This window comes from Vibrio gangliei, assembly GCF_026001925.1.
Lineage (GTDB): Bacteria > Pseudomonadota > Gammaproteobacteria > Enterobacterales > Vibrionaceae > Vibrio > Vibrio gangliei.
The window spans coordinates 346,029-403,318 of sequence record NZ_AP021870.1 but is presented as its reverse complement, the minus strand read 5'-3'; the positions used below and the strand labels follow the sequence as shown (position 1 = coordinate 403,318).

Genomic DNA, 57,290 nt, shown 5'->3' with positions numbered 1-57,290 from the left:
CAATATTGAATAATAGGTTTTGATTGTTCGCCATTGTAGTTCCCTAATATCAGCTTAGTTAAGCCGGTACTGTCTGGCTGAGGTGGGCTGACGATAGCCCATTGCTTACCGACTACTGTCACTAAAGAACGAAGTTCTAAACCGACAGCATCTTCATCTTTTAAATAAAGCTCTGGGCTACTATCTGCAATACGGCCGCCATCACCTAATTCACTTAAGCTAAACGGATTATCAAACACACCGATCACCGACTTATCACCTGAAGCAAGATGTAAGATCACGTCATAGCTGAATCGTTTTACAAGGCGAGCATTTACTCGCCTCATTTTATCTTCCCAGCGTGACATGATTAACCAGCAGGCTCTTCAACCGCAGCGGGTGAACCAAAATTTAGTGCAACCCATACTGCTTCAGTTCCAGAAGCGGCAGCATTCCATGCTTTCCCTGCATAAACACCAGAAGTATCAGTGCCAATTTCACCACCAGTAAGGTAAACATCTGCACCTTGTGCGATTTCGGTAGCTGTTTTTTTTAATAGCTCAAACACGCCTTGAGCGTGACCCACACCTTCTTCGCCAGACTTAACATCACCATGCGCAATAATCACGAGTGATTCAATTGCCACGGCTTGACCGGACAACACGTCTGAGGTTGCGATAAAACCAATGGTTTGACCCATTTCAATAAAATTTTTAGCCATTTTTTGTTTCTCCTGCTCTTAAGCATACATAAAAAAGCCCCGCATTTAGCGAGGCTTAGGCTTTCAATACCCATTAAGACTTAGCAACACCTTTAGCTTTTACTAGGCCGCGGTAATCACGCGGAGCAACACCTGCATCAATGCGAACTTTAGTTGCGACACCGTCGACATTAAAGCCTTGTTGTTGCTCGATGAATGGTGTTTCTACACCGTTTAGGTACGCTACTTCAATCGTGTCACGACCACGAGCAGCGGTTAGATACCAATCCAACGCGTCTGCGTCATCCAAGCGTGGTTCGGCAATCACTTCGGCAAAGTTTTGTAATGGGTTATTTACACCAGCATTAACATCTGCACCTTTCACACTTGCAGACTTAATCACTTGGTTAGCTGTAGTTTCAAGTGCAGTTGGAACCAATACAAATCCAGGGCGAATATTTAAATGACGATTACCACTCTTCTGGCTACGCATCATTTGACGAGCTTTGTCTAACCCGGCAATATCCATCGCTGTTGCAGTGGTAATATTGTTATTGTGCTTAGCTGAGAATAACTCTTGGCCATCATTCATTTTATAGCCACTCATGAGGACGTTATACACCAAGTCACCGATTGTGGCTTTAGCGGCTTCACCCATTAGCATTGGGATTTCAGTTAACGCTTGCATGTCATCATTGATAATGGTTTGGCGATCGATGCTGAACAATTCACCGTAAGTCGCCAATGCAATTTGCTCACCACGATCCCCCACTGTCGCATATTTATATTCTGCACCTGGGCGAACTTGGCGAAGATTCGGGAATGCATCTAGACCAACACGATGCGCCACTTTAAAGTCCGTTAACGTGCCTTTCATTGTCCAACGATCGAAAGTTTCTTCCGCACTTTCCCAACCTTGTAGTAATGATTTATGCGCCACGTCTAACAGAATTTGACCGAAGTCGCTGGTACCGTGAGTAAACGCCATGCCCACCATTTGAAGAGGGTTATAGCTTGCTACGCCACATCCACGATCCGTCAATGACATACGAGCCATTTCACGCAACGTCATGTGTGCATACGGGTTATCCGATAACTCGTTAGTACCTTCTGCTTCATAACCTGCACGCGCCATTAATGCTGCACGCATGTTGTCACCAACCGTATTACCATTACCTGCAAAAATATGAGCTGATGCGCTCACGGTATTTGTTGGCTCTGTATTGGTACCAAGTTTTGCAAGCAGCTTATCTTTCACTTGTTCGACACTCAGTGACACATCAATTAAGCAGTCATTCATCAATTCCATATGACGACCACCAAAGTTAGCAAACAAATCACGAATAGCATGATTACGCGCTTGGATCGTTGATGTGTTATCAGTAGGTTCCGGCGTAGGGGTTGCAACTGGAGATGGAGTTGGTGCTGGCGAATTTGGCGTCGGATCATTAACTGCATTGCCATTTGGCGATTGAGCGCGAGGCTTCATCAGTGTTTTCATTGATTTTGGCATTTTTTCAAATTCCTTTAATCGATTAGAGGTTAAGCATGCCGCAGCTTCGAGCGGTGCAATTAAAGTGTCGGCAAATCCAGCTTCAACAGCTTCGTGACCACCAAGCCACGTTTCTGCATCGAGCATCGCGCTGATTTCATCAGAAGTTTTACCTGTTTTTTGGGTGTAGGCAGACAATAAGGTGCCTTCAATTTTTTCGAGTAATTCAGCATAGCGACGCATATCATTGGCATTACCGCCTTGAATCCCCCAAGGTTTGTGTACCATGATCATCGCATTTTCAGGGATCTGAACCTCATCTCCGACCATCGCAATCACAGACGCCATTGAAGCAGCGAGACCGTCAATTTTTACGGTAATTTGTGCAGGATGTTGATCGAGCAGGTTGTAAATCGCCATACCTTCGAATACATCACCACCTGGGGAATGAATACGTAATGTGATATTACGAATGTCACCTAATGACTTTAAATCGTTAGCAAATTGGCGAGCACTAATCCCCCAACCGCCAATTTCATCGTAAATGTAAATTTCAGCACCATGGTTACCGCTGGCCTTGATGCTATACCAGTTATTCTTGGCTGTTGGCGTTTGTGCTGCCATCGCCATCGGCATCATCAATGCCAGTTGAGCTTTCTTCACTTTCGTCTCCTGATGTTGTGTCGAAATAAAGACCGTTTTCTTCAAAGAACTTTCGTTCTGCAATGATTTGGCGGAATACTTCCTGTGGGTTTTTACCACCAGCACGGATCCACTGCGCATGACTTGCTCCGCCACCTTTGACCCGTTCTTTCCAAGCATTCACTTCTTTAACAGGATCAATCCAAGGCATGATCGGCCCCAAGTAAACCGCATCATATAAAGTGCTTTGGTCTACTTCTTCAGGAACCTCTAAGCCATTTAGCAGCTCCATTTGTAACCATTGACGAAAAACAGGGCGCGACCAATGAGCAATAAACCATTGCTGCAGAACAGTAATACCGTCCCAACTTTCAACCAACTCTTGGCGCTGTGCTGAATAGGTTCCGTTATAATCACGAGCCACACTGGAGTAACCCGATCGGGTACCTGCAGCAACCATACGAATCTGACCGTTTCTAAATTCAGATAAATGAACGTTTGGGCGGTTTGATTCCACCATCCCTAAATCTTCACCTGGACGTAAGTCGTCAAAAATCATCCCAGGGGCAATATCTACTTTTCGTGGCGCGTCATTGGTTGAAGGATCTTCATCGTAAAGTGCACCTTCACCTTTTTTGATATAGAAACCTAAAGCGGCAGCGATACGAGCAGCGACTCGTTCTGCCTCTTCATAGTCCTTAATATCAGAAAGACGAGTTATTACTCCGTGTAAAATAGAAACGCCGCGTACTTGATGTAGGCGGCGTCTAAATGCGAGATGTAACATTCGTTCCTTGGGGACTGCTTTGGTTTTAAACCGAATGCCGGTTGCATTACCCGGATGATCATAAAGTTTGTAATACTCTATTGGTTGCCCCCAACCATTATGCTTAATCCCTTGTTTAATGCCTTTCCCGACTTCATTTAAATTAAATGGGATAAAATCAGGTTCTAATGTTTCAATAGAATAAGCAGTACCGTTTGAATTTGGATGAACTAAGCCAGGGATTCTTCCAATCACTTGCTGGCCAAAACACTCACCATCACGTAACGCAGTTCTCATGACCAAGCGTTCCATTTCAGGCCTTGAGAATATGCCTGTCACTTCCGGCTTTAGTGACCAAGATGCCCAACGACGGCGAATTTGATCACCAAGCTCTTTGTTAACCGTGCCATCTTTATTCAAAGGTTGCGGTTCAACCATTATGCCATCAGCACCAATTACCCGATCTTCTAACTTATCAAGTAATCCAATAACCAAATCATGGTTTTCGTCTAGCCATCGGGCTTGTTCTCGTAGGCTTTGACCTGCACCACCTAATGCATTATCAGCACTTCTTCCTTCACGCTTCGCCTTTTGTAAACGTGACGGCATCACAGCTTCATACATTTTTATTTGAGCACGAGCACGAGCTCGATTTGCAGCCCAAGAAGGTGCAAAAGGTGCAATCGCTTTATCTAAGAAATTCATACAAACCTCGCTAGCCCATAACGAAGTCGTTTAGGGTTATTTATCGTGATAAGTTTGTTTTCCCATTCTTGACGAGCTTTGCGGATATCTGAAAGGTTTTCCATGGTGATAGTTCGACCTTCAAACGTTGTCGTTTTACCTTCCAAAACATCCAATTCAGCCTGAAAACACGCTTGGATCATTTGTTCACATTGCTCACGGGTTAAAGCCATCCGCTACTACCTCCAGTATTTCCGCCATTAACCCAATCACTGGTTTGGACTGTCGTTTGTCGAGTTTCTACTTGTGTTTTCTTGTTTACTTGTTGCTTCGGTGAAGATTCCTCTTCGATAAACTCAGGCACACTATCATGATTGAATACATATGGATTACTTGCCCAGTCTGTCGCCCACGCTTTTGGTGAATCCCAATTCATCTTGTCGTAGCCACGTAAAATAGTGATCGCATCGCAATACACCATCAAGTCGAAGGCTTCATTTGCACCCTTACCGGGTTTACGCCATTTACCGTCAGCACCACGTTCTTCATAGGTCAACTCATCATAGAACCATTCACCTAGCCATCGTGGAAAATGAACATAGTTAGGTCCTGGAGTTTCACGTTTTAATGAATTGGTTACTCTATCTTTAAGTTGGTCTGTTTGGAGCAAGTAAAGAGGAACATCACCACGGGCATTCGCATGCCGATCACCTCGCCCTGTGTTATCTGGGTAACTTTTGGTGATAATCTTTTGCCTCTTGGTTGAGTCACCTTTAAATAAATACACACGTTTATGTAATCGGTTTACTCGGCACCAACGCCAAAACGCATAAGCATTATTGGATACACCATCTTCACCACCATGATCGACTGCCAGCGCCATAACCTGCATGACACGATCAGAACCATCGGCTAATGGATAGCTTTTAAATAAGACCTCTTCGACCAGTTGATGCCAATCTTCTGGATATCCAGCGGGATCAATTTGTTGAGCAACACCATCTTCATCGTGTCGTTTACTCGATCGAATATTAAAACGGTCAATGACCCATTTTTCACCATTCTCACCATAGCCTTTTACCTGACAAACAAAGCGTCGATTCTTCCCACCCTGAACATCAACAGCGGCAACCAGAAACCGAACACCTTCCGGTATCGTTTTACGTTCCCACCGTTCAGCACGAGCCATAAGCTCTTCACTTTGACGTTGATCATTTGCGGCTTTTGGCAGATAAGGACGACCCCAGTCTGTATTGATAACCGTTCTTAATGTTTCTTCACTACCCGTACGATCATATTCTTGCTCAGCACTTAATAATTTATAAATAAGTTGCTGCCAACTTTGGTAACCAGCTGCTGGCCCTTCCATCCAAAATGAAGCAACTCGCGAGCGACGGCCTTCACCTTCTACTCTCTGGAGTTCTTTATTCCAAGTCTGACCATCTTTAAGCCAGACGCCATTGCCATTTAATTGACGCTTTTGATTCGCCTCAACTTGATGTTGGCAATGAGGGCAACCTATTTTTGCAGCTTCACTTGCTGTGACTGGATCATCAATATCTTGGTAACCAACCATATTGTCTAGTTCGGGGCGGAAAGCGTCATGGCAATTTGGACATATCCAATACCATTTCCGGCGGTCGCCTCGGTTATACAATGACAAAATGCCAGTACAAGGTGGCGCTTCATGTTCAGATGTTGGTCGCCACTTAAGATCAACCACATCTTTACCAGGCGAAGATTCAGCAAGCGTCATACCAGAACTCATAAACGTAGTCGTACGCTTAGAGCCCAGCGAGAAACCATCACCTTCCCCGCCAATGCTGTCTTCCCATCGGTCATAATCAGTAATCGCTACGAATCGATAATCAGAAGAAGACATGATGTTGACAGATGGCCAGCCAATTTTTAAATAATTGCCAGCCTTAAAAACTTTATCGTGAACATTATTATCATTAGAACGTAGACTTAATCGTTCATTGACAGCCGGTGAAACTCGGAACATTCGCTCTAGTCGTTTTCGTGAATATTCTCGGGCTTTTTCTTCTGTAAGTTGAACAATCAACATATCTGATGGATCGCAAACAATGTTATACGCTGTCCATCCATCGACTAATCCAACTGTCTTACCCGTTCGAGCTGGGCCTACAAATATCACTGCATCATATTCACGACTGTTTAAGCAATTCATGGGCTCAACAATATAGGGTGTTATGCCTGCATCCCAGCTGACGGAGTTGCCTCCACCAATAGGAACGCGCATATATTTTGCTACTGCTTCTGCAACCGGCATTCTATTTGGCGCTTTAAATAAATTCGATACATCTCGGCGGATATCTGCAGCACTGGCTAACATTCTTCACCATCCTCATCATCGTCTATTACTGCAGCACGCATTGCCATTTGATCGCGTAAGTCATCAATTGAACCTTGAACTTTCGACACTTGGTGTGGCGTTAAACCGCAGTCACGCTCAAGTACATCAGGCAACGTATCCAATACTTGAATGACCGCTTTTGCCATTAAAGAAAACTCACGAGCCACCTCACTGCTATCTAGTAAGTTTCCAATCTCACGTTCTAATTTGATTCGTTCATTTTCAGATTGAAACCAAGCCTTACGAGACTCTGGTGGCATTTCATCAGGATTATTTAGGCCAAGATTCTGAGGGATATCGGCTTTATAAAGCGCTGGCATTGCATCTTTTAATGCATAAACAAAACTGCCTTTTTCTTTCCTTGATGGTCTAACGCCTGATTCACGTAAACGCTTTGATACAGTATTCCGGCTCATTCCCAGAGCCTCGGCCATGCGTGAAATAGACCAATCGTTCACACCAGAGATGGGAGTTACATCGCTCAAATCTCACCACCTTTACACGATAACAGAGAGCAGGTTGATCAGGTCAGGATCCTTGTGTTCACTGGCGTTATGCCTACCTGCTGCTGCTCTCCCTATAAATCCAAAAAAATCAGTTTTCCCGCGAGTTCAGTCCCCGTGGTGTTTCATATGGCTCAGGAGTACCTTTTACAAAAATAATATCTTCAACGTTATTATCTTTTGACTTATGTATCGCTTCCATTCTTGCTTTATGAAACTCATCATTTTGAGCTTTTAGCCTTTCAGATCTTTCTTCGTCTAAGGCTATCTGCTCTGCCTTTTTACGATTAAGGCGAACCTGCATAACAAATAAAATAACAGTAGAGGTAATACCAAGCGCTAGCGCAACATCAGACAAGGTGAACAATCCGCCTACAGCAGTGGACACACTCGCAACATAACTAGAAGTGGTAACTGTTTTATCCATAATGCTCGTTTTCATCGTTGGTAACCTCGACTTAGTCGGGTCTTATTTGGCGACACACTCACGGGGAAGCGCTTCAATATATGACCTCAGCCCATTTATTTGAGCTGTGATGGTTGTGATTTGGTTTCTGAGACGAATATAAGTTCGCTCAGAGTCTCTTGTAAGTTCGGCGGTTCGCTCATCATCCAAGCTGGAGGCGCTGGACTTTGCGGACACTGGCTGATCACAAGTGGCTTTGATGCGCAGCCGCTTAGAGTTATCAGCAAGATCGCGCTTAAGCTGAGACACTTCGGCTTGTGCATCTTCGTATTCCTTTTGCTGCTTAACGTACTGCTTTGCCATCTTCTCGTTCTGCTCTTGCATCTTGGCAACATTTCCTTGAGCCGCAGTGACAGCAACAAGCGCATCGTCCAGTTTGGACCTAAGCTGCTCATTCTTTTCATGCTGAATAAACACCGTCAGGATCAGGATGGCAACGAGGATAATGCCAACACTTTTGATATAACCATTACTGAGCATAACTGCACACAGCCTCTTCAATTTCACGTCGGTTCATCAAACCCTTCCACTTCTTACCTCCAGCATAAATCCACCGGTGAAGCTCATTACAAGCGCCATCGATATCATTAGCATTAAGTTTCTTAAGAAGAGTTGAACGATTAAACGCACCAGATCCAACGTTATAGGCAAATGAATAAAATGCAGCACGTTGAGTGACAGAGATATTAGTTGTGATATGTGGGTCAATTTCAGAGGCGATACGAAACAAATCATCATCCAGTAAAGCTTGGCATTCAGACTCAGAGTAAACCTTATCTTTAATAATGTCTGAGCCCGTATGCCCATAGCACACCGTTAAAACACCAGCGACATCATAGTAAGGTTCATGCTCAACACCTTCTAGCTCGATCACCATAGAAGTAGCAATAGAAAGCGCAGCCGCAGAGATAGCAGCCATCACACGTTTTGATATCTGCACACTCACCTCAAATTTCAGACATAAAAAAACCGCCTCCAAGTGGAAGCGGTCAAAATTCATACTTACATAATAATTGGGTTTTTGCGTACGCGTGAGAACTTTTTTAAACTTTTTATTGATGAACTTCACATAACTCATTATCACAGGCTAGTTTAGTGCCACTCCAAACCAAAGAACCAGAGACATAAAACACGGCCTGATTAATCAAAATTCTCACACGCACATCATTAGTACGCTTACGCCTAGCAATCTCACGAAAAGATAAACCATAGTGAAAATGCAGCAATACTTCACTTTCCATTAACGGCAAACCATTCTGGCTCATCGATGCGATAATCTGATCAATAATCAATCCATCGTCATCACAAAGAGTCGGTCGATAATCAGGCTCAACAGGTAGAACATTATTCATACCGGCAGATTGAGAATACCACTCCACACCAGTGCGGCTGCGGCTCCAGACACCCCAACGATAAAGAATTTCACGAACAGAATCTAAATTGCGCATGCATCACCCCATGTAAACCACCAATGAATAATCTCAATGGTGGCTTTGGAGCGTACGCAAGTCAAAGAAATGGCAAAAAGTGCAACAGGCAGATTATTTTTTACCAATCTAAGGTTTGTTTACTCGCTTCTTCGTTCTGTTTGTACATCATCAAAATAGTGGTGTAGTTACACATATCGACACCACTGTGACAGTAATCTTTAATCACCCGATCCATAATGGATTTATCTTTTAGCTGCGTTGCCTGCTTAAAAGCATCAAGGTTTTGCTTCTCCATCATACGAAGCGTGGTAGGCTGGCACATGTCCAAGCCACTATCGCAATATTCTTTCTTTACTCGATCTTGAATATACGTGATAACTTCCTGCTTTTGAGCTTCACTACCATCAAAATCCATTGGATTCACAAATGCAGCCGAAGCGCTGAAAGAAATACACCCTAATATTGAAAATAGAATTTTTTTCATAAGACCCTCGATAAAAATGTTGATATAAAGGATAAAATATACTGAGAAATCAACAGAAAGACCAAGAAACGTATCACCCATTCAACATCAATGAGATCTTATGCATGAATTATGGCCTAAAAGCGATCGCTAACAAGCACCAGGAAGAGCGTGAATCGTTTATGAATGACAACCCCGACATAGTTGAAATAGTTGACTCCATTCTGACGATCTCAAGGGCATACGTTCAAATCATCTCTTTTGAACACGGCGAAGAAATTAAACCAACCATGGCTTTATTGATGCTCCAACGCTTTCAGGAGTATTTTGAACAGGTACCACTGTTCTGCGCTGAATCTCGTGTTGATGAAGCGTACACTCAAATTAGACAATGTTGTGAATTGATGAGAGATATTTGCAAGTTACTAGGTAATCCAGAACTTTTGACATTTTATGAAAAGAGAAATAAAAGCAAAGATGACAGACAAAAATACAGTAAAAAGTTCAAGTTCACTCGGTCTATTGGAACTATTAGGCTAGCACATGACATATACCAACTAACATCTCAGAATGGTGTTCATGGGCATCAGTCCACCATCATGTACCTAGAAAAGAATTCTATCGAACAAAACATGACGCTTTTAAAACCATCAGAACAAGCTAAATTAGACAGTTGCGGCCTGTGGTTATATTCAGTATTCCCATTATATTCAATGCTTATAGATGCAATAGAGCAAGCTGGTTTTAAAAAGTCAGAAATACTTATCGATATTGAAAACTATCTAAAAAAACTGATATTAGCGTCTTCCTCAGCTGCCAAGCAAATCACTCCAGATTTGATAGAATTGGAGAGCATATAGCTCTCCAGACTTAATTAATAGCGAGCCAACTTAACAATCCTTTCATTAACCGCCCGTGATAACTCTAATAATTCATCTAGTTGATCAAACCCAACACACGGTTCGTTAAAGTAATTGATGAAGTGTCTACGGTTGAATAGGTTCTCATCATGACTAAGGGCTCGCTTATTGGTGATCACACCTTTTTCCACTACCACCAGCCAACGTTGATGAATAAAATTCATTTCATCAATGGGACCTTTTTTCTCTATTGCAGGATAGGAATATTGTTGATTTGCCATCGCATCGAACGCGCGAATGACTTGAAGATGAAACTTAGCACTGATCCACATGGCATAAGCATAGACCAACTCTTTGCACACCCATGTGCCTTTGCGAGGTCTTTTCTGAATAGACGGAATTCCGTCTTTTTCAATTTCAGCAATAAGATCTAATGTTTGTGCGTTATTAGTCCAGTAGCGAGGGCTATGTTTATTTTGCCCTCCAGCCGCTTGATGAAGATCATTTAAAGAATAGAGATTATTTTGAATTCGAATAGATTGATTGAAGATTGATAAACCAGTCATATGAAGCTCCTTGTAATTAATTGGAGTTCACCTGCGAAAGCTGGCGACATGCGCCTTGTAGTTCGTGTGAGAGGCTAATCTCAGCACTGGATTTTGCCAGTGCCTTTTTAGGTTAGCCCCGAACTAGACGCATTGTCAATAACTAGATTATTACCCCCAATTCCAACGCCCTCTTAAGCGTTTGCTTCACAAAAAACAACTGCGATCCGTGCTTGGCTTCCCATGCTTTCGGGTCGTGGTGAAACTCTTGGTGGACACTGGCCAACATCGGCATGGTAAACAAGTCATGCGCTTTACCGCCCATCTTACCTTCACCGTGGCCTATTAAGTGATGCGCTACGATTGGATCTGAGTCGGTACCATTACTGCCGGTTACCACACAAGGCAACGAACGGACGAACTTCAAATACTTCTCACTATGCCAGGTTAATTGTTTTGGCCTTTTCATGTGCATGGCTGGTGGATTATCATCGATGAGCAACTTCACTTGTTGCGCTCGATTTGAAAGCATTTCTTTACCGTCTAATTCAAAGCGTGGATCATGTTCTCGCTTACTTGTTAGTGTGTTGCCTTTCCTCTTCGGTTTAATACCAAACATCTGATCGACCACACTCTGAGGCAAATGCGCATATACTCCCTCTCTTACCGCCCACCAGCAAAACTCAGGTAACGTTAATGCATGGCCAGTAGCAAAGCCAAGACTACGTGATACAGCGCCCACACCCCAAACAAGCACATTACTTTTAGCCACATTTCTCGCTTGCTCACTTAAATTCATTCTCTCTTGGTTATCGTGGTGCCAACACAAGCGAACTGCGCCATGTTTACAATCTAAAAGCGTAAGATTTTTATCGCAGTAATCTCCATCCGACATCTGGCAATGAGGAATGCCCTCAAGCCAATGATAGAAACTACCCAAGCGCTTTTGAACATCAGCATGAAGAAAGAATTCGAGTAACCGCTCATCATCCACCAGCGATGATTTTGAACTATCCGGAAATTCCGGTAGGTTCACTTTGCCACTTGGCACATTAACCAGCTCTTTAGGCAAAGCAGAAATAAGCAGCCGGTTACCGTCACTCATGCGGGTTAACTCATCGAGCAGCGATTTACCCGGCTTTAGCATCACCAAACCAAGATCATGTTGAATGAAAGGCTTTAGAACTAACAAATTATTACTCCAACATTCGCACTCTTATTTTTTGTGCTATCTTGAATGTTAAACACAACTTTTAACCACCCTGATATTAGAAACGATGCCCCCTTAAATGTGATGGAATTCGTGACACTAAATCTAGGTATTGTTTGCTCTATTACGAATAGTGCAGACCTTAACCATAGGTATAGCGCCATGAAATTATTCCTAATCATTTTCACCTTACTGATCATCACCATTATGGTTTCCACATTTCTTTTCTTCTTGTTTACTGGAAATCACAAAAAAGCGATAACCATAATCGGAATAGCTGTAGCCTTATTAAAATATTTAATTGAAAAGGTCTTATAGTCACACCTCATAAACCACCGACTTCCCTTGCGCCAACGCCTCTTTATGCTCGATGCTTGCGCCTTTGGATTCTTCCCAACCTTTCAGCATGTAGATTTCATCCGCAACCGACACCATTGGAATGCAAATGTACATATACTCTTCCCACTTCATGCCTTCCGGTAATACGGCAGGGTTAAGAACAATATGGCCCTCTTGTTCTAACTCACTCGCTTTAGCGATAAACGCAGGTTTATTGAAATCAGGCAAACCCGTCATTGGTCCCGCTAAATAAATCTTTTTAGGCATTCAATGCTTCCTCTATCATATTGATTGCTTTCAAACTGGTGATCATTCCGCTAGTAAAACGAAGAACCGTCCAACCACGTAAAGCAGCTGTATTGTATTTCTCACAATCTTGTTCATAACCTTTACCGCGAGTGTGGCGACCATTCGCCCAAGTACCGCCTTCCACTTCAATCGCGATTTGTCGATCCGGGTAAGCAAAATCAAATCGCCACTTACGGGTTTCATGGAATCGATACTCAGCAACCGGCTCTTCCAATTTAAAAGCTTTAATGTGATGAAGTAATAATGCCTCTAACTTACTCATGCTGCCGCCTGTCGAAATTCATTCCAGCGACGAGCAACCCACTCAACGCCTTTAGGGGTAAACTTTGTTGTCACATAAGCATGACCATTCTTCTCGCCTTGGCGCACTTTAAAGCGACCTGCATCAATATGTTTTTGATAAGCAGACCAACTACCACTAAGCTGATACATCGCACCAATCGCTACCAAGAAAGATCGGAAAGTTGGCTCTTTAATCTCTAATTGTTTAGCTACCTGGCGGAATGTCATTAAGCCAGTGCTTTCAACATACCGATCGACAAACTCAGCCTTTGGTGCTGCCAGTTCTAACGCCTTATTCTTTTCTTCCAGTTCCTTGGCTTGGTTAGCCGCTAAAAGCAAAGCATCGGCGAATGTTTGGGGAACTTGGGGTTTTGCTTGAGACTCCAATTCGTCCCATCTTTTCACAATTGAATATCTCAATTTGGTGCTATAACCAGAAACCAGCGTTAATGTTAAATCTCGATTCAAATGGTATTGAGTGTATTCATTGCCATTGTGAGTAAAAATCGAACTATCCAAATTTGGAAGGTTCAACTCATCCCTCATTTTCTCAATATCTCGTTTCACATGGCCGTGTTGTTTTTGCGTCAACTCCGCAATCTCACGGCTGCTCATTGTCATTTCAGTATTAGCGCTTAACTCAAACATGATCACCTCCTAGCTTTTGAATTAGCTCATAACGTTGAGCAAGAATGCTCGCCTGCTGACGCTCAAAGCTCTGAATCGCTTGCTGTGTCGCGCCCCATGATTTGGATTGACTGATCTGAATACCAATCGCATCCGCTTCACGCTCCAAACGCTTGATTTCGTTTTTGATGGATTGAGATTCATCATGCTGTGGCTGCGCCGCTTGAGCTGGCTGCTTGCCGTAGCCCTTGTCTTGCTCCTTGGATAACCACTGGTGCATGAATCGCTTAATGCCTGATGCCGTCTTCTGGCGAGTTGGGTTTGCCTTGCTCCAACCGATCATGTTGCGAAGCTGCTGAGCAATATCCACCGCTGGATACAATTCACGAAGCTCGAACAAATCAGATTGAGTCACTTCATGGACCTTGGTCTTGCCCTTGAGAGGAATCGAAAACAAAACAGGCTCATTCGCTTTGGCGGTTTCGAGCTGGCTCGGAACAAGATCTTTACTTGATGGTTCTATTGGTGGATCTATTGATGGTTTATAGCCGGATTCCGACCTACCCCCCGTCGAAATTTGACCTACCCCCCCGTGTTGTTTCGTCTGTTCGAGTTTCGAATGTTCGACTTTTGAACGGACGAAATTCGACTGTTCAAAATCCGTCTGTTCATCTGCCTTTTTCTTTAACAACATAACAGGAAGTTGATATTGATTATTTGAACGAACTAAACGCCCTGTATCAGCTTTCTTGAATTGGTTTTTCTTGAATAGCCATCCACCAGCCTCTAACTTTTTAAGCGTGGTTTTTACTGTGGTAGGAGAAACACCAGACTTTCGAGCGATGGTATCGATAGACGGCCAGCAAATGCCTTTATCATCGGCATGATCAGCAAGGCAAAGCATCACCAACTTATCAGAGCCTTTGAATAAAGGGATATCCCACACGTAGCTCATTACTCTTACAGACATGATGCCTCCATAGCCTTTAATGAATCACGGCTCACATAACGAGTAACCATTGGCATACCTAAATCTTGATGACGGTAGATCACCAATGCAGAGCCTTTCGTATTACCGTTGACAGGTTTCTTAGAAATAGGATGTTGAAACGAAATGCGCCCACCAGTGATAAAGCGCACTTCGCTCGCGTTCGTAGGCCACCAGCTCGCATCGGGTGTAGCAGGAATAAGCAAGACAGAATTAATTTTGTGCTTAACACATTGCTCATGTGCTTTTTCAAGAAAGGCTTTAACCATGCCTCTTGAATACGGCGGGTTAATCCAAGCACATTGAAATGGGGTTAACGTCAGGTGTTCAGGGTGATAACGCCAATCGTCAATATCTAGAGCGTTTAAAGAGTGATCGAACCATGCGGAGCACTTTGCGTTATCTTCAATAGCTGCCACATCAACATCAAAGCCAAACTCACGATCAAGCGCATCAAACAACCACTGAGGCGTTGACCACGAATCCTTATCATTTGCTGATAAGTCACTAGAAATTACATCTGCCATTACTTCGCCCCTTGGTGATACGCTTGCCACAAACGAACAAGTTCAACTCTAGGAACCTGTACTAACTCGCCCTTTACCAACTTTTTTACTACTAGTTGGTGGTTTTCAATTCTTGCCTTCAATGCTATTCTGACCATGATTAAAACCTCCATACGTTTAATCCGCGCCTTTGGTAGTTACAGCTACGCAAAGGCATTTTTATTTCTGGCTATCTATACGAGCCTTCACTGATTGAATTTGGTGATCACACTTGGCGCGTAATAAATACAATCGCTCAAGCTCACAGCGTGCCGCTTCCAATTCACTATGCTCACGAATCACATTGCATGAGCTCACCGTCATGTCAGCGTGTTGTTTTAAAAACTCTGCAAATTCACCCGTCTTCATTTCGTCACCACAAACACTGTCTTTTCTTTCATTGAATGAGCCACCAGCGCAGAGATATAAGCACGCTCTAAACGTTCAATCTCAGCAAGTTCACGAGCGTCATACATACCGTCACGCTGTGCCTGGTAACGTAATTGCTTTAATTGGCCTAAAATTGAGCTCACAAACATTTCACTGTCGTACAGTTCTTGTTTGTCTAGCTCTTCACAGTTAGGTAAATCCACCGTCACACGCCCTACTTTCTCTGCGAAATACTCAGCTACAAAAGGCGTATTGTTCAGGCTTGCCATTACTTCTAATTCATCAACACTAAAGAACGGTTGGTTCTTCTTTTCATATAAGCGGTTATTAAAGCCATCGACACTCATGCCAAGCACTGCAGCCACCGCTTCTTTTCCACCAGGGAAACCAGCAATTGTTTTATTCACCATTTCTTTCTTATTCATCACCATGCGCTCCTCTCTGTTGGTGGTTTAGTTATTGAACCGAGTCGGTATGATTGGTTTGCGGGTTGGGAAAAACCTCTTCGTAAGTGCAACTTGCACCAAGCTCGTTAAGGGCATTAACGATTCGCCACCCCAATTCATTTTTGATTTCTCGGTTGCCATTTTCGTAATGATTCATGGCTGACTGAGAGACTCCAACTTTCTTTGCTAGCGTTTCTTGAGTGACACCTAGCTCGCCACGAATAACTTTAATTTTTGACATATTGGCTCCTTATTAAAACCAATTATTACATTATGGAATTTATTAAGCAAGAAAATATCACATTTTGGATATTCCAATAAAATTACACTGAGTAATAATTTAGTTATGAAGATAAATTGGAATGACTTGGTTAAGTCCAAGATGAAAGAAGCCGGCATAACTCAAAATCAACTCGCTGAAAAGATGGGTAGATCACAGAGTGCGATTGCGCATTGGCTAAATAAAAACAGAGAGCCTAGCATTGAAGACATTGCAGAAATGATGAGGTGTGTAGGATTAGAATCAATAACTCTAACTTCAGATGGCATGATTGATTACCCTGACGAAGTCATTAGAAACATCGCACCTATAAATATTCAGCCCACCTATCAGAACAAGTTTCCAGTATTAAGTGCAGTGCAAGCTGGACAATGGACAGAGGCTTGTGAGCCTTATACGCTTGATGAAATCGATGAATGGTACGAAACCACCGTGCGAACTTCTGACCGTTGCTTTTGGTTACGAGTACAAGGCGATTCAATGACAAGTCCAGTAGGTACAAGCATTCCGGAAGGGATGCTTGTATTAGTAGATACTGAACGAGAGCATGAGAATGGATCATTGGTTGTAGCCAAGCTAACGGATGTTAACGAAGCGACATTTAAAAAGTTTGTGCGCGATTCTGGTCAAGAGTATTTAAAACCACTTAACCCTAACTACACCATGATGCCAATAAATGGGAATTGCCGAATCATTGGGGTTGCTGTAGATGCTAAATTAAAATTGATTTAAAGGAATGATATATGAGCAAAGAACCTAAGCACCTTAAAGCTTTTAAAGAAAAGCATTTAGATTCAAATGACACTGTTATTGCTTGGTCAGAAGGTTATATTGGAGAGATGATGGGGAAAGGCGAAAATACTCAACATAATGGTATTTTTATTGTTACAAATACAAAAGCTGCATTCTACCGTAAAGGTTTTCTAGGTGAAATTCTTGAAACCATTCCTTTAAAGCAAATAACTTCTATTGAAAGAAAATCATCATTAGGACATCGAATAATAAGACTTCATACAAGTCATGACGATCTTGAATTCAAAACCTTTGATAAAGAGGGTGAATCAGAAATTATTCAAGCTATTGAAAAAGTTCGAAATAATTCACCTCAACCAGAAAAAACACAACATAATGAAATTGATGCTATTGAAAAAATTAAGAAACTTGGTGAATTGAAAGAGCTTGGATTACTCACAGATAGTGAGTTTGAAGAAAAAAAAGCTCACATCTTGCAACAAATATAATATAAATCACTTCAGGTAAGCCTTTCATATCTTCAAGTTTATTCTTCATTACTTCCTCCTACCGCCCAAGTGGCGGTTTTTTATGTCTGAAATTTACCTTCCTTCCAAAATATTACACCTCACAACAAAAAATTCCATTTTGTAATTTACAAATCAATTCCATTATGTAATATTTACCACACCAACACACTGAAAGCGCCAAGAACAGCGCGGGCAGGTTAACCCAAGAAATAGGTTCGCCAAAGCTGGGCGAAGACCATTACGGCAACGGATGGGAATACAGCTTATTTCAAAGCATCTAGGTTGGGTGTTTTGGAATTTAAACAGGAGGATTTATGCGACTAACAATTCTTGGTTTTATTGCAAAAGTAATAGGCATCCAATTTCACGTTGAGGGCTACCCATATGGTTCAAGTAAGCCCTATAACGGTCATGCTAAGCATGAAATTATTCAAACTGTTGGTAAAGCTGGCTCTTCTACCAATTTCGATAAGGACTCTTAAGCCAATCAACCGCAGCCTTAGGTATATGCCAAGATGCCCATTGATGCGATAACTGACTAACAAAAACAACATCATTTTGATCAACTACACGATCTATGCTCTGCCTAATTTGCTTTGCTGTTTGTGTTGTATCAATCAACCAAAATGTTCTCATAACTTTCACACTATTGTACTCAGACAAAAGCTTATTCACTTGATCATATTTTTGTCCCGGTGAATTTAAATCGTAAGTTACACAATAAACTGCCATCAATATTTCCTTTATTTGTCTGTGGAAACATAAACATACCAGTTTCTATGTCTGTGGAAAGTCGTAGAGATCACGTTGCTGGGCGTGAATAAACAAGCCAGCACGAATCAACTATCCATTGATAACCCCAGCGGTGCGTGGGGATGTAACGCCCGAACCTGAGATCTGCCCCTCCTTACCTCTCGGTATAAAAATGTGCAGAAGTGACAGGTAGTGAGAACAACATGAGCGTTAGCACATTCATACTCACGGGATCGCCTCTTTCCTCATCAGAGGCAAACCTAAAGCGTCTACCACCTTTCTTGGCTGGTGGACGTTTTAGGTTTAAAGCCAATCCAATCTACGGAGAACCTACCATGTCAAAACAAGAAGCCGGAAACCTAAGCGTTGAAGACCGCACCACTAACTTCCCAATGCTTATGCAACAACTCGACGGTGGCGTTATTTCAAACGTTATCGGTTTAGCCCTATCAAACGTGTCTCGTGCTGTGTCTTACAGCGATAAACAAGGCAGCGTGAAAATTGATTTAAAGCTCAAGCCCATGGGTACCAACAATGAAATGGTTGAAATCACTGCCAATATGAGCGTGAAAGAACCAAAAGCCGGGTTTGGTACTAAAAGCGAAGACTTCCAGTACACGTCAATTGCCTACGTAGGCAAAGGTGGCAAGCTCACCTATGACCGACCAAAAGAAGACATTCACGGCCAAGCAATGATTGAAGAAGGCCAACTTCGTGAGGTGCGAGGCTAACCACTTCGCCCCTTCTGAATCAGTTTAATAACCAATAAGTGAGACAAAAATGGAAAAGTCAGCCATTGTACAAATCCAAGAATCAGCAAACATTCCAAACTTACTCGAGCAATTAGGTCAAGCAGGTTTTCCTGTTGCTGCTCTGCCTGATTCATTTCAAGTACATGACCTTGAGCGATTCATGCCAAATCGCAACCAATTCCGCGGCAAGATGAACACGGCAAACATTGTTGAGTTCGTCCGCTACCATGAAGAATACCAAACCGAAGGCAATCAATGTTTCATCGATGCTGAGCACATGTCAGCTAAAACTATTTTCGATTTGGGTACAACTACGGTACCTGGTCATTGTGTTCACACTGCATCACTAAACCTACGAAAAACAGCAGCCTTTCAAGCGTTGCTCAATAAAAACGGTGATCGACTAACTCAAAAGCAACTGGCCGAATGGGTAGAAGATTACAGCGATTTCATTCAGGTGTTCTCAACTACTGGCGACCTTATTGAAAATTCAGTGGCGTCAGCGGCAGTTCGAAACATGAAGTTTGAAGCGAAAGCTGGTCGTGAATCTAATGTTGATGATTTTAGCCATCACCAGTCGGAATACGAGTCAATTGCGGTTCGAACCAAAGAAGAATTCCCAATGCCGGCTGTCTTCAAGTTTACTTGTGAACCGTACCTTGGTTTGGATTCTCGTTCCTTTGAAATGCGGATGAGCACCATCGGTAATGAAACCTTAGTGTTACGTATTAAAAAGCTTGAGCAACATGAAGAAGAAATGGGCGAAGAATTCAAAGAAAAACTTCAAGCCAAGTTCTTAGAAGATGAAATTGATATCACGACTTTCATTGGCTCGTTTGCCAGCTAACAAATAAAACGTCAGCGCCCTACCTTGGGCGCTTTTTCTTCCTATTAAAACGGTGGCCTTATGAAATTCAACACCAACAGCGGATACGCGCGGCTGTATAAACTTCTCAATGAAACAAACGGCCCCGTTACGCGCGATCAAATTGTCGAAAAGTGCTTTATTCCAGTTGGCAGCGTTCGCTACTCAGTCATGAAACTGCGTGAGTTTGGTCTCACCATTCACACTGAATATGTCAATCAATCCGGCATCGGTGGCGCACGGTACACGTTAGATCCTAAAGACAAAAACAAGTACCACTTCGAGCCAGCAAGACATTCCCCACTGCACTTCGTCCAAAAAGCCACTTATCGTAAACCAAACGGCATTTGGTTTGGGCTCCACCAGAAAATCGGGGTTTAGATGAATACGTTATTACTGTATGCCCTGCTGTGTGGGGTGTTTTACTGCGGTTTTTACTTTTGGAATAGACGATGAGAGATAAAGAATTTTATATCTATGGCGCCATCTTTGCGGTGTTAGTCGTCATTCTTGTTGTGCTGAGTTTTAAAATACTTATGGGTGAATATCATGGAAAAGTCACTATCAATAAAACTTCAAAACCTCTTATTAAGCGAGTTTCCTAATTCATCTCAGAATCTAGCCTCGTTTGCTCGCTCCAAAAAATACAAAGGGCTAAAACATCATTATCGAATTTATCAAGCTAATGATGATCTGTTTATTGCCTACCAGTCAGACAATGGATTGCTGTGTGGTGCAAAACTAATCCGAGTTGCATGCGGAGATTTTGAAACCTTCGCTTTCCCAGTTAGTGACGCTACAGATGTTACCGCATGGTTTATCGATGAATATCAACAGAAAGGCATGTGTGCTTATACGGATATGCGTCATGAGTGGGATATAAAAAATCCTGATGAAGATTTAGGGGCTGGCTCAACACGTATGTGTTTCCATTGCGGCAAAATGGAAATGATGAAAGTAAAAATGGTTCGTAAAACTTGGTGGGAGTAATAATGAAACTAAAACCATTTAAGAAAATCCATCACTCAAACTTCCCACCAGAGCGAAACAGAAAGCACCCTCACCACGTTTACCAAAGCAGCCAATATTTAGTGCAAATCTACCTAGAGAGCGAATCACTTACTCGCATCACTGTGAACAGTGTTAAGCGCAAAGGTAACAACTGGCAAGACGGGATTACGTTTGACGAACTGCAAGCGATTAAATCAGCGGTTGGTTATGGTGATAGTTGCGCTGTTGAAGTTTACCCAGAGGATAACGAACTCATTAATGATGCGAACATGCGTCACTTATGGGTTTTAAATGAGCGCCCTGATTTTGCATGGACTCGAAAAAAGAATGCGAGGCGGATATGAAAATTGAACCAGTAAAACCAGAAATGGTAACCCGTGATGAAAATGGATTATGGACACACTCTCAGTTTCCTAATTTTGATGGGTGTGAATATCCGACAAAACAGCAGATTAACCAATGGTGTAGCGAAAACAACGTAAAGCTAGAGTGGTGCTATTTTGAATTTGATGCTGCAGAAGAGTTACAAGACCGATATTTTGAAGATGAGGATTTGACAGCCTGTGCAGAGTGGGAACCCACACATGAGAAGAGTGGTTCATTCTTATTTTCAATCCACGACACAGAAGATGGCCCAATTGCTGTCTTTGCTATACCAACTAATTAAAAGGTAGATTATGAAACACCAAAACGTAACCATCGACCTAGAAACACTCGATACTGAAACCACCGCTAAGATCTTAAGCATCGGTATCGTGCCATTTAACTGGGGCGAGCAAGTCAGCTTTGAAGAACTCTGCAACCGCCCTGCTAGTTTGTATATCAAAATTAAAATGAGCGATTACGACTACCCTCACCTTAACTTCACTGAATCACAAACAACTCGTGAATGGTGGGAAATGCAAGGTGAAAAAGCTCGCCACGTTTTAGAAGAAAGTAATCTCGATGTTCCGTTATTGGCAGCACTAGCAATAATAAAGGAACACCTAGGTGAACACGTTGAACCAATCCAAAAAGATGGTGGGCAAATCTTCTGCCGGGGCTATGACTTCGATGGCGGCATCCTCAATCATGCATTTAAACAATGCGACCTATCAACACCATGGGGTTACAACCGCTTCCGTTGTGTTCGCACCGTTATCGACACACTAGCCGGCACTCGAAACGGGTACGTGAAAGAAGATAATCCCGATGGATTCATTCACCACCACGCGCTTCACGATGCAGCAAAAGACACATTAAGCATGATCACTTTAGAAATGGGGAGACGGTGATGACTGATAAATTTATATCCGTTGTTTTTGAAATAGATGACGATGAAAAATTTAAGCCTGAATTTGAAAGAATTCAAGACCGAATGTTTCACAATTTTGATGGATTTCGAGTAGTCGCCGTAAGTATGAATAATTTATCAGACGAAGTTGAAGAGCTTCAAAAACTGTTGGACTCACACGATATTGAGTATGAGGAATAACCATGGCTAGCAAAGGCATCAACAAAGTAATCCTAGTGGGAAACTTAGGCAAAGATCCAGAAGTTCGCTATACAACATCCAGCACAGCTGTCGCACAAATCACGATAGCCACCAGCGAAACATGGCGAGATAAAGCAACAGGCGATCAGCATGAAAAAACAGAATGGCACCGTGTTGTGCTATGGGGAAAGGTTGCCGAAGTTGCCGGGGAGTATTTAAAGAAAGGCTCTCAAGTTTATATCGAGGGCCAACTAGAAACCCGCAAATGGCAAGACCAAAACGGACAAGACCGCTACACCACAGAAGTCGTAGTAAAAGGCTTTAACGGTGTAATGCAAATGCTAGGCGGTAACCGCAACGAGTCTTGGGGTCAACCTCAGCAACCATCAAACAATAACCAAGCAAATCCACTAGCCAAGAGCCAACAAAAAGCGGCGCCTCAATACAACGAACCGCCAATGGATTTCGATGATGATATTCCATTTATCGATCCATACCGACGAACGTTACGACTTACCCACTCTATCTAACAACGCTCATCACTCGATGGGCTTTTTTAATGCTTTAACTGTCAACCACCATTTGAACCGTCATTTGGTGGTTAACTTTGTCTATTCATCTCTCTATAAGGAGCTATTTATGCGAAAGCAAATTTCGATGGTGACGTTAAAAGTCGCTTGTGAACAAATCGGACTTGCTGCCGACACCATGCGCAAATACGCCAGAAGTGGCAAATATCCATCAAGCGTTATGAAAAAAGTGCGTGGTACCTGGATGGTTGATACTGAGGAATGGGATAGATGGCACAGAGAGCAAATTCACTAAAATTACCAACAGGCGTAGAGGTTCACGGTACCTTTGTACGTATTAGCTTTTCATATAATGGAAAAAGATATCGTGAAGCGCTAGGTTTGCCCGCTACCAAACAAAACATCAACTTCGCCAAACTCAAACGTGAAACCATCATGTACGAGATCAGCATAGGCACTTTTAACTACGCTGCCCACTTCCCCAACTCAAAGCATGCATCAGGTAAGCCAAGGGCACTCGATATCGGTGAACTGGCAAAACGATTTCTTGAATCAAAAGCGCATGACGTTCGTAGTTCTACACTGCAACGTTATGATTGGGTACTGCGTGATTTTGTACAAAGCTATGGCAAGAACCGCAGTTGCGACACTCTATCCCCTCGCTCCCTTAGCCAATTTCGACAAGAACTTGTTAAAGGCAAAGCGGGACGAACTATTAACCGTAATCTAGTGACCATTAACGCCTTCTTAATCTGGCTGTATAAAATGGAATATATAGATCGTGACTTATCCGAAGTGCTTACTCGAGTAAAAGAAAGCCCTGCCGATATACAGCCATTTTCAGTCGGTGAAATTGATAAGATCCTATCTAGCTGTCATCAACTGCAGCATAGAAATATGATCACCCTACTTCTCTATACTGGTATTCGTAGTGGTGAGCTCTGTGCATTGGCATGGGAAGATGTGGATTTTAATAATAAGACAATTCACGTTCGCCGCTCTACTTATGATAACCGTGGGCTAAAAACCACCAAAACAGACAACGAACGTTTTGTTGATCTCATGCCACCAGCCATTGAAGCATTAAAGGCTCAGCGTCATCTTACTTATCTATATCCTGCAAATAGTCATCAGGTCGAATTGCCAGGTAAAAGCTACCGCACCGAAAAACTGCGATTCGTATTCAATCCTAAGGTGGTGAGAGCACAAAAAGGCAGTGATTATGATTATTACGGTAAACGCGCATTAGGTAGGATCTGGAAAGAGTTATGCAGTAAAGCAGATGTTGAATACCGCAATCAATACCAATTACGCCACACCTACGCCAGTTGGATGATCACACATGCTAACGTGAACGTAAGTTACCTCGCCCAACAAATGGGACATGCAGATATAACGATGGTTGCGAAAGTGTATGGGAAGTGGCTCATCGAATCGAACAAGAAGGAGTCGGATCGCGTTTGGAAGGAGTTGTTAAAAGTTCAGGAGAAATAACCGTCCATAGGGCGGTATTTTTTTGTCCCACAAAAGCCATGGGGCAAAGTCAAAATGTCCCATGGGGCACTCATGGGGCAAAACTAATCCTTTTTTATACCTAAATTGCCCACTTTACTGTTTTTATAAACAGTGTTAAGGAAATAAAAAAGCGCACCCGAAAGTGCGCTTCTTTGATGACTAATTACTTAGTCCAATCCAATATAACTTTCCCAGAAAGCCCGCCACGCATAGTGTCGAAGCCCTCTTGGAAATCATCAACACTGAAATGATGCGTGATAATTGGTGTCAGATCTAAGCCTGATTGAATGAGGCTTGCCATCTTGTACCAAGTTTCGAACATTTCGCGTCCGTATATTCCTTTGATCACAAGACCTTTAAAAATCACTTTCGTCCAATCAATGGCCATATCAGATGGCGGAATACCGAGCAAAGCGACGCGGCCGCCATGGTTCATGCCTTCCAACATGGAATTAAATGCAGCGGGTACGCCTGACATTTCAAGACCTACGTCAAAACCTTCCGTCATGCCAAGCTCGCTCATGACATCTTCAAGTTTTTCTTCGGCCACATTCACAGCACGTGTTACACCCATTTTACGGGCAAGTTCGAGGCGGTATTCGTTAACATCGGTAATTACCACATGGCGCGCACCAACGTGTTTCGCTACCGCCGCAGCCATAATACCGATTGGGCCTGCGCCTGTGATCAATACATCCTCACCAACCAAGTCAAATGATAATGCTGTATGTACCGCATTACCAAATGGGTCAAAAATAGACGCAAGATCATCCGAAATCCCTTCTGGAATCTTGAATGCGTTAAACGCAGGGATCACAAGATACTCAGAAAATGCACCAGTTCGGTTAACACCAACACCAGTTGTGTTACGGCATAAGTGAGTGCGACCACCACGGCAGTTACGACAGTGTCCACAAGTAATATGACCTTCACCAGAAACACGGTCGCCGATTTCAAAACCTTTGACTTCTTGGCCGATACCCACAACTTCACCAACGTATTCGTGCCCTACCACCATTGGGTATGGGATGGTGTTTTGTGACCATTCGTCCCAGTTATAAATGTGTACGTCTGTACCACAAATCGCGGTTTTACGGATTTTAATAAGAATGTCGTTGTGACCCATTTCTGGCATGTCGACTTCGGTCATCCAAATGCCTTCTTCAGGCTTTAATTTTGAAAGTGCTTTGATTTTCATATTGATAGCTCCTGAATAGTGGCTTACGCGATAATGCCCATGTCTTTACCTACTGCGATAAATGCATCAATCGCACGGTCTAATTGCTCACGACTATGCGCAGCAGACATTTGAGTTCGGATACGTGCCTGGCCTTTTGGTACGACCGGGAATGAGAAGCCCACCACATAAATGCCTTTTTCAAGTGCACGTTCAGCAAATTCCGCTGCTACTTTGGCGTCACCAAGCATAATTGGAATGATCGCGTGATCCGCACCGGCTAGCGTAAAGCCCGCTTCAGTCATACGAGTACGGAAGTGAGTGGCGTTTTCCCATAATTTAGCACGCAAATCATTACTTTCAGCCAGCAGATCAATCACTCGAATAGATGCCGCCACAATCGCAGGCGCCACTGAGTTTGAAAATAGGTATGGACGAGAACGTTGACGCAACCAGTCGATCACTTCTTTTTTACCAGAAGTATAACCGCCAGATGCGCCGCCCATCGCTTTACCTAATGTGCCTGTGATGATGTCGATACGGCCCATCACATCGTTATATTCGTGTGTGCCACGGCCGTTTGCGCCCATAAAGCCCACGGCGTGTGAATCATCAACCATCACTAATGCATCGTATTTATCGGCCAAATCACAAATTGCGGTTAAGTTCGCGACCACACCGTCCATTGAAAATACACCGTCAGTGACGATCAATTTATGACGTGCACCCGCTTCATCAGCTGCAATTAATTGTTGCTCAAGTTCGGCCATATCATTATTGGCATAACGGAATCGTTTCGCTTTACACAAACGCACACCATCAATGATGGAAGCGTGGTTTAATGCATCCGAAATAATGGCATCTTCTGCACCTAAAATGGTTTCAAATAGGCCTGTGTTAGCATCAAAACAAGAAGTATAAAGAATGGTGTCTTCCATACCTAAAAAGTCAGACAGTTTACGTTCAAGTTCTTTATGTGCATCTTGTGTACCACAAATAAAACGCACAGAAGCCATACCAAATCCATGCTCATCAATGCCTTGCTTTGCTGCTTCGATAAGATCAGGATGATTGGCCAAACCAAGATAGTTGTTTGCACAGAAGTTCAACACTTCTTCACCAGTAGAAATCGAAACTGCGGCGGCTTGAGCAGAAGTAATGATACGTTCAGATTTGTACAAACCTTCAGACTTAACATCTTCAATTTGCTGGTTTATTTGGCTATAGAATGCAGAAGACATGAAATTTCCTTTTAAAAAATCATATTGATTGGGCTTTTTAGCTATAAATCTATTCTAGTCGATGATGATCCATACTATTATCCCCTCACATGGAAAAACATTAGTGATTTGGATTCACAAATAATCACCTTCTTGGAGTATTCTGCATGCTTAATTCTCGGTTGATCGCCCTACTGCCAGACCTCGCGACTTTTATCCTAGTCGTCAACAAAGGCAGTTTTACTGCGGCTGCCAAAGAACTCGGCGTAACGCCATCGGCACTAAGTAAATTGATCACCCGTTTAGAAGCCTCACTGAATGTGAAACTGTTTGAACGAACCACTCGCACTTTGCAAATCACGCAATCGGGTCAAAAGATTTACCAACAATCAACGGCTATGGTCAATGCCGCTCAGCAAGCCGTCGACATTTCAAATGCAGAACACGAAGCGCCCGTAGGTACGATTACCGTTGCAGCACCAAAAGCATTTCTTAGTATTGTTCTTCAGCCTATCGTCACGCCTTTCTTAGAGAAATACCCAGATATCGAACTCAAGTTAAAAGTTTCAGATGGTGACATTGATATGTTTGACCAAGGCATCGATATTATGTTTCGCCTAACCGATAAACCTTATGAAAATTTGATATCTCGCGAGCTTGGAAAAGTGAATTTGTCGCTGTGCGCAAGCCCAGATTACTTAAACCGAAAAGGCATTCCGAATCATCCGACTGAACTTCGTGAGCACGACTGTTTATATCTAGGTGAAACCAAAACCGACCATATTTGGGATTTTGTGAAAGGCAATGAAACCCATACTATACCTGTATCAGGTCGCTATGCCGTCAACCATTCCCAAATGCGTTTAAATGGTGTGAAAGACGGTTTAGGCATTGGTATTTTCCCTGACTTTGTAATTAAGGAAGCGCTACAAGCCGGTGAAGTCATTCAGGTATTAGAGGATTGGACAATTAAGGGAAATTATCATGGTGTGATTGCCATGCAATACGCGCCGAGCAAATACATGCCGACGCGTTTAAGAGTTTTCATTGATTACGCAGTAAAACATTTGCCGATATAAATTTTCGAATCTCGTGGCTAGAATTCTCGTTACTCGAAACCGACCCGTTACATGTCTATGAAATCAGCAATGGGCGCACGACCTCTTAATGCTAAAAATTCAAGGAACTGTTGTGGCGTATGAGTGATGACCTGCTTAGTTGGCATCTCGATGCGATCGAGTAAATCACTGACTTTTTCAAATTTGCCTAAATCTTGGCAAAAATGTGCATCGGTACCTGTGGTAATCCAACCTCCCACTTCTTTCACTACAAGCGCAATTTGTTCACATCGCGCTTCACTACCAGCTCGGCTACCCCCTTTCAATGAAGAGTTATTCAGCTCAATGGCAACATGGTGTTCTTTCGCGCACAAGGCGACAGCTTCATAATCGAAATCAAAATGTGGATTGCCTAGGTGCCCTAACGCATCAATACGACCACTTTTTATTACATTGAGTAGAGCTGTGGTGTGTGCTTCTTTGGTAGAAGGTGCAAACACCGGCTCATGAAAACTGGCAATTATCCAATCAAGATGTTCATCGCTACTTGGGTGAATATCCACCTCGCCTTGTTCATTCATGATATTGGTTTCCATACCACGAACCAAGGCAACGCCTTCTAAAAATCTTGGTAAAATACGTTGGTTATTAAAAAACCAATAATGAGGAGAACCTGGCATCATCGACGAATGGTCAGTTGTACAGAACATCTTCATACCGTGTTGATATGCCGCTTTCGCATTTTCGATTAATGTGCTGTAGGCATGCCCACTCGCGTAAGTATGCGTATGAGTATCGACTTGTATCTGCATCTTCCATTCCTCTCAAATTTGAATCGAATTATTTTATCATTTCCATGCCATCTCTACGCACCAAATTTGCTAATATTTCTATCAATATTTTACCTTCCTTATCGCTAGGTCAATTTTTGCATCCAAATTCAAATAACTAGCACATATCCGTAAAACGGGTGTAAGTTATATACTCAGATCAAAAACGACTGAATACTCGCTGAATTTAGAAGGACCTTCACATGCTTAAACGTAAGCCGCTCACACTGGCATTAGTTATATTACTTGGTTTATCTCAATTTGCCGTTGTTCCTACGAGTTTGGCTGAAGCCCCGCAATCTAGCTCCTCGGTTAATTTAAAAACCACTCGCTATCAGCAGGATGCAGAGCGAATCAAACAAACATTCGAAGCACAACTTTACACTCTCAATGCCGACACCGCTGGCCATTACGGTTTGAGAATGTATCGCCAGACGCTCGACCCTAAATATTCAGCCGCTGTTTGGTCGGATATGGCTAGGGTTGTCAGTACCTTGAATCAAATTGCTGCCAATATCCAAACCCCAAAACAAGCTAAAGCCTATGGTGAAAAGAAACTGAAAGCCTATGCCAATTCCAATAAGACGCGCACAAAAATGCGTTACGACGTCACAAAATCACGTCCAGAGTATTTGTTTCTTGGTATTGATTTACTCAGCACAATGGCGCGCGCCGACGAATATGGCCTAAAACACAAATACGATAAGCACCTACACAATTTGATCCGACAATTTGACTTCAAACCTTATGCCACTGACCCTGACATGATCAAAGCATGGGCGGCTCAGCTTGCCAATCAGGTCTATTGGCTCCGTCAACTTGGTGAGCAGGATGTGGTTGATGATTTCATCACGGCATTCCAAAAAACCTATCCTGACTCTCAAGATAAGCAGCTATCCGATCAACAATATGCTAATAAAATCTATGGCTTAACTCATATCATTTTTGCGGCTTCGGAATATTATAAAAAACCAATCGATGCCAAAGAGTTTGCGTGGATTTATGATTACTTCGACAAGAATATCGAGCAAATTCTGACCCGCACAAAAGATGATGTGATTGCAGAAGTGGGTATCAGTTACTTATTGGCGGAAAAGTACCACTCGTCGACTTTAGCGGATGCCCAAGCGACAATCGCCCACTCAATCGACCATGATATGAATATGATCCCGTCAACCGATGGTGATTTTGAGCTCAGCAAAGGTGAACACCGTAATGTGTTGGCCATCATGCTGTTGAACTGGCAAGGTACCAATGAAGCGCCAACCATCACAGCTCAACCGGATGTCTTCAAGAATTTACCTTATGGGCTCGTGAAAAAGTAAACGCCCACAAAAATTTAAAAACCTAAAGCTAGGGTCTGTTGGCCTTAGAAAACCGCCGCATAACATTCAATGTCATGCGGCGGTTTACTATTAATATTGGCATTTAAGGCTAATTGAGATTTAAAGCCAAGCATTAAGCGCGAAAAAACAGGCCATACTGATCACGGTTGTGGCGATAACATTATGCGTTTTCCATGCAATCAATGCTGCCAAAATTGCTGCAATGAAATACGGGTTACTCAGAGAAATAGCTAAGTTATCGTCATGAATAAAGACAATCGGAGCCCAAATAGCGGTTAATACTGCTGGGCTAGAGTAACTCAATAGACGCTGAGTATTATGATTCAACTTTAAAGGTAGCTTAGGAGACAGAAACAAATATCGACTAAGAAAAACTACCGCCGTCATTGCAAGAATGGACAATAAAATCATGCCCCCTCCTCAGGATTAACCGGTTGAGCATGTGAATCACCATTATGTAATCCCTTCTCAGATAAGTACCCTGCCACCATCGCAAGCACACTGGCAATGATCAAGCTACCTTCCGCTTTCCAATAATCCAGTAAAACCGATGCCACTAACGCGACTATCACCGAGACTAAAATCGGAATATTTTTAATGGTAGGAATAACAATCGCAATGAATGTTGCTGCCACAGCAAACTCCAAGCCCCAAGAATCCAAATTAGGAATTTGCTTACCGGCAATAATACCTACGAAGCTCGCCACATTCCAAGCCAGGTAAAAGCTAAAACCTGCACCTAGCGCATACCAGGGGTCGAATTCTTTGTTGGATTGATGCCCACAAACCGCAAACAATTCATCCGTCAGTAGAAACCCTAACGGTAACCGCCAGCGCAGTGGTAATGGGCTGATTTTTTCTCGCATCGACATGCTGTATAAAAAATGGCGCGAGGTAATGAAAAAGGTGGTGAGAAGCATAGTCCATAACCCTACTTGCGCATCAAACATGCCGGTGGCGACCAATTGAGCCGCGCCAGCAAATAAAATGGCAGACAATGCTTGAGCTTCTATCGGAGTTAAACCGATATCTATGGCATAAGAGCCCGCCAACAATCCCCATAGAATCACGGCTAAACTCAGTGGTGAAATCGCTAGAGTGCCACGCCATAATTGCTTACGGCGTGAGGAATAAGAACACGGTACTTCCATATATTTATGCTCTAAAAAGATTTGTAAGAATGATCGTGGTCAATCATCGCTTCAAAACGAGGGTTGCCGCGTAATAATTCAAAATCGGTTTCATCGGCAGCAAGTTCACGAAGTGAAGCACTGGATTCAATGGCTAACACTAAATCATTAATAGCTTGCTCTTCCGCGCCTAAACGAGAGTAAGCACAGGCTCGTTGGTATAAAGCATGGGCATTATTATCATCCACTTCGAGCACACGATTACACAGGCTCAATGCCCAGTGGTATTCTTTAATTTCCATCGCCGCATCAGCTTTATGCGTTAATGCTTCAAGATCCCCTGGACGAATTTTTAATATCTCATCGTAGGTTTCAATTTTTTGCTCTGGAGTTTGGGAGCTTTGCGCTCGAAGCCATAAATTATGCACTTCATTGATGATTTCAATCTCTCGGTTATTCTCACTAATAATGCGAGTTTTACGCTTCAAATCACGCTCTAACGCGCTGAACTTCTTCTCATAAGACAACGTAATTTCATTTAGACGCTTGTCTGCCATCTCTTTGGTATTGTGCTTAATTTCTTTAAGCGATTGCCAACCAACTAATGCGACTAAAGAAGCCACACCAGCAATAATATAGAAAAAGTAAGTCACCGTGATATTTGAGTAGTTGAGTGATTTATCGGCAACGGCCAGTTCACGGTCGGTAATTTGTATGGTCAATTTACGCTCAAGATCTTGCTGGTCCATACGCAATGATTTCAGCTCATCTAAGATATAACGTTCTATCAAAGGGCGATCGAGCATCTCTGTTTGAGAATATTTTTCTGTTTCTTCCGCCATCACTTGAAACGAAAGTAACGCTGTTAATGCAATCCATAACCACTTCATAATTTTTGCCCTATTTCACTCTTACGTCAGGCAATAAACCTTAACATAATTAGAACAAAATTATAGCGTTACTCGTAGCAGCTTGAGGAATTCACCTCATCTGCGATTAATTTAGCAGTGATACTTTCGTATTGTTTGAAAATTGTTCCGCAATAAGTTGAAGCAAAAATGTCTCTCGTTCAATCGACATCCCCTTCTTCTCGCTTTCTGCTATGGTCTTCAGATTATGTTCTATCGCTTGATAGATATTAATCCAAACAGGCCTCATGCCATTATTGATTTCATGATTTTCAAAACGAGTGTGCCCTAATTCTTTATCGACTTGGCATGTAAAGCAATACGATAACATGTGCATCACGTTTGCATTATCTTTATACCAAGGGCGAAATTCTTCATAACAACCAAAAGGTTCGATATTACGAATATTGTTTGCACCGGTCTCTTCTTCTAATTCGCGGATCATGCCTTCAATATGATCTTCACCCTCATCAAGCCCACCGCCAGGTAAACTGTAATCGTGATAACGCTCGGTATACAGTAATAAAATGTCTTCACCTTGCATGGCAATCGCTCTTGTCGCGAGCCGTTTCACCGTTGAACGTGAGGCAAGTTTTTCAACGTCGCGATGAACAGTACTACGTAGTAATCTCATACAAACCTTTAAATAAGAATGAAGGAATCAACCTTAGCCGAAGTTAATCACATCTATTGTCGATTCAACACAAATTGCATCTTGTCGCCAATATTCAAAAGAGCAATCTAGTTTCTCGCCAGATTCACTGTAATTGACCGTTTCAATCAAAGTCGCAGGGCTGCCTGAGGTTGCTCTTAAGGCTTGTGCAAGGTCATCGAACAAAGAAGAAGCGCCTAATCGAAACTGCACTTGGTGATATGATTTCTGATAATGTTGACGATAAATGTTGCTCAATGAATCGGATAACTCATGCTCAAGAAATTTTTCAAATTTATCGGCTCGTACATAGTGCGTGACATAAGAGACAGGACGCTCATCCAGCCAATACACACGCTGTAGACAATACACTTGGCTGAATGGTGGCAGCTCAAGCACCGAAGCCGCTTGTTTGTTAGCCAGCATCATTTTTGCGCTAACTACGTGAATTTTTGCCTCTCTCTGCTGACTTTGAGCTAATACCAGAAAATCAAAAGCTCGTGCAGGATCATAAGCCAATGGCACAGGTGCAATAAACCAACCTCTCCGATCTTCTCGATAAATCGTCCCTTCAGACTCTAACACCGCCAACGCTTCTCTTAGCGTCACACGCGTGGTATCGAAAGATTCCGCTAATGCGCGTTCAGATGGTAGCTTTTGTTTCGGCGTCAAAAGGCCTGATTCAATTTGCTCTTCAATCGCTTGCTTTATTTTGACGTATTGCACGTTTTGTCCTTCACGCTCGACATTACCTACTCATTACACTATCTCATTATTGTGTGTCTTGGTGAGAAAAGATGGGCATTCTAAAAACAAAAACGCCTCATACACAAGAAGTATGAGGCGTTGATAATCACATTACTGCCCGTTACTTAGTCACAACCCATAGCGCATGAATCATCGCTGGGAAGAAGAATAAGAAACAAAGCACGATGTTAATCAATAAATCTTTGCCTACACCGCATTTTAGGAATACTGCAACAGGTGGAAGTAGTACCGCTAGAATAATTGCAATTAATTTGTTGTCCATGAATATTCTCCAATCTTACCAATAAATGATTATTATCAAACAGTTAAGTAAACTAATCTACTAAAATCAACTTTAATCGAAAAATTTTACGCTTTACAGACAAATCTGTCGTTACTCACGCTGTTTAGTTGATGCTCCAACTATGCGACATTTTTACACCAGCACCGAGCATGAGACAGACCGAACAGTATTTTTCTAATGATTCAGAAACGGCTTTTTCAACCAAATCTTCATCTAAATCTGTGCCCACCAGTTCAAAATGAATATTGATAAAAGTAAATAATTTCGGCGCAGTCTCACGACGTTCTGCGGTGAGTTTCGCTACACAAGAATCAACCTTTTGACCTGCCGATTTCAAGCCGTCAACCACATCCACAGAACTGCAACCACCCGCGGCCATCAACACCATTTCCATTGGGCTTGGTGCTGTTTTTCCACCACTACCATCCATCACAACAGAATGGCCAGATTGAGATTCACCTATAAATTGAAAGCCGCCTACCCACTTAACTTGAGCTTGCATATTAACCTCTATCCTTACTACGGTCTTTTTACAATAGTTTGTCCAATTGGCGCTAATGAAATCAACGCTAATTTAATGTGTTGAATACCAAATGGAATGCCAATAATTGTCACAAAACACGCTAATGCCGAAGTGAGATGGCCTATCGCTAACCAAATACCCGCCACTAAAAACCAGACGATATTACCAAGCAAACCGAGAAAGCCCGTGCCAATATCATCTTTGAATGTTAATTCATTGCGTTTGACCGCTTCTTTACCAAATGGGAAGAAGGTAAATGTACCAATCACAAAGCACGATTTAGCCCATGGAATACAGATTATGGTCAAGATACAGACGATCCCGGCTAACCACCAAAATAAGCCCATAAAAACGCCACCAAGTAAAAACCATAAGATGTTACCAATTGTGCGCATGTTGCCTCTCTCTATAGAGTAAAGCGAGCTACCTAGCTCGCTTTATCATTTATCTATTTCATTCAATTATGGACGATATTAACAGATTTATTAACCTGTCAGAACGTTATCTTCTGGATATTTCAACAAAGTCGGTTTCGGTTTCGCTAGCATATAAGCTAATGTCAGAGGACCAATACGCCCGATAATCATTATCACTACCATAATATACTTACCCGGTTCCGACAATTCAGCGGTTAAGCCTGCGGATACCCCTACGGTAGCAAATGCAGAAATCACCTCAAACATCACTTGTCCAAAAGTAGCTTTCTCCGTGATCATCAGCATAAACATAGACACTGTCAAAATAATGCCACTGACAACGATGATGGCTAGTGCTCGTGTGACTTTAGGCCAACTGATAGTACGACGAAATAACACGGCATGTTGTTTCTGACGCAAAAACGCCCATGTCGCCGCTATAGCCACAACGAAGGTTGATACCTTAATACCACCACCAGTTGACGCTGAGCCTGCACCAATCAACATCAGTACAATCATGATTAACAAAGCAGGTTGCGTGAGTTGGGCAATATCCACACTATTAAAGCCAGCGGTTCGAGCCGTGGCCGACTGGAAAAACGCGGCCAACCATTGCGCTTCTGAATTCAAGTTCCCCATCGTGGCAGGGTTATTGTGTTCCAATAGCCAGAACATCACCGTACCAAATATCAATAGCAACGGCGTACCTGTGAGCATAATTTTGGTGTGTAAATTGAAACCACGAAAACCACGGCGCCAATTGGCACTGACATCAGTGATCACTGTAAAACCGATACCACCGATGATAAACAAGCCTGCTAATGGGAGCACGACAGCAGGGTTACCAACATAACCCATCATGCTGTCTGAAAATAATGAGAACCCAGCGTTATTAAAAGCAGAAATGGCATGAAATAAGGCGTAATACAAACCTTTACCCCACCCGAGCTCTGGAACCCAAGAAAAAGCTAGAATCACCATTCCGACCAATTCAGCAATACAAGCGAAAATAAAGATCTTAATAACGAGCTTTTTCAAGTTCACATTTTTGCTTTGTCCAAGTGCTTCTTTAGCTACGGCTTGTTGTTTGAGGCTCAAACGAACCCCGAAGATATAAAGCAAAACCGCAGATAATGTCATTTGACCTAAGCCACCAATTTGCATCAAGAGCATCAGCAAAATCTGGCCTTCAATGGTAAAATGCTGCCCGGTATCAACCACGCCCAGTCCCGTAACACTAATGGCCGATGTTGCGGTAAATAATGCATCAGTGAACGATAGGCCGGATACTGAAAACACAGGTAAAGTTAACAAGATCGCAGCCGGAACTAAGATCGAAAGAAAACTGCCTAAGATGATCTTAGGTTCTGACCAGCCTTTCTTTTCACCATCTTGTTTGATGGTGAAAACCGAACCTCGGGTCTCTAATAATTTCATGGTAGCGTAACCGTTTACATAGATTTCATTCGATGAGCCATAGAGTCTTGCGGGCCAACAATAAACAAAATATCGCCCATTTCTAAAACGGTGTCATATTCTGGCGAATCAATAATTTCGGAACCACGCTTAATCGCCAGAACTTTCATTTCAGGGTCTTTACATAAAGACAAATCGCCAAGTTTTTTGCCCATATTCTTTAACGCGATGACGATTTCACTGATGGCTAGGCCGCTTCCGATATCATGGAAATCAAACACGCGACGGTCTAACATTTTACGTGCAACTCGCACTCCCATATCTCGCTCGGGCAAAATAACGTGGTCTGCACCAATTTTTTGTAGAATCTTGGCGTGGAATTTATCGTTCGCTTTAACCCACACGTTTTTCGCGCCCAATTCTTTTACAACAAGCGTTGTGAGTATGCTAGCGTTCACATCGGAACCTATGGCTACCATCACCATGTCATATTCTTCAAGCTTTAATTCTTGGGATGTTTCTTCGCTAGTACAGTTCGCCACAATCGCATTGGTGGCTATACTTGAAACCAATTTTACCCTTTCTTCATTGATATCGACCGCTAATACTTCTGCACCCGCGTCACACAATTCTTCACAAACTGAGCGTCCAAAACGCCCTAAACCAATTACAGCAAATTGCTTATTCGAAGATTTCATACCAAAAGAGCCTTTTAAATCATTGTGATTAACCACTTTAAGCTATGGTGGCTTCACAATAAAAATAAGAAAAATGATCAGCAAACCCTACCAAGTATTTTGCTAAACACCAACTTATTATTAATCAAAAAAATCATTCTCGCTGTCAGCCAATTCGTTTTTTAACCATGCATCACGAAATGGTTACCAACACGTCTCAATTTTCAGAAAAACGATAAACAGCAAGAGGTTAAGTCACACATAAAATAACCAAGCGTGATGATATGGGTAGGAAACCAAGCCGATATTTGTTAGCGTTAATACTTTCAACATCTAGGGTCAATCAAAGTGAAAGAGTTATTCGATAACGTAAACCGCTTTCTAACTGAACATTCATATAACTGGGTAACGGATTTATTTGCCATTGCCGCATTTAGCTTAGTGATTTGGCTTATTTGGCGTTTTGTTTACTCTCGTTTGATTGATATTACCGATCGGACTTCGTTGCAATGGGACAATGTTCTCGTCCATTCTTTAAAGGTTCCCGTCAGTACGCTCATTTGGTGCTGGCCAATGTTGGTCGCCATTGGCGTTTTATTAGAGGATTTTCTCGACCGACCTATTTCCTGGATTTATACGGTTCAAATCCTAATGGGAATTGCGCTTGTCACTTGGACCTTATTCCGCCTTGTCAATAATGTCGTCACCGTAGTGCTACGTAGTAACAAGCGAGATGAAACCACGGTTCACGCCCTATCCAAGGTTGTGAAAGTTATCATTTTCGTTATCAGTACAATGACCATGATGCAAACACTCGGGTTGAGTCTATCTGGTCTACTCACGTTTGGTGGTGTGGGTGGTTTAATTGCCGGTCTCGCGGCGAAAGATTTGTTGTCTAACTTCTTCGGTGGAATGATGGTGTATCTCGACCGCCCTTTTAAAGTGGGTGATTGGATTCGCTCACCAGACCGAAACATCGAAGGGACCGTAGAAAAGATTGGATGGCGTATGACGCAAATCCGCACGTTTGATAAGCGTCCACTTTACGTCCCCAATGCCATATTTAGCAATATCGTGGTAGAAAACCCCTCCCGCATGCATAACCGCCAAATCAATGAAGTCATTGGGCTACGCTATGATGATGCCGCCAAAGTCGATTTGATTATCGATGAAGTGCGTAGCATGGTCGAAAATCATCCTGATATTGATGCACGCCAAACCATTATTGTTAACTTTAATACGTTTGGCCCATCATCTTTAAACTTCTTTATTTATGCCTTTACCAAGACCGTGGTTTGGGTTCGATTTCACGAAGTCAAACAAGATGTGCTATTGAAAGCGCTTGAAATTATTCACAAACACGGCGCGGATGTAGCTTTCCCTACTCAGACTTTGCATATGCCTGATTTAAAACCGGAGCCAGGAAAAGAAATTGAACATCAGCAGGCTGAAAAGACCGAACATTCATCAGGTAAGCCGAAGTACTCAATAAAAATGAAACCAACAGAATAAAAGAACAATTTGAAAGCCATCATGAAAAAAGGATTTCCGCCAATACTGCGAGAAATCCTTTTTTATCTCTAAATATTTCGACCTATGATTTCTAGGCCCACAATTTTTGCTTCACTAAACTGTCCATAACGCCATTCACGGCCTGCTCGGTTATATCGACCATGAGATCAATATCTGACTCTGTTGCCACCAAAGGCGGCGCAAAACCTAGAATGTCGCCATGTGGCATCGCCCTTGCGATCATGCCTTTCTCCATGCAGGCGGCCGCTATCTGAGGCCCTACTTTCAAGCTCGGATCAAATTGAGTGCGATGATATTTATCGGACGAAAACTCCAAACCATGCAACATGCCGACGCCACGAGTGTCACCGACCATTGGATGATCCGCAAAAGTGGATTGCATCTTTTGCTGTAGGTAGGCACCAACATCTCGAGCATTGGCGACCAGACCTTCTCGTTCAATAATATCAAGATTACACAATGCCGCAGCTGCCCCCATCGGGTGGCCAGAATAAGTATAACCATGCCCAATAGCGCCCCATTCATCCGTGCCATCTTCTAACACAGCCCACACTTTATCACCGATGATCACGCCGGATAGCGGTAAGTAAGCCGACGTTAATCCTTTTGCCACCGTCATGAGGTCTGGCTTCATTTGGTACAAATCAGAGCCAAAGTTTGTTCCTAAGCGCCCAAAGCCACACACCACTTCATCTGCGATCAGCAAAATATCGTAATTATCTAACACCTTACGAATCGCTGACCAATAGCCTTTCGGTGGCGGAACAATCCCTCCCGTGCCTAATACCGGTTCAGCAATCATAGCTGCAACTGTGTCAGGATCTTCTTTTAAAATCATGGCTTCCAACTGATCGGCACACAATTGGGCAAACGCTTCTTCTGTCATATTATCGACATCGCGTCGGTAGTAATACGGTGACATGGTATGTCTAATTCGCTCAATCGGTAAATCAAAATGAGCATGGAAGATAGGCAGACCTGTTAATGAACCAGAAGCGATACTTGAGCCGTGATATCCGCGCTCACGTGAAATGATTTTTTTCTTATTAGGTAAGCCTCGTGAGTTGTTGTAATACCACACCAATTTGATCTGCGTTTCATTGGCATCACTACCGGATAAGCCGTAGTAGACTTTGCTCATGTTATCCGGCGCCAACTTTAAAATTCGCTCGGACAATTCAATTAGTGCCTCGTTGGAGTGGCCAACATAAGTGTGATAATAGGCCAGTTTTTTGGCTTGTTCGTGAATCGCTTCTGCCATTTCTTCACGTCCGTAGCCAATATTGACGCAATATAAACCAGCAAACGCATCAATGAGTTCAATACCTTGTGAATCGGTAATTCTCAAACCTTTGGCTCCGGTAATGACGCGCCCAGGCAATTCTCCGGCGGCATATTGCTTCAAGTGGGTGGATGAATGAAAAATCGTATTGCGATCCATATTCAGTAGTTGCTCGGTTGATTTAGTCATAACGCTCTCCTTAATTTTCCAGCTCTCTGCTTTCATATCACTGCCTTTCATCTAACAGCCACTTGCAGAAGGTAGTTGCCCCAAACAGCAATATTTGATTTCACTAAACTCATCAAAACCATGGCAGCTTCCTTCCCGACCTAAACCCGATTGTTTCACGCCACCAAAGGGGATCGGCCCCCCGGTCATCTTGACGGAATTAACACTGACCATGCCAAACTCAAGCCCGCGTAAACAGCGCCATATATCATGGATATTGTGACCATAAACGTAGGCCGCTAAGCCATATTCAGTGTCATTACTCATCTCAATGGCTTGCTCTAACGTGTCGTAAGGTAAAACGCCTGCAACTGGGCAAAAGTTTTCCTCTTGGTAAACCGCCATATCTGGTGTGACATCGGCTAATAAAGTAGGCGCAAAGAAATTTGGTCCAGTTAAATGCCCTGGATATTGATGAATTAAACGTGCACCTTTTGTCAGCGCATCATCCACCAAGTGCTGTGCTTGTTTGGCTGCTTTGGCTGAAATGAGTGGCCCTAATGTGACGTTAGGATCTAAGCCATTGCCGACAACTATGCTTTTCATGGCTTGAGCAAATTGAGTAAGAAAGTCTTGATACAAATGGCGTGGTACAAAGATACGATTCGCCGCTAAGCAATCTTGGCCAGAAGTTTGGAACTTTGCCGCCATCGCTGCACTGACTGCTTGCTCCACATCCATATCATCCAGCATAATAAAGGGCGCATTGCCACCCAATTCCATGCTGCATTTTTTTACTGTTTCTGCCGCTTGTTTCAATAGCAACTTGCCAACCGCTGTCGAGCCAGTAAACGATAACGCTTTCACTTGTGGCGCGGCGCAAAGCGTCTCAGAAATCATGGCGGCATCTCCGGTAACAACATTGAGCACCCCCGATGGAAATCCACAACGATCGGCTAATTCCGCCAAGGCTAATGCAGAAAATGGCGTATCACTCGCGGGTTTAATGATCACAGGACAACCGATAGCAAGGGCGGCCGCCGCTTTTCTTGTGATCATGGCATTAGGAAAATTCCATGGCGTAATTAAAGCGGCAACACCAATTGGCTCACGTACAGTAGAAAGCTGTGCATCTTGAATATGACTCGGAATGGTATGGCCATAACTGCGTTTTGCCTCTTCAGCAAACCAACGAATAAATGACGCGCCATATTCAATTTCGCCCATGGCTTCCGCTAGCGTTTTTCCCTGCTCAACAACCATTAAATACGCCAGATCTTTCTGTGCATTTAAAATCGCATCATGCCAACGCAATAAATATTCGGAACGCTGTTCGACACTCAATTTTCGCCAAGGCTGAAATGCTCCTTCAGCACCTTCAATCGCTTGTTGAATTTGGGCTTTGTTGAGTTGGCTTACATAACCTACAACTTGATTATTGGCTGGGTTTTCAACCGCTTGAAAATCATCACCACATTCCCATTTCTTATTGATATAGGCATGGTTACGAACTAAACGTACATCATCCAATAACGCCATCATTTCGTGGGATGGTTTGTCATCAGTATTCTTATAAACAAAAGTTTGTTGAATATGATTCGCTGGTTTTGCAAATTCCATAACGCCTCCCGATATACCTAATCTCTGCTAGAAAGACTTATTTTTGATTGGGATACGTTAAGAATAGAAAGGACAACAAAAAGAAGTTTCTGGATCTAGGCGCTTAGGCTGCTGATTTTTTCTGTATTCCACCAGCAAAGGTGGCATTTTTTCTGGAGGTCAAAATCAATCAAGAGACACCGTCAAGCCAATAGAGCCCGTTCGGTAGGAAATGTACCACTGCTATTCATTATTGATGGGTGACCGCTGCTTAATGGTTTTAGTGACGATATAGGTGAAGTAACGTTCAATGCCTAGCTCCGAATCTAGCCATACGTCCATCAAACGTTGGTATTGATCAATATCATTCGTTTGTACTTTTAAAATGTAATCCACCCCGCCTCCAGTCGCATAGCAATCTGTGACTTCCGGTGTATCACACATCACCGATTCAAAACGCTTAAAAGCAGTGGAATGATGTTCTTTTAAAGATATTTCGACTAACACAGAAGTGTGCTTGAGGATTTTATTAATATTGACCCGAGCGCCATAACCTTCAATGACACCCGCTTGTTCTAATTTTTTCACTCTTTCCCAGCACGGGCTGACCGATAAATGAATTTCATCGGCCAACTGGGATTTAGTAATACGGCCATTTTCTTGCAAGATTTGTAGAATTTTCAGATCGTATTGGTCAAGTTGCATCTTACCTCCGAGTTCATTAAGGTTGATATACCCAAGTAGACTCAGTACTTAATAGACAATTAGTACTCAATAAATACTCAGTGCTTAATAAACAAGTGCCGAGGATAATCACACAAGGCCTGCGCACCAAATGGTGTGATCACGATACTTTCTGTTGTTTCTAGCCCCCAAGTATCAAACCACAATCCCGGCATTAAATGGAATGTCATCCCTTCTTGTAATACGGTTTGATCTTCTAAGCGTAAGCTCATGGTTCTTTCCCCCCAATCTGGTGGATAACTTAACCCAATTGGGTAGCCGCAGCGGGCACCGGCTCGGTCAAAACCAGCTTTATCTAAGATGGTTTGCAACACATGCGCCACATCTGCACATGTATTACCGGGACGAGCGACATCCATCGCCGCTTCAAGCGCAATGGTTAATGCTTCATCTGCGCGCTTGAACTGATCATCTGGTTCCCCCAAAAAGATGGTTCGAGATAAGGGGCAATGGTAACGACGATGCACTCCCGCCATCTCGATAAATGTGCCTTCGCCTTTATGAAAGGGTTGATCATCCCAAGTCAAATGCGGTGCAGAAGCATCAGCGCCAGAAGGCAGCATAGGGACAATCGAGGCGTAATCGCCAAAATGCCCTTCATAACCCAACACCGATTGGCGATTAATTTCCGCCACAAGGTGATGCTTTGGTAAACCCGGCTCTATCATTTCAAAAGCTACTCGGTGCATATTTTCAACTATTCGCGCGGCGTGATACATATAAATCAGCTCTTGCTCTGATTTCACCGCTCGGCACCAATTGACCAAGCCGGTTGCATCCAATAATTGCGCGTTAGGTAAGCTGTCTTTTAACCACTCGTAAGCTGTTGCGCTGAAGTAGTAATTGTCTTTTTCTACTCCGATTCGCCCTCTATCCCATAATTTAGGGGCGAGCACCGCTTTGACTAAATATTCCATCGGATGCAATTGCGGGTTCATCACATAATAGTCAGGATAATAAAAAACATTTTCCGCTGACATGTAAACGGTACGAAACGCACCATTGGCATCTAAATAACGTCCAAACCAAATCGGGTCTCCACTGGTTGATACCACCACACATTGCGGTACATAAAACGACCAACCATCATAGCCCGTCAACCAAGCCATATTTGACGGGTCATGAATGATCAATAAATCCAACTCTTTTTCTTCCATTGATTGACGCACTTTAAGTAAGCGCTGTTGATATTCTTCCAACGAGAACTTAAAGACTACTCTCTGCATATCAATCCCTCTCCACCCAAATAAAACCTTAAAAGTTAAAAACTATTCATATTGGCAGTATGGTTCAGGGATGGAGATTTGCCCAAAAAATACAGAATTTGAAATAAAAAACAGGCACATCAAGCACCTGTTTTGTTTTTCTATTCGATTAAGTTATTTAAAAAGACGTCTTTATACTCATTAATACTTAACTTGATAGCTCAACATATAAGTTCGACCTTGGCCTTTGTAATCGAAAACTGAGGCTGGACCATAATATGGGGAATAGAAGCCTTGCGCTCTTTGTCCCCAAACGGTGGTGTAGTCTTCATCCAATAAGTTTTGAATACCAAATGCTAAGCTACCCACTGGTAAGTTGACTGAAGTGGTTAGATCAACTGTAGTATAACCGTCCAGTTCGCCATCAAAATCATCAGTTAAGTCGAACATGGTGTTGCTTTGTAGGCGCAATGCATATTGTTCATCGTACCAACCTACCCAAGCACTGGCTTTGGAAGCACTCGCATAGTTAACCGATGTCTTAACCCAACTGCCGTTATCGTCTTTTTCTTCAGTACGAACCACATGACCGGAGCCACCGATTTGAAGGTTTTGCGTCAGCCAGTAATTTAGCTCAGTTTCAAGGCCGTAAACGCGCTTATCAGAATCTTCGACGGTAACCGAAAGATTTGAACTGCTATTAGAAATAACTTTATCCGATAACGAAATATAAGCTGCCGTTTGAATGCTTAAGGCACCAATTTGGTTACGCATACCTACTTCAAAACTATTAGTCGTCATACCTTCAAGTTCTGTATCCGACACATTGATGCTATCCACTAACGTTAAATGTCCACTGGCTTGTGGCTCATAAGTCCCATAACCATAATATTTTGCAGGATCCGCTAAATCAAAGCCTTGTGAGAAGTTTGCCCACACTTGGTTAGCTTGGTTAAAGTTGTAAATAGTGCCTAAGTTAAATAAACCGACTTTATAATCCGTGCTTCCTCCATCAATACTATCAGCAGAAGTGGCTTGCCCTAGCGCGATAGCCGTTTGAGCTTTTCCTGAAACAAAGTCATCAATCGTATTATTGATGTACTGATAACGGTATCCCCCCTGCACCGACCAATCATCGGTAATATTAAATTCAGCTTGAATAAAACCAGCCACCGAAGCGACTTCTGTTCCAGGATAACGTCCAATAGTGGCATAACTGCGGTTCACTAAGCCGCCTGTTGCAGCGCCAGTCACAGGATCAAAGATGGTTTGACTACTATCAAGTGTGTCAATATAACCATCGATACCGTAAGTCAGCTGTAATCGACCTAAATCTTTTAATAACGCCATTCGCAAGCTGACCACTTCTGTATCTTGCTCTGAGGCTGCAAGATAAGCACCGTAGATAAAAGGTATGAATGACATATTTTCTTTACGGTAAGAGGCTTGCACCATCAGCTGATGATTCAAAAAGTCTGTATTCAAGTAATTAAGATTCAGCATGTAACGTTCAGTGCCACCTTGCTGATCTGATTCGAACCCTTTACGTACTTCAATCTGGCTAGGATCGGCTAAGGCGGCAAAGTTTTGACCATAGTAGATTCCATAGGGGCTATCTTGTTGACTGTCATAATATTGCGCCAAAATAGATAAAGTTTGCGTATCAGTTAGATTGATCTCCCCTGACGCCATCAAGTCTAAAGTGGTGTTGTACTGCAGCGAACCTTGAGTAGTGTCAGGCACGATAATGTCGCCATTACCATCGTATTTACCACCAGCATCATGATAAACCGCAGAAATTCGACCACGCGCTTTTTCATTACCACCACTGATTGATTGTGCAATTTTGCCATCGTAATCATCACTATTATTAAAACCACTACCACCGCCAACGTATGTTTCACCATGGAGGCCAGTTTCGGTCGCTTTCTTAGTCACAATATTGATCACACCGCCCGTTGCTCCTGCCCCGTAGACGGATGTGGCACCGGAAAGCACTTCAATACGCTCAATATTAAATGGATCAATGGAGTCAAACTGACGACTGATTGAACGTGAAGAGTTAAGTGATACACCATCAATCATGACAAGTGCTGAGCGCCCACGTAAGTTTTGTCCGTAGTTAGTACGTCCTTGGCTACCAACGTCCAAAGAAGGAATAGTTGCCGCTAAAATATCGCCGACACTTTTACCGTTGCGCGCTTCTTCTTCAATGCGCTCCTGGTCGACATACCAAACCGTACCCGGAATATCACTAATACTTTTCGGCGCTGTACTGGCCACGACCACCACGGTATCCATAGCTGTGCTTTTCTCTTCTGCCTGAACGGAAAAGCTTGAAATACCTGCTACCGCTAATGCCAGAGTTACTGGTGCTAATTTTTTTGGTGGCAAGTTGAGTCCTTTTAACGTGTTGATTTCCATTTAACTTCGTCTCTCTAAATTGTTTTTAATAATGAAGGTTCATACATTCTGCACAATGCCATCACAACCAATAAAAATAGGAATACAAATAATAAGTATTACCATATAGTGGTTATAAGAATCCGTCATCACCACTCTAACGTTGGTTCAAAACGGGACTGTATTACTTGAAATTTCAAGTTACAGGTATAGGTGGAGTCTTAGCTCTACCTTTAGTTTTAGTTAATCTGCTTGGTTTATTTGACTGTTAATTTTGCTTTCTTAATAAATAGATAAAGTAACCACCACCAATCAGTGATGCCAGCAATCCCGCTGGTACTTGCCAAGGAAACCAAATATTTCGCCCTAGCCAATCGGCTAATAACATGATGTTACTGCCTATTACACAAGACAACAGCATTTGATGTCGTGCGCTATGTTGCCCCATAGATTTAGCCATATGAGGGGCCAATAATCCGACAAAACTCAGTGGCCCCACCACGATCACAGCCAATGCAGTCAGCATCGATGCAAATAACATCAAACATTGACGAACACGGTAGGTATTCAACCCTAAAGCACTCGCGGTAATGCTGCCTAGTGCCATCAAATCTAGCCAACGGTGGCAAGCAAATAATCCAACCGCGAGCACTATGGTTCCTACAATCAAAAGCAGTGAATCAGACCACGCCACGAGATACGTTGAACCGGATAACCACGCCAATAATCCTTTTACTTGCTCGTTACCCGAGGCCAATGAAATCCGAATCAATGAATCTAATAGCGCGCTTAATGCCACCCCAGTCAATAGCATTTTTACTGGCGAAAGTTGGCTCTTACGGCTAAACCACCACACCATCAACATGATGAACAATGCCCCGCCGCTGCCAAGTAATAACTGTTCAAAACGCGTCACTGAACCAAACAACAGCACACCTAATACCAAAGCAAAAGCGGCTCCAGAACTGATCCCAATCACTTCCGGGCTCGACATCGGATTACCCGTGATACGTTGAATAATGCTACCGGCTAACGCTAAGGCTGAGCCGGCAAAAATCGCCACCAATATGCGCGGTATTCTTAAATCTAAAACGCTATGCGCAAAGCTGAGTTGCCAGCCAAGTTGGCTTTGCCCCAAAAACAAAGACAGTAACGTAAACGCAATGAGAACCAATAATGAAATAATAAAAACGGATAAAAAAGATTGGTCAGAAAATTGTGGATCCGCATCAGGTTCAAACTTTTGTGTACTTGACCAGGTTTGTTTATTCAAAAGCCACAGTAAACACGGTGCCCCAATCAAAGCTGTGACCGCGCCGGTTGGGAGCAATTCACCAGAAACTCCGGCAAAAGGCATAACAAGAAGGTCTGTTAATAGCAATAAAACCGCGCCCACAAGAGAACTCAGCAATAACTGAGAAATCAGTCTTCTAGCTCCTAATAATTTGGCAAGACTTGGAGCAACTAGACCAATAAAGCTGATAATGCCCACTTCACTCACGATACTTGAAGTAACAAACACCGCGATCATTAAAGCGGCAATTCTCAACAGACCAACTTTGACACCGATTGATGAGGCGACATCTTCACCGAGCTGCAAAATTGACAATGGACGCTGAATCACTAATAAGATTAATAATGCAATGGCAACTTGTGGCAATAAATGCGCTACACCACTCCAATCATTTTGATCTAATGCCCCTGCCCCCCAAATAAATAAGCCCGTTAATTGCTGTTCATTAAATAGGATCAACACCATATTGAGTGAGCCTAGAAATAAAGTCACGACCATGCCCGCTAACACCATTTGCAGTGGTGCAAAGCCTTTATGGGCCGTCAGTAAAAACACTAAACCGGTCGCCATTAATCCCCCAGCAAATGCTAAGGTTTTTGGTGTCAACCAGAACAAAGCACTAAGCTCAGAGTGCCAAGCTGATAAAGGCAATAATAACGCAACCGCAACCCCTAACTGTGCCCCTGAAGCCACACCCAGCGTGGTTGGTGAAGCCAATGGGTTTCTTAATACCGTTTGCATCACAGAACCTGCAAGCGCCAAACCTGCGCCACATAGCAACGCCATCATCAAACGAGGGAAATAGCTGTAATGTAAAATAACTTGCTGATAACTATTCTGATCAGGAGAAAATAGAGCTTGAGCAAATTGTTCAACAGGCAATGAATACGGCATGCTTGCCTTAATCAATAGGCTCAATAGCCCAATGATCAAGGCAATGAGAACCCCATACTTGAACATACCAAATTTAAAATATGTAGGGAGCGCAGCGTCCATCTATTTCGCCTTCACCTGTGCTTCTATCGAATTGGTTTGCGTTAAGATTCGGGTAACTTCATCACTGAATTTTCGCGCAGCTAACAAGCCACCAAATGTCCATACTGGTGGCAGCTCATAAGCACGTTGTTCACGTACAAACTTCATAACTTTCCAAATAGGGTTACTCGTCAGCGATTTTCTTTCATCATCGGTTAATGGCCCATAATAAAAAACGTTGGAATCTTGAAGTGGTGCTAATTGTTGAATTGTTGCGGAACTAAACCCCCAGCTATTGCCTTGTTGTTGCCAAGCATTGGTTAACCCCATTAATTCAATTGTTTCACCTGACAAAGAAGTCTTACCATGAATACGTAGGTGCTGTTCACCAAGAAAACGGATTAATAACAAAGATGGAATCGTTGTTTGAGAGGCTTTTTCGAATTGCTCTATCTTGAATTTATTGCTTTGGATGTTGTCATCAAAATCCCTGATAACTTGCTCGGCTTGCTCACTACGATGTAACACTTTGCCGAGAGTACGAACTTGAGATTTAGCATTTTCTATCGGTTGATGCGAATCAGTATAAATACTTAGCACCATGGTGGGTGCAATCGCATTTAACTTTTGATAAGCAGGGCTCATTGCATCACTCATTAAAATGAGATCTGGCTTCATTTGCGCGAGAAGCTCGAGGTTCGGCTCTCTTCTTGAGCCGATGCTGATAACACTTTCAGGCAATGGTGGCGAGACAACCCAAGCTTGATACCCTTTAACATCTGCGATGCCTGTTGGTGTTACACCAAGTGCGAGCAAATGTTCGGTCGAGACCCAATCCAATGCCACTATTTTTTGAGGAACAGAATCAAAGGTCACTTCCCCCATCTCATGTTTAAAGCTTTCAGCGTGAGCATTATACGATGTCCACAAGATTAACAATGAGACTAGCCAGCTTTTCATACAAACTTCCTTTTAAATACATCAATATATGAAGACGCCACTAACGGATATAGCTGATCGCATGACCAGTTTCAGGGTGAACAAATAAATCAAGCGGTATCCCGTAGATTTGATGCAGTACATCTTGCTGCATTAGCTCCTCAGGTGTGCCACTAGCTAAGACTTTTCCAGAATGTAACGCCACCATCTGATCACTAAACCTTGCCGCCATATTGATATCATGTAACACCATGATCACGGTTAACCCTAACGCTTGGTTTAACTCACGTACCAAAGCCAATAATTCATATTGATGAGCTACATCTAATGCGGATGTAGGCTCATCCAATAAAATACATTCGCTTTTTTGTGCAAGTAACATCGCCATCCAAGCACGTTGTCTTTCACCACCAGAAAGCGTAGCCACAAAGCGGTCTTGCATATGGGCTAACCCTACTTGTTCAATGGCCTCGTCGATATATTCTTCATCTTTTGAGCTATATCGGCCGAATAAGCCTTTCCATGGATAACGACCAAAGCGCACTAACTCACGAACTTTGACCCCATCGGTCAATGGCGGGTGTTGCGGTAAATAGGCGACTTTTAAAGCAAACTCTTTTGCGGTTAAAAGATGAATATTTTTTTCATCTAGCTCAATTTCACCTTGCGTTGCGGCTTGCTGCCTTGCCAACATTTTTATTAATGTCGATTTCCCACTACCATTGTGTCCAAGTAAACTCGTTACTTTACCCTTCTCAAAGCTTAAAGACGTTGGACTTAAAATAGTTTTATTTTGAGTCTCAAACGTAACATCTTGTAATCGAAACATATCCTTAAGCTCACTAAGTAAATCAAACTTCGCAAATAGTAATGATTATCATAAACTGTATCAATACCATTTTTGATTTATATACATTTCAATAGCACTTTTTTGATGTTTTTCTAGATCATGTCCTATCATCTTTGATAAATATCCATAATAATCAGGGTTAAATAAGCAGAGGGTTGGCGATAGGATCGGCTAATTCTGGCAATGGTCTTTCACTACTATCCCCTAAACCAATTTTAAAACGCACTTTATTAAGGCAGATCTTATCGATGTTGGTTGTCAATAGATCTAAAGCCTTAAAACGTTCGTTCAATTCAGGGTGTTCAGCTTGGTAGGCTTGCAAAGTCCTTGTTAGTAGTTGATAAAATTCTTGCTCGCTTACGCCACTCTTTTCAAGCATGGGAGAAACAAAACGCAGAACCGTGACAAAGTGCCCTGTAAGTAAATCATGGATAAGATAATGAGCTGGCAAGCGTACAAGGTTGACTTGAATATCTTGATCTAGTGTCGAAAGCTCGGGAAAATCTTGATCGATAAGTCGTAAGTCGCCATGAAAGTCTTTAATCAAGCAGCCAACTGGGAAATGGTTTTCTAAAATCAAAGTGACGTTTTGTCCATGCGCGACAATTCCCACGCCATACTTAACCATTAAGTGATAAATAGGCACGACGACATGGGTAAACATGGCTTTCAACCACTCTTGCGCCGTTCTGTTAGATAAATGAATTAACGCTTCAATACACGGCATACCGCTTAAATCTTGTTGCATTAGCGTTGCCATTGAAAGCGGTCTTTGGTGCTCGCTAAGTAGGCTCTCGGCACGTTCTCGCCAAATACAACCCAGCATTTCTTGGTAACGATATGGCCCGTCGATTTTAGCTTGATAAGGGTGAGGACAATACACACCACCAATTTCTTGTTGAACTCGAAGGCCGAGCTTATTTAAAACCGCATCTTGTTTTGTAATATCCGCCAGCCAGGCTGAAATGCGTGCGCCATGAGCAATATACTTACCAGGGATACCGCGATAACAAGAGGTATTTAAGATCGTTAATGCCGTTTTGACATCCACTTTCACACTCGGTATTTCTGCCGTCAGTGTTCTGATCGATTGCTGAGGCAACCACTTCACTGTCGTTGTACCGAGCTCGATCAATTTACTTTCAACGAAATACTGTAAAAATTGGCTTTTAAGGTAACGTTGTAACTGCCAGGGATGCACAAGAATAATATCAAACTGCTCTAACCCACCTGACGGTAATTTATTGAGTAATGAATGCCATTCAGACTCGCTGACAAAAGAGGCAAACAAATCCTCAATATTTAAACCAGCCTTAAATCCAGACACAGAAATCGATTTATCTACCGCCAAGAAATGCAGTGTAAATGCTTGAGCTGACTCTGGAGAATAGCGCTCAAGATCATGCTCTCCCCACCCTAAACGTCCTTTATTGGCGATTAATTTAGGATGTGCATTTAAATATTTTTGTCTCGTGATTTCATCACATTGAACAATATCAAAAGCGGTCAATCCTTGTTGAACTTCCAAGCTACGCAACTCACTGATTAGGGTCTGTTGAACCTCTTCTAAAAAGCCGGCTAAATTCATATCCGAAATATTGAGTACCGGTTGTAAATCAATCAGCAAATCGTTTAATAAAGTCATCTCACCATGGCTTGATTGAATTGAATCATTATCAATGTTGAGCATCCTCCATACTGTTTTTTGTGCTTCAAATCGCCATTGTTGCGCCCCGCAGTCAAGTACATAAATTTGCTTGTTCGATGTATGAGTATTCGGTGTTTGAGCACTCAATGAGCCATATTCGACTAACTGCTCAAAATGAATTTCACTTAATGTTTTACCTATCAAATTACGGTTTGCTTGTTCCCAAAATGTATACGACACGCCGCCTCCTACTGCCCAATAACCACAAATAAGCCATTGATATTTATTCGATAACCCATTTGTGTGGCACGAAATAATCACCAAAAATCCCCTTTAATGTATTGACATCGACAGCAAATATCAATAATCATAATGATAATTATTAGCATTATCGTTTGGGTTTATATTTTATGTGGTTATTTGGATCACTATTCACTTTAGGAATTAATCAGACATTACTGATCGCACTCCTTCCTCAAATCGCTGTGCTTTTTAACGTCGATGCACAAAGCCATCAATTAGGACTGATCGCAATGGCGATTAATGTCAATTTAATCAGTTATTGGATTGGTTCAGGGCTATGGGGAAAGTACCTTAGCCGGATGAGTTTGACGCAAGCCTACTGGATCGCAGGCATTGGATATATTACGTGTCATCTTCTGTTCGTTGCCGCTCTATTTCATTTATCGAGCCCGCAACTTTGGTTAGCCGCATTAAGTCGATTTGGCCTTGGCTTATTCAGCAGCGCATTCATGCCAATAGGACAAACTTATCTGACTCACAAGCACCCTGCTGAGTTAAATAACATTTCAAAACTCAGCGGTGCAGCGACCCTAGGACGATTAGTCGGCCCGACTTTTGTTTTTTTACCATTAGGGTTATCAACCATTCTTTTACTCACACTGCTTCCTATCAGCGTAAGTTTATTGCTCATAAAATGGTTAGTTAGACACCCATTAAGCCTGAATGTCATCCCCACGGAGGCCAAAGCAGTTTCTGCACTAACGCTCGTTCAGCGATATAAATTAACCTTTTTGACCGCAGGTTTAACCACCATGTTGGTCGCGATATACCAATTAATGCTGGTACCTTATTTAAGTCAGTTAGGATTCAACTCCGAACAAACCTCCAACTACCTTGCGGGAATTATGCTGGCAATCAGCAGCTTGATGGGCATAAACCAACTGTGGATCACGCCTAAACTATTAGCTAAACCAGTATTGATTTGGCACTTTATCAGCTGGCCTCTTGCTTTTTGTGGTTACATTCTCGCCGCCTTTGAACATAGCTTGATAACGCTAATCCTATTTAGCACAGCACTGACTGTTGCGCTGTCCAATTTGCCAGCCTGGTATTCCAAGCAACTTTTATCTCTTAATCAAAACCATTTACACACCAGTCAACTCAGTGGCCTCTTAGCGCAATCTCATTCTAGCGGTCACCTGATGGGAACAGCATTGGCATCATTGGCAGTCTACCTAAGCATTAATGCCGAGTTTCTACTGATCATGTTTATCTCAATATTATTTTTAAGTGCGGTGTTGCTCAAACGCCAACACCTCACCCAAATCTCAACGGCAAACTAACCCGGCCAGTTCATGGACCGCCACTGCTTCATATAAAGGAAAAAATATGTCTATCGACCCATCAGCTATTCCAGATAGCGCAGTACAACACAGCTCGAATTTAGCGATACAAAGCTTTTTCAACAGTTTTTCGATGGAAACACCAGAATGTCGCGTCGCTCAGCACCACCTTTATATTCCACTTGGTGAACAGCAATTAGTCTTACCACTGAGCTATGCATCAGCGCTCGGCCGTCATCGTTATCAAGGCCATATCTACTTAATTCATAGTTCAGAACTTGATGACGAACGCCAGGTTGGTTTGAATATCATTAATGAGAATAAAATTGATTTTTCACAGGCAGTATCGTTATTGGTTTCTCATTACTACCGGTACGTAGAGACGCAAACACTTGATCGTTTCTTTAACCGTGTTGGAGAGTCAACACGTTATATCGATCGGCCTTGTTAGCACTAACGAAACGTTCTCAACACGATCTTTCCACCGATAGTTTTATCCAGTCGGAGCAATCTTTAATCGGTGGACATAGCATGCACCCTGCGCCAAAAAGTTGTGAGCCTTTAACCGAAGATCAGCAATATGCTTACCTTCCTGAATACGCGCAAAGTTTTTCTATTGAATGGTTTGCAATCCACCCTAATTACATCGCCTCTCAAACAGAAATACCGCAACTGCTTGAAACTTTTAAAGCACTGTTGCAACACAATTTATCTTTAGATGGAAAAAACACTGATCATATACCAACGTTGATTCAACAAGGTTGGTTAGCACTTCCCATGCATCCATTACAAGCCAAAGAATGGCGAAAAAACATCAACAATCATGGTTTATATGAATATGTTGTCGATTGCCAATTGAGTACACACGGCTGGACAGCAACCTCATCCACAAGAGCAATTTATCACCCTAAACTAGCATGGATGCTGAAAGTATCACTGCCCGTTAAGTTAACCAATTCTTTGCGTCTACTCAGTGAAAAAGAGGCTAAACGAGGTGTTCAGTTCAGCCAGATATTACAGACCGCTGCGGGTCAAGAAATGCAGCAAAGAATGCCCCAAACTGAATTTATCCAAGAGCCAATTTGGGCTTCGATAAAAGATGTAAACGGTCAGTGCCTAGATTTACCTCTAGTTTGCTTACGAGAAAATATTTTTTACCGTAATCAAGCGTCCCTCATCGACCAACCCAATATTCACCTTCTTGCCACGGCAAATCAAAATATCAATGGTAGAAGCCAAGTAGGAGAATGGATAAAAAACTACGCGCAAGAAAGTCAGCAGACATTAGAGATGGCAGCACGCCAGTGGTTAAACCAATTTATGGAGAATGTTATTCAGCCACTGTGTATTGCCCGCAGTGACTACGGAATCATTTTTTTAGCGCACCAACAAAACATCTTATTAGATATTGAAAATAATCGACCAATAGGTATGAAATATCGAGATTGCCAAGGTATCGGCTTAACGGATGTTGCTCTCAAGCAATTTTCCGATCTTTTTGATAAACAAGATCCTGAGTATTTTGTATCACAAGATAAAGTCGACCCTTACCTTTCTTATTATTTGGTTGGAAACACATTACTCAATACCATCGCTGCCATCTGTGCAGATACTCAAATAGAGGAATATAAGCTATGGTCGGTTTGCCAACATGCCTTTTCTCAATGGCGTCAAGCACGACCGAAAGACTCAGCCTTCTATGATTATTTGCTCCACTCAACAACCTTGAGGTGGAAGCGTAATTTCTTCTGTTTCTTATCTGACTTGAACGAAGCAACCTTACCGGATCCTAGTCAGATTTATTGCGAAATTGACAACCCATTTTATCACTCTCAACCAAAGGCTAGACTATATAAGCCTCTACCTTCAAGTGACCAGCAATCTCGCAGCATTTGTATAGAATCGTTACAAGGTCTATCAGAAAAAGATCATTCTCATCAACGCTTCGCAATGTATGAATTGGGGTTATTACAAGGGGAATTCGATTTAATCTTATCTCAAGATTCCATCTATATTGATACTGAGTTAGCAGAGCCGATGTTGTGGTGGAGCGCCGCTGAACACGCATTTTATACCAGTAATAAAACCGAGCTACATTGCGGCCATTGGCCTGACTTTGTACTCCCTCACTTAACGGATGGAAAGCTATTACATAACACCTTTCTTCAAGTGGCACCCATTTGGCACCAAACGGCAAAAATCACTGAATCGGAACAAAGACACACAGCGACCAACGGCATTTCGCACCCCACCCGTCCGCCCAAACCCGTGGGTACCGTCTTTCAACGTTATTGTTACCACCTAAAACGCACCGTGTCATTTCGCATGATCGACATTAGCCGTGATCTAGACATTTTTCACCAGTGGCATAATCACCCATTAACATCGCCAATTTGGGAGCTAGAAGGCAGCTTAGAAATGCATTCTCAATACTTGCAAAAATTAGAACAGGATCCACATCAGTTTGCCATTATCGGAGAGTTTGATGGCGTCGCCTTTGGATATTTTGAAGTGTATTGGTCAGCAGAAGATCGTTTAGGCCCTCATTACGCATGCCAAGATCATGACCGAGGGATACATATTTTAGTCGGAAATTTAGACTACCGAGGCGGCACCTTCTTTGATGCTTGGGGGAAATCTATCTTGCATTACTGCTTTTTGGTCGAACCAAAAACTAACAGTATTGTCGGTGAACCCAATGCCAAAAACCATCGAGTTGTCAAAATCACTGAACGGATTGGAATGAAAAAACAATTCGAGTTTGATTTTCCGCATAAACGTGCTGCATTGCTGCAATGTCAACGCCAAGACTTTTTTGAAAACGTCATCTTTTAATTCCGTCATTGTCAGTGTTGGATTCGACATCATCACTGACAATGCTTATACCTGTAGGGAACACATCATGAATAATCAACAAGACTTTGATTGCCTTGGAATTGGACTGGGCCCATTTAACTTGAGTATTGCTGCATTAATTGAAGAGTCAAAAACACAATTGCGAACACGATTCTTAGAACGAAAGCCTTCATTCAGTTGGCACCCGGGCTTATTACTCAGCGATGCAAAAATGCAGACTTCATTTTTGAAAGACTTAGTCAGTGCCGTCGACCCCACCAGCCCGTACAGTTTTTTGAATTATTTGGTAAAACAACGCAAATTCTATCCATTTTGTGCCTCTGGTCAGTCAGTCATTTCACGATTAGAATTCTCGGACTACCTCGCTTGGACGGCGCATCAACTACCCAACACTCAATTTGACTGTCACATTCAACACGTCGACTATGTTGATGATCAGTTTATCGTTCACTCAGAAACAGAGCGTTACACCAGCAAAGATTTAATCATAGGAACAGGTATGCAACCGCATATCCCTGAATGTATCCATGACTTAATCTCAGACCAATGTTTTCACGCAAGTGAACTGGCTCTACGAGCGCCTGACTTAACAGGAAAACGAATTGCAATCATCGGTGGAGGACAAACTGGCGCCGACATATTTCAGCACACCTTTGATCAACAATTCGGCAAACCTGAGCATATCGAGTGGATTTCGCGACGCCCAAATATCGAACAATTAGATGAGGGTTGCTTTACCGATCAATATTTCATGCCGGATTACGTCAATCAGTTTTACCAGCTAGATCAAAAGAATAAACAGCGTGAAGTCTCCCATCAAAAACTTGCAAGTGACGGTGTCACTTCAGATTGTTTAAATGGGTTATATCAACGTCTCTATCACGACAAATATGTATTACGAAACCCTAAATGGTGGTCAATTAAACCCCATCAGAGCTTAATATCAAGTCAATATAGAAATGGAGAGTATCAATTAGATATCCAGCATGGGCTTACCCAACAAGTCGCGACGATAAAAGCAGACGTTGTTATTCTTTGCACCGGCTTTACTCATGACCTTCCTGCGTGTTTAGATCATTTAAAACCACTCATGATCACCGACCAACATAACCGATTAGTGCTCAGTCGTGATTATTGTTTGCAATGGAAAGGAATGCAGAACAACCGTATTTACATTGTAAATTCCGGTACTCATAACCATGGCATTGCCGAGCCCCAGCTCAGTTTAGCTGCATGGCGAGCCGCGAAAATCGTTAATAGCCTAAGCCAGAAAACCATCTATGAACTAGCCGAAGAACAAAATATTCTCGATTGGGAAA

At 42.6% G+C, this 57,290-nt stretch carries 68 protein-coding genes (3 of these 68 running past the window's edge); 22 read left to right on the top strand and 46 right to left on the bottom strand.

Translation table 11 applies throughout. The features are described 5' to 3' along the window. Positions 1–34 carry the 5' portion of a phage tail protein gene (locus Vgang_RS13800; protein ID WP_105901428.1) on the bottom strand. 581 nt of this gene lie to the left of the window's left edge, so only the first 34 of its 615 coding nucleotides appear in the window; its start codon is at positions 32–34; the stop codon falls past the left edge of the window. Continuing rightward, on the bottom strand, positions 1–347 hold the 5' portion of the coding sequence (locus Vgang_RS13795) for a head-tail joining protein (protein WP_105901427.1). The gene continues 1 nt to the left of window position 1, outside the view; 347 of the gene's 348 nt are visible here — the first part of the coding sequence; the start codon lies at positions 345–347; only part of the stop codon is in view: it crosses the left edge, with 2 bases visible at positions 1–2. The genes Vgang_RS13800 and Vgang_RS13795 overlap by 35 nt, the downstream gene beginning before the upstream one ends. Before the next feature lie 2 nt (positions 348–349). After that, entirely contained in the window at positions 350–700 is a 351-nt protein-coding gene (locus tag Vgang_RS13790; RefSeq protein ID WP_105901426.1) for a DUF2190 family protein, read from the bottom strand. A 73-nt stretch (positions 701–773) separates the two neighbouring features. Beyond that, the gene (locus Vgang_RS13785; protein ID WP_245879875.1) at positions 774–2,834 is read right to left on the bottom strand and encodes a ClpP-like prohead protease/major capsid protein fusion protein; all 2,061 of its coding nucleotides are present in this window, start codon (positions 2,832–2,834) and stop codon (positions 774–776) included. Beyond that, the gene (locus Vgang_RS13780) at positions 2,764–4,284 is read right to left on the bottom strand and encodes a phage portal protein (RefSeq protein WP_105901425.1); all 1,521 of its coding nucleotides are present in this window, start codon (positions 4,282–4,284) and stop codon (positions 2,764–2,766) included. Before Vgang_RS13780 ends, Vgang_RS13785 begins: the two co-directional genes overlap by 71 nt. Beyond that, a complete protein-coding gene (locus Vgang_RS13775; RefSeq protein ID WP_105901424.1) occupies positions 4,281–4,496 on the bottom strand; it encodes a hypothetical protein in 216 nt (71 codons plus the stop codon). The genes Vgang_RS13780 and Vgang_RS13775 overlap by 4 nt, the downstream gene beginning before the upstream one ends. Further along, positions 4,487–6,619, bottom strand: a complete 2,133-nt coding sequence (locus tag Vgang_RS13770; protein WP_105901423.1) for a phage terminase large subunit family protein — start codon at positions 6,617–6,619, stop codon at positions 4,487–4,489. The genes Vgang_RS13775 and Vgang_RS13770 overlap by 10 nt, the downstream gene beginning before the upstream one ends. Beyond that, the gene (locus Vgang_RS13765) at positions 6,613–7,125 is read right to left on the bottom strand and encodes a DUF1441 family protein (protein ID WP_105901422.1); all 513 of its coding nucleotides are present in this window, start codon (positions 7,123–7,125) and stop codon (positions 6,613–6,615) included. The genes Vgang_RS13770 and Vgang_RS13765 overlap by 7 nt, the downstream gene beginning before the upstream one ends. A 109-nt stretch (positions 7,126–7,234) precedes the next feature. Further along, positions 7,235–7,570, bottom strand: a complete 336-nt coding sequence (locus Vgang_RS13760) for an HP1 family phage holin (RefSeq protein WP_211293965.1) — start codon at positions 7,568–7,570, stop codon at positions 7,235–7,237. Between the two features lie 42 nt (positions 7,571–7,612). Beyond that, on the bottom strand, positions 7,613–8,089 hold the full coding sequence (locus Vgang_RS13755) for a lysis system i-spanin subunit Rz (protein WP_105901420.1): 477 nt from the start codon (positions 8,087–8,089) through the stop codon (positions 7,613–7,615). Continuing rightward, positions 8,079–8,549 (bottom strand): lysozyme, encoded by a 471-nt coding sequence (locus Vgang_RS13750; protein ID WP_245879874.1) that lies wholly within the window; start codon positions 8,547–8,549, stop codon positions 8,079–8,081. The genes Vgang_RS13755 and Vgang_RS13750 overlap by 11 nt, the downstream gene beginning before the upstream one ends. A 112-nt stretch (positions 8,550–8,661) precedes the next feature. Beyond that, on the bottom strand, positions 8,662–9,057 hold the full coding sequence (locus tag Vgang_RS13745; RefSeq protein WP_105901419.1) for an antiterminator Q family protein: 396 nt from the start codon (positions 9,055–9,057) through the stop codon (positions 8,662–8,664). Positions 9,058–9,157: 100 nt separating this feature from the next. Continuing rightward, positions 9,158–9,523: a hypothetical protein gene (locus tag Vgang_RS13740; RefSeq protein ID WP_105901795.1), complete on the bottom strand. Its 366-nt coding sequence runs from the start codon at positions 9,521–9,523 to the stop codon at positions 9,158–9,160. 104 nt (positions 9,524–9,627) lie between these two features. On the opposite strand from Vgang_RS13740, the gene Vgang_RS13735 reads away from it, so the two are divergent. After that, positions 9,628–10,362, top strand: coding sequence for a hypothetical protein (locus tag Vgang_RS13735; RefSeq protein ID WP_105901418.1), 735 nt, complete (start codon positions 9,628–9,630; stop codon positions 10,360–10,362). 14 nt (positions 10,363–10,376) lie between these two features. Here the strand turns inward: Vgang_RS13735 and Vgang_RS13730 are convergent, their stop codons facing one another. From Vgang_RS13730 to Vgang_RS13685, 10 genes are all read right to left on the bottom strand, one after another. Continuing rightward, a complete protein-coding gene (locus Vgang_RS13730; RefSeq protein WP_105901417.1) occupies positions 10,377–10,928 on the bottom strand; it encodes a KilA-N domain-containing protein in 552 nt (183 codons plus the stop codon). A 142-nt stretch (positions 10,929–11,070) separates the two neighbouring features. Continuing rightward, a complete protein-coding gene (locus tag Vgang_RS13725; protein ID WP_105901416.1) occupies positions 11,071–12,099 on the bottom strand; it encodes a DUF968 domain-containing protein in 1,029 nt (342 codons plus the stop codon). Positions 12,100–12,435: 336 nt separating this feature from the next. Continuing rightward, positions 12,436–12,723 (bottom strand): DUF4406 domain-containing protein, encoded by a 288-nt coding sequence (locus Vgang_RS13720; RefSeq protein ID WP_105901414.1) that lies wholly within the window; start codon positions 12,721–12,723, stop codon positions 12,436–12,438. Beyond that, positions 12,716–13,027 carry a PDDEXK family nuclease gene (locus Vgang_RS13715; protein WP_105901413.1) on the bottom strand — a complete coding sequence of 104 codons (312 nt, stop codon included), beginning with the start codon at positions 13,025–13,027 and terminating at the stop codon, positions 12,716–12,718. The genes Vgang_RS13720 and Vgang_RS13715 overlap by 8 nt, the downstream gene beginning before the upstream one ends. Continuing rightward, entirely contained in the window at positions 13,024–13,695 is a 672-nt protein-coding gene (locus Vgang_RS13710; RefSeq protein ID WP_105901412.1) for a phage antirepressor KilAC domain-containing protein, read from the bottom strand. The genes Vgang_RS13715 and Vgang_RS13710 overlap by 4 nt, the downstream gene beginning before the upstream one ends. Then, positions 13,688–14,644, bottom strand: a complete 957-nt coding sequence (locus tag Vgang_RS13705; protein WP_105901411.1) for a helix-turn-helix domain-containing protein — start codon at positions 14,642–14,644, stop codon at positions 13,688–13,690. The genes Vgang_RS13710 and Vgang_RS13705 overlap by 8 nt, the downstream gene beginning before the upstream one ends. Next, positions 14,635–15,189 carry a phage N-6-adenine-methyltransferase gene (locus Vgang_RS13700; protein ID WP_105901410.1) on the bottom strand — a complete coding sequence of 185 codons (555 nt, stop codon included), beginning with the start codon at positions 15,187–15,189 and terminating at the stop codon, positions 14,635–14,637. Before Vgang_RS13700 ends, Vgang_RS13705 begins: the two co-directional genes overlap by 10 nt. 198 nt (positions 15,190–15,387) lie before the next feature. Next, a complete protein-coding gene (locus Vgang_RS13695; protein ID WP_105901409.1) occupies positions 15,388–15,576 on the bottom strand; it encodes a hypothetical protein in 189 nt (62 codons plus the stop codon). Continuing rightward, a complete protein-coding gene (locus tag Vgang_RS13690) occupies positions 15,573–16,022 on the bottom strand; it encodes a YmfL family putative regulatory protein (protein ID WP_157945999.1) in 450 nt (149 codons plus the stop codon). Before Vgang_RS13690 ends, Vgang_RS13695 begins: the two co-directional genes overlap by 4 nt. Before the next feature lie 31 nt (positions 16,023–16,053). Next, positions 16,054–16,284, bottom strand: coding sequence for a helix-turn-helix transcriptional regulator (locus Vgang_RS13685; RefSeq protein WP_105901407.1), 231 nt, complete (start codon positions 16,282–16,284; stop codon positions 16,054–16,056). Positions 16,285–16,389: 105 nt separating this feature from the next. Between Vgang_RS13685 and Vgang_RS13680 the strand changes: the two genes are divergently transcribed. From Vgang_RS13680 to Vgang_RS13670, 3 genes are all read left to right on the top strand, one after another. Continuing rightward, positions 16,390–17,055 carry a LexA family protein gene (locus Vgang_RS13680; protein WP_105901406.1) on the top strand — a complete coding sequence of 222 codons (666 nt, stop codon included), beginning with the start codon at positions 16,390–16,392 and terminating at the stop codon, positions 17,053–17,055. Between the two features lie 11 nt (positions 17,056–17,066). Then, positions 17,067–17,564, top strand: coding sequence for a PH domain-containing protein (locus tag Vgang_RS13675; RefSeq protein WP_105901405.1), 498 nt, complete (start codon positions 17,067–17,069; stop codon positions 17,562–17,564). Between the two features lie 335 nt (positions 17,565–17,899). Further along, on the top strand, positions 17,900–18,067 hold the full coding sequence (locus Vgang_RS13670; RefSeq protein WP_157945998.1) for a hypothetical protein: 168 nt from the start codon (positions 17,900–17,902) through the stop codon (positions 18,065–18,067). Here the strand turns inward: Vgang_RS13670 and Vgang_RS13665 are convergent. Next, positions 18,042–18,317 (bottom strand): hypothetical protein, encoded by a 276-nt coding sequence (locus Vgang_RS13665; protein WP_105901404.1) that lies wholly within the window; start codon positions 18,315–18,317, stop codon positions 18,042–18,044. The genes Vgang_RS13670 and Vgang_RS13665 overlap by 26 nt on opposite strands. A gap of 356 nt (positions 18,318–18,673) precedes the next feature. On the opposite strand from Vgang_RS13665, the gene Vgang_RS13660 reads away from it, so the two are divergent. The 11 genes from Vgang_RS13660 (at position 18,674) to Vgang_RS13610 (ending at position 24,464) form a co-directional block, all read left to right on the top strand. Next, on the top strand, positions 18,674–19,069 hold the full coding sequence (locus Vgang_RS13660) for a hypothetical protein (protein ID WP_105901403.1): 396 nt from the start codon (positions 18,674–18,676) through the stop codon (positions 19,067–19,069). A 49-nt stretch (positions 19,070–19,118) separates the two neighbouring features. Further along, on the top strand, positions 19,119–19,937 hold the full coding sequence (locus tag Vgang_RS13655) for a DUF2303 family protein (protein WP_105901402.1): 819 nt from the start codon (positions 19,119–19,121) through the stop codon (positions 19,935–19,937). 60 nt (positions 19,938–19,997) lie between these two features. Further along, positions 19,998–20,336 carry a hypothetical protein gene (locus Vgang_RS13650; protein WP_105901401.1) on the top strand — a complete coding sequence of 113 codons (339 nt, stop codon included), beginning with the start codon at positions 19,998–20,000 and terminating at the stop codon, positions 20,334–20,336. Between the two features lie 168 nt (positions 20,337–20,504). Next, a complete protein-coding gene (locus Vgang_RS13645; protein ID WP_105901400.1) occupies positions 20,505–20,945 on the top strand; it encodes a hypothetical protein in 441 nt (146 codons plus the stop codon). A 2-nt stretch (positions 20,946–20,947) separates the two neighbouring features. Beyond that, positions 20,948–21,310, top strand: a complete 363-nt coding sequence (locus tag Vgang_RS13640) for a DUF7694 domain-containing protein (RefSeq protein ID WP_105901399.1) — start codon at positions 20,948–20,950, stop codon at positions 21,308–21,310. Continuing rightward, positions 21,307–21,633: a hypothetical protein gene (locus Vgang_RS13635; RefSeq protein ID WP_105901398.1), complete on the top strand. Its 327-nt coding sequence runs from the start codon at positions 21,307–21,309 to the stop codon at positions 21,631–21,633. The genes Vgang_RS13640 and Vgang_RS13635 overlap by 4 nt, the downstream gene beginning before the upstream one ends. 10 nt (positions 21,634–21,643) lie before the next feature. Next, entirely contained in the window at positions 21,644–22,240 is a 597-nt protein-coding gene (locus Vgang_RS13630; RefSeq protein ID WP_105901397.1) for a 3'-5' exonuclease, read from the top strand. Further along, positions 22,240–22,440 carry a hypothetical protein gene (locus Vgang_RS13625; protein WP_105901396.1) on the top strand — a complete coding sequence of 67 codons (201 nt, stop codon included), beginning with the start codon at positions 22,240–22,242 and terminating at the stop codon, positions 22,438–22,440. Before Vgang_RS13630 ends, Vgang_RS13625 begins: the two co-directional genes overlap by 1 nt. Before the next feature lie 2 nt (positions 22,441–22,442). Beyond that, positions 22,443–22,970, top strand: coding sequence for a single-stranded DNA-binding protein (gene ssb, locus Vgang_RS13620; RefSeq protein WP_105901395.1), 528 nt, complete (start codon positions 22,443–22,445; stop codon positions 22,968–22,970). Between the two features lie 109 nt (positions 22,971–23,079). Further along, positions 23,080–23,265 carry a hypothetical protein gene (locus Vgang_RS13615; protein WP_105901394.1) on the top strand — a complete coding sequence of 62 codons (186 nt, stop codon included), beginning with the start codon at positions 23,080–23,082 and terminating at the stop codon, positions 23,263–23,265. Continuing rightward, positions 23,241–24,464 (top strand): tyrosine-type recombinase/integrase, encoded by a 1,224-nt coding sequence (locus Vgang_RS13610; RefSeq protein ID WP_105901393.1) that lies wholly within the window; start codon positions 23,241–23,243, stop codon positions 24,462–24,464. The genes Vgang_RS13615 and Vgang_RS13610 overlap by 25 nt, the downstream gene beginning before the upstream one ends. A 184-nt stretch (positions 24,465–24,648) precedes the next feature. Here Vgang_RS13610 and tdh read toward each other — a convergent pair whose 3' ends face one another. After that, positions 24,649–25,683 (bottom strand): L-threonine 3-dehydrogenase, encoded by a 1,035-nt coding sequence (tdh, locus tag Vgang_RS13605; protein ID WP_105901392.1) that lies wholly within the window; start codon positions 25,681–25,683, stop codon positions 24,649–24,651. A gap of 23 nt (positions 25,684–25,706) precedes the next feature. Beyond that, positions 25,707–26,903 carry a glycine C-acetyltransferase gene (locus tag Vgang_RS13600; protein ID WP_105901391.1) on the bottom strand — a complete coding sequence of 399 codons (1,197 nt, stop codon included), beginning with the start codon at positions 26,901–26,903 and terminating at the stop codon, positions 25,707–25,709. Positions 26,904–27,049: 146 nt separating this feature from the next. On the opposite strand from Vgang_RS13600, the gene Vgang_RS13595 reads away from it, so the two are divergent. Continuing rightward, positions 27,050–27,961, top strand: coding sequence for a LysR family transcriptional regulator (locus Vgang_RS13595; RefSeq protein ID WP_105901390.1), 912 nt, complete (start codon positions 27,050–27,052; stop codon positions 27,959–27,961). A gap of 47 nt (positions 27,962–28,008) precedes the next feature. Here the strand turns inward: Vgang_RS13595 and Vgang_RS13590 are convergent, their stop codons facing one another. Next, positions 28,009–28,752, bottom strand: coding sequence for a phosphatase (locus Vgang_RS13590; RefSeq protein ID WP_105901389.1), 744 nt, complete (start codon positions 28,750–28,752; stop codon positions 28,009–28,011). Positions 28,753–28,973: 221 nt separating this feature from the next. On the opposite strand from Vgang_RS13590, the gene Vgang_RS13585 reads away from it, so the two are divergent. After that, positions 28,974–30,095: a DUF3541 domain-containing protein gene (locus Vgang_RS13585; RefSeq protein WP_105901388.1), complete on the top strand. Its 1,122-nt coding sequence runs from the start codon at positions 28,974–28,976 to the stop codon at positions 30,093–30,095. Positions 30,096–30,215: 120 nt separating this feature from the next. On the opposite strand, the gene Vgang_RS13580 is transcribed toward Vgang_RS13585, so the two are convergent. The 10 genes from Vgang_RS13580 to Vgang_RS13535 form a co-directional block, all read right to left on the bottom strand. Further along, entirely contained in the window at positions 30,216–30,527 is a 312-nt protein-coding gene (locus Vgang_RS13580) for an AzlD domain-containing protein (protein ID WP_105901387.1), read from the bottom strand. Beyond that, positions 30,524–31,267, bottom strand: coding sequence for an AzlC family ABC transporter permease (locus tag Vgang_RS13575; protein ID WP_105901386.1), 744 nt, complete (start codon positions 31,265–31,267; stop codon positions 30,524–30,526). Before Vgang_RS13575 ends, Vgang_RS13580 begins: the two co-directional genes overlap by 4 nt. An 11-nt stretch (positions 31,268–31,278) precedes the next feature. Then, positions 31,279–32,088 carry a tetratricopeptide repeat protein gene (locus tag Vgang_RS13570; protein WP_406708323.1) on the bottom strand — a complete coding sequence of 270 codons (810 nt, stop codon included), beginning with the start codon at positions 32,086–32,088 and terminating at the stop codon, positions 31,279–31,281. 154 nt (positions 32,089–32,242) lie between these two features. Beyond that, positions 32,243–32,788, bottom strand: a complete 546-nt coding sequence (locus tag Vgang_RS13565) for an NUDIX hydrolase (RefSeq protein ID WP_105901384.1) — start codon at positions 32,786–32,788, stop codon at positions 32,243–32,245. 33 nt (positions 32,789–32,821) lie between these two features. After that, positions 32,822–33,532 (bottom strand): UTRA domain-containing protein, encoded by a 711-nt coding sequence (locus Vgang_RS13560; RefSeq protein WP_105901383.1) that lies wholly within the window; start codon positions 33,530–33,532, stop codon positions 32,822–32,824. 142 nt (positions 33,533–33,674) lie between these two features. Beyond that, on the bottom strand, positions 33,675–33,836 hold the full coding sequence (locus tag Vgang_RS13555; RefSeq protein ID WP_105901382.1) for a YqaE/Pmp3 family membrane protein: 162 nt from the start codon (positions 33,834–33,836) through the stop codon (positions 33,675–33,677). Between the two features lie 124 nt (positions 33,837–33,960). Then, on the bottom strand, positions 33,961–34,359 hold the full coding sequence (locus tag Vgang_RS13550; RefSeq protein ID WP_105901381.1) for an OsmC family protein: 399 nt from the start codon (positions 34,357–34,359) through the stop codon (positions 33,961–33,963). 17 nt (positions 34,360–34,376) lie between these two features. Further along, positions 34,377–34,775, bottom strand: a complete 399-nt coding sequence (locus Vgang_RS13545; RefSeq protein ID WP_105901380.1) for a YccF domain-containing protein — start codon at positions 34,773–34,775, stop codon at positions 34,377–34,379. Between the two features lie 90 nt (positions 34,776–34,865). Continuing rightward, entirely contained in the window at positions 34,866–36,233 is a 1,368-nt protein-coding gene (locus Vgang_RS13540) for a TrkH family potassium uptake protein (RefSeq protein WP_105901379.1), read from the bottom strand. A 14-nt stretch (positions 36,234–36,247) separates the two neighbouring features. Continuing rightward, positions 36,248–36,910, bottom strand: coding sequence for a potassium channel family protein (locus Vgang_RS13535; protein ID WP_105901378.1), 663 nt, complete (start codon positions 36,908–36,910; stop codon positions 36,248–36,250). 327 nt (positions 36,911–37,237) lie between these two features. On the opposite strand from Vgang_RS13535, the gene Vgang_RS13530 reads away from it, so the two are divergent. Next, on the top strand, positions 37,238–38,401 hold the full coding sequence (locus Vgang_RS13530; RefSeq protein ID WP_105901377.1) for a mechanosensitive ion channel family protein: 1,164 nt from the start codon (positions 37,238–37,240) through the stop codon (positions 38,399–38,401). A 91-nt stretch (positions 38,402–38,492) separates the two neighbouring features. On the opposite strand, the gene Vgang_RS13525 is transcribed toward Vgang_RS13530, so the two are convergent. From Vgang_RS13525 to Vgang_RS13485, 9 genes are all read right to left on the bottom strand, one after another. After that, positions 38,493–39,893, bottom strand: coding sequence for an aspartate aminotransferase family protein (locus tag Vgang_RS13525; protein WP_105901376.1), 1,401 nt, complete (start codon positions 39,891–39,893; stop codon positions 38,493–38,495). 51 nt (positions 39,894–39,944) lie between these two features. After that, positions 39,945–41,414, bottom strand: coding sequence for an NAD-dependent succinate-semialdehyde dehydrogenase (locus tag Vgang_RS13520; protein WP_406708322.1), 1,470 nt, complete (start codon positions 41,412–41,414; stop codon positions 39,945–39,947). Positions 41,415–41,714: 300 nt separating this feature from the next. After that, entirely contained in the window at positions 41,715–42,176 is a 462-nt protein-coding gene (locus Vgang_RS13515) for an Lrp/AsnC family transcriptional regulator (protein WP_105901374.1), read from the bottom strand. Between the two features lie 77 nt (positions 42,177–42,253). Beyond that, complete coding sequence (locus Vgang_RS13510; RefSeq protein ID WP_105901373.1) at positions 42,254–43,441, bottom strand: M24 family metallopeptidase; 1,188 nt, start codon at positions 43,439–43,441, stop codon at positions 42,254–42,256. A 180-nt stretch (positions 43,442–43,621) separates the two neighbouring features. Further along, on the bottom strand, positions 43,622–45,844 hold the full coding sequence (locus Vgang_RS13505; protein WP_105901372.1) for a TonB-dependent receptor: 2,223 nt from the start codon (positions 45,842–45,844) through the stop codon (positions 43,622–43,624). Positions 45,845–46,091: 247 nt separating this feature from the next. Next, positions 46,092–48,113, bottom strand: coding sequence for a Fe(3+)-hydroxamate ABC transporter permease FhuB (gene fhuB / locus Vgang_RS13500; RefSeq protein WP_105901371.1), 2,022 nt, complete (start codon positions 48,111–48,113; stop codon positions 46,092–46,094). Next, positions 48,114–49,052, bottom strand: a complete 939-nt coding sequence (locus tag Vgang_RS13495; RefSeq protein ID WP_105901370.1) for an ABC transporter substrate-binding protein — start codon at positions 49,050–49,052, stop codon at positions 48,114–48,116. A gap of 40 nt (positions 49,053–49,092) precedes the next feature. Next, entirely contained in the window at positions 49,093–49,860 is a 768-nt protein-coding gene (locus Vgang_RS13490) for an ABC transporter ATP-binding protein (protein WP_105901369.1), read from the bottom strand. A gap of 160 nt (positions 49,861–50,020) precedes the next feature. Continuing rightward, positions 50,021–51,769 (bottom strand): IucA/IucC family protein, encoded by a 1,749-nt coding sequence (locus tag Vgang_RS13485; RefSeq protein ID WP_105901368.1) that lies wholly within the window; start codon positions 51,767–51,769, stop codon positions 50,021–50,023. 170 nt (positions 51,770–51,939) lie between these two features. On the opposite strand from Vgang_RS13485, the gene Vgang_RS13480 reads away from it, so the two are divergent. The 4 genes from Vgang_RS13480 to Vgang_RS13465 all read left to right on the top strand — a co-directional run. Further along, positions 51,940–53,115: an MFS transporter gene (locus Vgang_RS13480; RefSeq protein ID WP_105901367.1), complete on the top strand. Its 1,176-nt coding sequence runs from the start codon at positions 51,940–51,942 to the stop codon at positions 53,113–53,115. A gap of 46 nt (positions 53,116–53,161) precedes the next feature. Then, positions 53,162–53,566 carry a hypothetical protein gene (locus tag Vgang_RS13475; RefSeq protein ID WP_105901366.1) on the top strand — a complete coding sequence of 135 codons (405 nt, stop codon included), beginning with the start codon at positions 53,162–53,164 and terminating at the stop codon, positions 53,564–53,566. Further along, a complete protein-coding gene (locus Vgang_RS13470) occupies positions 53,560–55,950 on the top strand; it encodes a GNAT family N-acetyltransferase (protein ID WP_105901365.1) in 2,391 nt (796 codons plus the stop codon). The genes Vgang_RS13475 and Vgang_RS13470 overlap by 7 nt, the downstream gene beginning before the upstream one ends. A gap of 67 nt (positions 55,951–56,017) precedes the next feature. Further along, positions 56,018–57,290, top strand: the 5' portion of a protein-coding gene (locus Vgang_RS13465; protein WP_105901364.1) for a lysine N(6)-hydroxylase/L-ornithine N(5)-oxygenase family protein. 47 nt of this gene lie beyond the right edge of the window; the window shows 1,273 of its 1,320 coding nt (coding positions 1–1,273); the start codon lies at positions 56,018–56,020; the stop codon falls past the right edge of the window.

Coding starts and splice junctions, on each gene's coding strand:
- Vgang_RS13515 (WP_105901374.1), bottom strand. CDS start 42,176: ATGCAACTTGACCAATACGATCTGAAAATTCTACAAATCTTGCAAGAA.
- Vgang_RS13670 (WP_157945998.1), top strand. CDS start 17,900: ATGCGACTAACAATTCTTGGTTTTATTGCAAAAGTAATAGGCATCCAA.
- Vgang_RS13660 (WP_105901403.1), top strand. CDS start 18,674: ATGTCAAAACAAGAAGCCGGAAACCTAAGCGTTGAAGACCGCACCACT.
- Vgang_RS13580 (WP_105901387.1), bottom strand. CDS start 30,527: ATGATTTTATTGTCCATTCTTGCAATGACGGCGGTAGTTTTTCTTAGT.
- Vgang_RS13525 (WP_105901376.1), bottom strand. CDS start 39,893: ATGACTAAATCAACCGAGCAACTACTGAATATGGATCGCAATACGATT.
- Vgang_RS13680 (WP_105901406.1), top strand. CDS start 16,390: ATGAAGATAAATTGGAATGACTTGGTTAAGTCCAAGATGAAAGAAGCC.
- Vgang_RS13685 (WP_105901407.1), bottom strand. CDS start 16,284: ATGTCAAAAATTAAAGTTATTCGTGGCGAGCTAGGTGTCACTCAAGAA.
- Vgang_RS13665 (WP_105901404.1), bottom strand. CDS start 18,317: ATGGCAGTTTATTGTGTAACTTACGATTTAAATTCACCGGGACAAAAA.
- Vgang_RS13475 (WP_105901366.1), top strand. CDS start 53,162: ATGTCTATCGACCCATCAGCTATTCCAGATAGCGCAGTACAACACAGC.
- Vgang_RS13700 (WP_105901410.1), bottom strand. CDS start 15,189: ATGGCAGATGTAATTTCTAGTGACTTATCAGCAAATGATAAGGATTCG.
- fhuB (WP_105901371.1), bottom strand. CDS start 48,113: ATGGACGCTGCGCTCCCTACATATTTTAAATTTGGTATGTTCAAGTAT.
- Vgang_RS13790 (WP_105901426.1), bottom strand. CDS start 700: ATGGCTAAAAATTTTATTGAAATGGGTCAAACCATTGGTTTTATCGCA.
- Vgang_RS13610 (WP_105901393.1), top strand. CDS start 23,241: ATGGCACAGAGAGCAAATTCACTAAAATTACCAACAGGCGTAGAGGTT.
- Vgang_RS13545 (WP_105901380.1), bottom strand. CDS start 34,775: ATGCGCACAATTGGTAACATCTTATGGTTTTTACTTGGTGGCGTTTTT.
- Vgang_RS13775 (WP_105901424.1), bottom strand. CDS start 4,496: ATGGCTTTAACCCGTGAGCAATGTGAACAAATGATCCAAGCGTGTTTT.
- Vgang_RS13770 (WP_105901423.1), bottom strand. CDS start 6,619: ATGTTAGCCAGTGCTGCAGATATCCGCCGAGATGTATCGAATTTATTT.
- Vgang_RS13695 (WP_105901409.1), bottom strand. CDS start 15,576: ATGAAGACGGGTGAATTTGCAGAGTTTTTAAAACAACACGCTGACATG.
- Vgang_RS13575 (WP_105901386.1), bottom strand. CDS start 31,267: ATGGAAGTACCGTGTTCTTATTCCTCACGCCGTAAGCAATTATGGCGT.
- tdh (WP_105901392.1), bottom strand. CDS start 25,683: ATGAAAATCAAAGCACTTTCAAAATTAAAGCCTGAAGAAGGCATTTGG.
- Vgang_RS13615 (WP_105901394.1), top strand. CDS start 23,080: ATGCGAAAGCAAATTTCGATGGTGACGTTAAAAGTCGCTTGTGAACAA.
- Vgang_RS13625 (WP_105901396.1), top strand. CDS start 22,240: ATGACTGATAAATTTATATCCGTTGTTTTTGAAATAGATGACGATGAA.
- Vgang_RS13755 (WP_105901420.1), bottom strand. CDS start 8,089: ATGCTCAGTAATGGTTATATCAAAAGTGTTGGCATTATCCTCGTTGCC.
- Vgang_RS13585 (WP_105901388.1), top strand. CDS start 28,974: ATGCTTAAACGTAAGCCGCTCACACTGGCATTAGTTATATTACTTGGT.
- Vgang_RS13550 (WP_105901381.1), bottom strand. CDS start 34,359: ATGCAAGCTCAAGTTAAGTGGGTAGGCGGCTTTCAATTTATAGGTGAA.
- Vgang_RS13540 (WP_105901379.1), bottom strand. CDS start 36,233: ATGAAATTATTAGAGACCCGAGGTTCGGTTTTCACCATCAAACAAGAT.
- Vgang_RS13690 (WP_157945999.1), bottom strand. CDS start 16,022: ATGAATAAGAAAGAAATGGTGAATAAAACAATTGCTGGTTTCCCTGGT.
- Vgang_RS13740 (WP_105901795.1), bottom strand. CDS start 9,523: ATGAAAAAAATTCTATTTTCAATATTAGGGTGTATTTCTTTCAGCGCT.
- Vgang_RS13735 (WP_105901418.1), top strand. CDS start 9,628: ATGAATTATGGCCTAAAAGCGATCGCTAACAAGCACCAGGAAGAGCGT.
- ssb (WP_105901395.1), top strand. CDS start 22,443: ATGGCTAGCAAAGGCATCAACAAAGTAATCCTAGTGGGAAACTTAGGC.
- Vgang_RS13780 (WP_105901425.1), bottom strand. CDS start 4,284: ATGAATTTCTTAGATAAAGCGATTGCACCTTTTGCACCTTCTTGGGCT.
- Vgang_RS13705 (WP_105901411.1), bottom strand. CDS start 14,644: ATGTCTGTAAGAGTAATGAGCTACGTGTGGGATATCCCTTTATTCAAA.
- Vgang_RS13505 (WP_105901372.1), bottom strand. CDS start 45,844: ATGGAAATCAACACGTTAAAAGGACTCAACTTGCCACCAAAAAAATTA.
- Vgang_RS13715 (WP_105901413.1), bottom strand. CDS start 13,027: ATGAGTAAGTTAGAGGCATTATTACTTCATCACATTAAAGCTTTTAAA.
- Vgang_RS13600 (WP_105901391.1), bottom strand. CDS start 26,903: ATGTCTTCTGCATTCTATAGCCAAATAAACCAGCAAATTGAAGATGTT.
- Vgang_RS13595 (WP_105901390.1), top strand. CDS start 27,050: ATGCTTAATTCTCGGTTGATCGCCCTACTGCCAGACCTCGCGACTTTT.
- Vgang_RS13730 (WP_105901417.1), bottom strand. CDS start 10,928: ATGACTGGTTTATCAATCTTCAATCAATCTATTCGAATTCAAAATAAT.
- Vgang_RS13565 (WP_105901384.1), bottom strand. CDS start 32,788: ATGAGATTACTACGTAGTACTGTTCATCGCGACGTTGAAAAACTTGCC.
- Vgang_RS13480 (WP_105901367.1), top strand. CDS start 51,940: ATGTGGTTATTTGGATCACTATTCACTTTAGGAATTAATCAGACATTA.
- Vgang_RS13675 (WP_105901405.1), top strand. CDS start 17,067: ATGAGCAAAGAACCTAAGCACCTTAAAGCTTTTAAAGAAAAGCATTTA.
- Vgang_RS13720 (WP_105901414.1), bottom strand. CDS start 12,723: ATGCCTAAAAAGATTTATTTAGCGGGACCAATGACGGGTTTGCCTGAT.
- Vgang_RS13710 (WP_105901412.1), bottom strand. CDS start 13,695: ATGTTTGAGTTAAGCGCTAATACTGAAATGACAATGAGCAGCCGTGAG.
- Vgang_RS13555 (WP_105901382.1), bottom strand. CDS start 33,836: ATGGACAACAAATTAATTGCAATTATTCTAGCGGTACTACTTCCACCT.
- Vgang_RS13590 (WP_105901389.1), bottom strand. CDS start 28,752: ATGCAGATACAAGTCGATACTCATACGCATACTTACGCGAGTGGGCAT.
- Vgang_RS13495 (WP_105901370.1), bottom strand. CDS start 49,052: ATGAAAAGCTGGCTAGTCTCATTGTTAATCTTGTGGACATCGTATAAT.
- Vgang_RS13760 (WP_211293965.1), bottom strand. CDS start 7,570: ATGGATAAAACAGTTACCACTTCTAGTTATGTTGCGAGTGTGTCCACT.
- Vgang_RS13650 (WP_105901401.1), top strand. CDS start 19,998: ATGAAATTCAACACCAACAGCGGATACGCGCGGCTGTATAAACTTCTC.
- Vgang_RS13635 (WP_105901398.1), top strand. CDS start 21,307: ATGAAAATTGAACCAGTAAAACCAGAAATGGTAACCCGTGATGAAAAT.
- Vgang_RS13640 (WP_105901399.1), top strand. CDS start 20,948: ATGAAACTAAAACCATTTAAGAAAATCCATCACTCAAACTTCCCACCA.
- Vgang_RS13645 (WP_105901400.1), top strand. CDS start 20,505: ATGGAAAAGTCACTATCAATAAAACTTCAAAACCTCTTATTAAGCGAG.
- Vgang_RS13655 (WP_105901402.1), top strand. CDS start 19,119: ATGGAAAAGTCAGCCATTGTACAAATCCAAGAATCAGCAAACATTCCA.
- Vgang_RS13490 (WP_105901369.1), bottom strand. CDS start 49,860: ATGTTTCGATTACAAGATGTTACGTTTGAGACTCAAAATAAAACTATT.
- Vgang_RS13520 (WP_406708322.1), bottom strand. CDS start 41,414: ATGATGGCGTTATTGGATGATGTACGTTTAGTTCGTAACCATGCCTAT.
- Vgang_RS13745 (WP_105901419.1), bottom strand. CDS start 9,057: ATGCGCAATTTAGATTCTGTTCGTGAAATTCTTTATCGTTGGGGTGTC.
- Vgang_RS13570 (WP_406708323.1), bottom strand. CDS start 32,088: ATGGCGGAAGAAACAGAAAAATATTCTCAAACAGAGATGCTCGATCGC.
- Vgang_RS13535 (WP_105901378.1), bottom strand. CDS start 36,910: ATGAAATCTTCGAATAAGCAATTTGCTGTAATTGGTTTAGGGCGTTTT.
- Vgang_RS13510 (WP_105901373.1), bottom strand. CDS start 43,441: ATGCAGAGAGTAGTCTTTAAGTTCTCGTTGGAAGAATATCAACAGCGC.
- Vgang_RS13630 (WP_105901397.1), top strand. CDS start 21,644: ATGAAACACCAAAACGTAACCATCGACCTAGAAACACTCGATACTGAA.